The sequence below is a fragment of the Streptomyces sp. NPDC021080 genome (genome assembly GCF_044333225.1).
Taxonomy (GTDB): domain Bacteria; phylum Actinomycetota; class Actinomycetes; order Streptomycetales; family Streptomycetaceae; genus Streptomyces.
On sequence record NZ_JBIRQM010000019.1, the window covers coordinates 1 to 57671 of the forward strand.

The 57671-nt window shown below is 71.6% G+C and carries 48 protein-coding genes and 1 tRNA gene (1 of these 49 running past the window's edge); 28 read left to right on the top strand and 21 right to left on the bottom strand.

The annotated features are described in order from the left end of the window. On the bottom strand, positions 1–605 hold a 605-nt coding region (locus tag ACH4S8_RS36285), incomplete at its 3' end, for a homocysteine S-methyltransferase family protein (protein ID WP_398401916.1). A gap of 267 nt (positions 606–872) precedes the next feature. Between ACH4S8_RS36285 and ACH4S8_RS36290 the strand changes: the two genes are divergently transcribed. The 7 genes from ACH4S8_RS36290 to ACH4S8_RS36320 all read left to right on the top strand — a co-directional run bounded on the left by ACH4S8_RS36290 (position 873) and on the right by ACH4S8_RS36320 (position 10511). Further along, the gene (locus ACH4S8_RS36290) at positions 873–1637 is read left to right on the top strand and encodes an IclR family transcriptional regulator (RefSeq protein WP_398401918.1); all 765 of its coding nucleotides are present in this window, start codon (positions 873–875) and stop codon (positions 1635–1637) included. 608 nt (positions 1638–2245) lie between these two features. Next, positions 2246–3034: an MIP/aquaporin family protein gene (locus tag ACH4S8_RS36295; RefSeq protein WP_398401920.1), complete on the top strand. Its 789-nt coding sequence runs from the start codon at positions 2246–2248 to the stop codon at positions 3032–3034. 116 nt (positions 3035–3150) lie between these two features. Further along, a complete protein-coding gene (glpK, locus tag ACH4S8_RS36300) occupies positions 3151–4689 on the top strand; it encodes a glycerol kinase GlpK (protein WP_398401922.1) in 1539 nt (512 codons plus the stop codon). Between the two features lie 19 nt (positions 4690–4708). Continuing rightward, positions 4709–6325, top strand: coding sequence for an FAD-dependent oxidoreductase (locus ACH4S8_RS36305; protein WP_398401924.1), 1617 nt, complete (start codon positions 4709–4711; stop codon positions 6323–6325). 294 nt (positions 6326–6619) lie between these two features. Then, positions 6620–7756 carry a PAC2 family protein gene (locus ACH4S8_RS36310; RefSeq protein WP_398401926.1) on the top strand — a complete coding sequence of 379 codons (1137 nt, stop codon included), beginning with the start codon at positions 6620–6622 and terminating at the stop codon, positions 7754–7756. Between the two features lie 400 nt (positions 7757–8156). After that, positions 8157–9902 carry a S8 family peptidase gene (locus tag ACH4S8_RS36315; protein ID WP_398401929.1) on the top strand — a complete coding sequence of 582 codons (1746 nt, stop codon included), beginning with the start codon at positions 8157–8159 and terminating at the stop codon, positions 9900–9902. Between the two features lie 63 nt (positions 9903–9965). Further along, positions 9966–10511 (top strand): hypothetical protein, encoded by a 546-nt coding sequence (locus ACH4S8_RS36320; RefSeq protein WP_398401931.1) that lies wholly within the window; start codon positions 9966–9968, stop codon positions 10509–10511. A 110-nt stretch (positions 10512–10621) separates the two neighbouring features. On the opposite strand, the gene mshC is transcribed toward ACH4S8_RS36320, so the two are convergent. The 4 genes from mshC to ACH4S8_RS36340 all read right to left on the bottom strand — a co-directional run bounded on the left by mshC (position 10622) and on the right by ACH4S8_RS36340 (position 14142). Next, positions 10622–11851 (bottom strand): cysteine--1-D-myo-inosityl 2-amino-2-deoxy-alpha-D-glucopyranoside ligase, encoded by a 1230-nt coding sequence (gene mshC / locus ACH4S8_RS36325; RefSeq protein WP_398401933.1) that lies wholly within the window; start codon positions 11849–11851, stop codon positions 10622–10624. Positions 11852–11956: 105 nt separating this feature from the next. Continuing rightward, the gene (locus ACH4S8_RS36330; RefSeq protein ID WP_398401935.1) at positions 11957–12784 is read right to left on the bottom strand and encodes an SCO1664 family protein; all 828 of its coding nucleotides are present in this window, start codon (positions 12782–12784) and stop codon (positions 11957–11959) included. Further along, the gene (locus ACH4S8_RS36335; RefSeq protein WP_385403790.1) at positions 12748–13338 is read right to left on the bottom strand and encodes a DUF3090 domain-containing protein; all 591 of its coding nucleotides are present in this window, start codon (positions 13336–13338) and stop codon (positions 12748–12750) included. Before ACH4S8_RS36335 ends, ACH4S8_RS36330 begins: the two co-directional genes overlap by 37 nt. Before the next feature lie 117 nt (positions 13339–13455). Further along, positions 13456–14142 carry a histidine phosphatase family protein gene (locus tag ACH4S8_RS36340; RefSeq protein ID WP_398401938.1) on the bottom strand — a complete coding sequence of 229 codons (687 nt, stop codon included), beginning with the start codon at positions 14140–14142 and terminating at the stop codon, positions 13456–13458. Between the two features lie 98 nt (positions 14143–14240). Between ACH4S8_RS36340 and corA the strand changes: the two genes are divergently transcribed. Beyond that, entirely contained in the window at positions 14241–15239 is a 999-nt protein-coding gene (gene corA / locus ACH4S8_RS36345) for a magnesium/cobalt transporter CorA (protein ID WP_398402220.1), read from the top strand. 13 nt (positions 15240–15252) lie between these two features. Here corA and ACH4S8_RS36350 read toward each other — a convergent pair whose 3' ends face one another. Further along, positions 15253–16041 (bottom strand): ferritin-like domain-containing protein, encoded by a 789-nt coding sequence (locus ACH4S8_RS36350; RefSeq protein ID WP_398401940.1) that lies wholly within the window; start codon positions 16039–16041, stop codon positions 15253–15255. A gap of 226 nt (positions 16042–16267) precedes the next feature. Continuing rightward, entirely contained in the window at positions 16268–17323 is a 1056-nt protein-coding gene (locus ACH4S8_RS36355; protein WP_398401942.1) for an LLM class F420-dependent oxidoreductase, read from the bottom strand. A 155-nt stretch (positions 17324–17478) separates the two neighbouring features. Here ACH4S8_RS36355 and ACH4S8_RS36360 point away from each other — a divergent pair, with 155 nt between their 5' ends. Next, positions 17479–18462: an aldo/keto reductase gene (locus tag ACH4S8_RS36360; RefSeq protein ID WP_398401944.1), complete on the top strand. Its 984-nt coding sequence runs from the start codon at positions 17479–17481 to the stop codon at positions 18460–18462. After that, positions 18459–20762, top strand: coding sequence for a helix-hairpin-helix domain-containing protein (locus ACH4S8_RS36365; RefSeq protein ID WP_398401946.1), 2304 nt, complete (start codon positions 18459–18461; stop codon positions 20760–20762). Before ACH4S8_RS36360 ends, ACH4S8_RS36365 begins: the two co-directional genes overlap by 4 nt. Before the next feature lie 104 nt (positions 20763–20866). Here ACH4S8_RS36365 and ACH4S8_RS36370 read toward each other — a convergent pair whose 3' ends face one another. Beyond that, on the bottom strand, positions 20867–21562 hold the full coding sequence (locus tag ACH4S8_RS36370) for a hypothetical protein (RefSeq protein WP_398401948.1): 696 nt from the start codon (positions 21560–21562) through the stop codon (positions 20867–20869). Between the two features lie 47 nt (positions 21563–21609). Between ACH4S8_RS36370 and ACH4S8_RS36375 the strand changes: the two genes are divergently transcribed. Then, positions 21610–21798 carry a DUF5703 family protein gene (locus tag ACH4S8_RS36375; RefSeq protein ID WP_081223519.1) on the top strand — a complete coding sequence of 63 codons (189 nt, stop codon included), beginning with the start codon at positions 21610–21612 and terminating at the stop codon, positions 21796–21798. A 203-nt stretch (positions 21799–22001) separates the two neighbouring features. Here ACH4S8_RS36375 and ACH4S8_RS36380 read toward each other — a convergent pair whose 3' ends face one another. The 3 genes from ACH4S8_RS36380 to ACH4S8_RS36390 form a co-directional block, all read right to left on the bottom strand. Further along, a complete protein-coding gene (locus tag ACH4S8_RS36380) occupies positions 22002–22883 on the bottom strand; it encodes a chaplin (RefSeq protein WP_398401950.1) in 882 nt (293 codons plus the stop codon). A gap of 245 nt (positions 22884–23128) precedes the next feature. Next, complete coding sequence (gene chpH / locus ACH4S8_RS36385; RefSeq protein WP_392969266.1) at positions 23129–23362, bottom strand: chaplin ChpH; 234 nt, start codon at positions 23360–23362, stop codon at positions 23129–23131. A 237-nt stretch (positions 23363–23599) separates the two neighbouring features. Beyond that, positions 23600–24925: a M20/M25/M40 family metallo-hydrolase gene (locus ACH4S8_RS36390; RefSeq protein ID WP_398401953.1), complete on the bottom strand. Its 1326-nt coding sequence runs from the start codon at positions 24923–24925 to the stop codon at positions 23600–23602. A gap of 188 nt (positions 24926–25113) precedes the next feature. Between ACH4S8_RS36390 and ACH4S8_RS36395 the strand changes: the two genes are divergently transcribed. From ACH4S8_RS36395 to ACH4S8_RS36420, 6 genes are all read left to right on the top strand, one after another. Further along, positions 25114–25201, top strand: a tRNA-Leu gene (locus ACH4S8_RS36395). Between the two features lie 338 nt (positions 25202–25539). Then, positions 25540–26568 (top strand): glycoside hydrolase family 11 protein, encoded by a 1029-nt coding sequence (locus tag ACH4S8_RS36400; protein ID WP_398401955.1) that lies wholly within the window; start codon positions 25540–25542, stop codon positions 26566–26568. 34 nt (positions 26569–26602) lie between these two features. Continuing rightward, positions 26603–27610 (top strand): polysaccharide deacetylase family protein, encoded by a 1008-nt coding sequence (locus tag ACH4S8_RS36405; RefSeq protein ID WP_398401957.1) that lies wholly within the window; start codon positions 26603–26605, stop codon positions 27608–27610. Positions 27611–27948: 338 nt separating this feature from the next. Continuing rightward, a complete protein-coding gene (locus ACH4S8_RS36410; RefSeq protein WP_398401959.1) occupies positions 27949–31824 on the top strand; it encodes a Pls/PosA family non-ribosomal peptide synthetase in 3876 nt (1291 codons plus the stop codon). A 73-nt stretch (positions 31825–31897) separates the two neighbouring features. Beyond that, the gene (locus ACH4S8_RS36415) at positions 31898–33325 is read left to right on the top strand and encodes a M1 family metallopeptidase (protein WP_398401961.1); all 1428 of its coding nucleotides are present in this window, start codon (positions 31898–31900) and stop codon (positions 33323–33325) included. 4 nt (positions 33326–33329) lie between these two features. Continuing rightward, positions 33330–33704 carry a YchJ family protein gene (locus tag ACH4S8_RS36420; RefSeq protein WP_398401963.1) on the top strand — a complete coding sequence of 125 codons (375 nt, stop codon included), beginning with the start codon at positions 33330–33332 and terminating at the stop codon, positions 33702–33704. A 74-nt stretch (positions 33705–33778) separates the two neighbouring features. Here the strand turns inward: ACH4S8_RS36420 and ACH4S8_RS36425 are convergent, their stop codons facing one another. Continuing rightward, complete coding sequence (locus tag ACH4S8_RS36425) at positions 33779–34480, bottom strand: FadR/GntR family transcriptional regulator (RefSeq protein ID WP_398401965.1); 702 nt, start codon at positions 34478–34480, stop codon at positions 33779–33781. A gap of 130 nt (positions 34481–34610) precedes the next feature. Between ACH4S8_RS36425 and ACH4S8_RS36430 the strand changes: the two genes are divergently transcribed. Continuing rightward, positions 34611–35138 carry a gluconokinase gene (locus tag ACH4S8_RS36430; protein ID WP_398402222.1) on the top strand — a complete coding sequence of 176 codons (528 nt, stop codon included), beginning with the start codon at positions 34611–34613 and terminating at the stop codon, positions 35136–35138. Positions 35139–35312: 174 nt separating this feature from the next. Then, positions 35313–36710 (top strand): gluconate:H+ symporter, encoded by a 1398-nt coding sequence (locus ACH4S8_RS36435; RefSeq protein WP_398401967.1) that lies wholly within the window; start codon positions 35313–35315, stop codon positions 36708–36710. Positions 36711–36861: 151 nt separating this feature from the next. Here the strand turns inward: ACH4S8_RS36435 and ACH4S8_RS36440 are convergent, their stop codons facing one another. From ACH4S8_RS36440 to ACH4S8_RS36460, 5 genes are all read right to left on the bottom strand, one after another. Beyond that, positions 36862–37497, bottom strand: coding sequence for a cytochrome b/b6 domain-containing protein (locus tag ACH4S8_RS36440; RefSeq protein WP_398401969.1), 636 nt, complete (start codon positions 37495–37497; stop codon positions 36862–36864). After that, the gene (locus tag ACH4S8_RS36445) at positions 37481–38170 is read right to left on the bottom strand and encodes a molybdopterin-dependent oxidoreductase (RefSeq protein ID WP_398402224.1); all 690 of its coding nucleotides are present in this window, start codon (positions 38168–38170) and stop codon (positions 37481–37483) included. Before ACH4S8_RS36445 ends, ACH4S8_RS36440 begins: the two co-directional genes overlap by 17 nt. Positions 38171–38554: 384 nt before the next feature. Further along, positions 38555–40120, bottom strand: coding sequence for an APC family permease (locus tag ACH4S8_RS36450; protein WP_398401971.1), 1566 nt, complete (start codon positions 40118–40120; stop codon positions 38555–38557). A 43-nt stretch (positions 40121–40163) separates the two neighbouring features. Beyond that, a complete protein-coding gene (locus tag ACH4S8_RS36455; protein WP_398401973.1) occupies positions 40164–41111 on the bottom strand; it encodes a hypothetical protein in 948 nt (315 codons plus the stop codon). A gap of 354 nt (positions 41112–41465) precedes the next feature. Continuing rightward, complete coding sequence (locus ACH4S8_RS36460; protein ID WP_398401975.1) at positions 41466–43121, bottom strand: FAD-binding dehydrogenase; 1656 nt, start codon at positions 43119–43121, stop codon at positions 41466–41468. A gap of 300 nt (positions 43122–43421) precedes the next feature. Here ACH4S8_RS36460 and ACH4S8_RS36465 point away from each other — a divergent pair, with 300 nt between their 5' ends. The 6 genes from ACH4S8_RS36465 to ACH4S8_RS36490 all read left to right on the top strand — a co-directional run bounded on the left by ACH4S8_RS36465 (position 43422) and on the right by ACH4S8_RS36490 (position 48150). Next, the gene (locus tag ACH4S8_RS36465) at positions 43422–44315 is read left to right on the top strand and encodes a DMT family transporter (RefSeq protein WP_398401977.1); all 894 of its coding nucleotides are present in this window, start codon (positions 43422–43424) and stop codon (positions 44313–44315) included. 88 nt (positions 44316–44403) lie between these two features. Next, positions 44404–44919, top strand: coding sequence for an NUDIX hydrolase (locus tag ACH4S8_RS36470; RefSeq protein WP_398401979.1), 516 nt, complete (start codon positions 44404–44406; stop codon positions 44917–44919). A 105-nt stretch (positions 44920–45024) separates the two neighbouring features. Continuing rightward, positions 45025–45417: a YidH family protein gene (locus ACH4S8_RS36475; protein ID WP_398401981.1), complete on the top strand. Its 393-nt coding sequence runs from the start codon at positions 45025–45027 to the stop codon at positions 45415–45417. Next, positions 45414–45743 carry a DUF202 domain-containing protein gene (locus ACH4S8_RS36480; RefSeq protein WP_398401983.1) on the top strand — a complete coding sequence of 110 codons (330 nt, stop codon included), beginning with the start codon at positions 45414–45416 and terminating at the stop codon, positions 45741–45743. The genes ACH4S8_RS36475 and ACH4S8_RS36480 overlap by 4 nt, the downstream gene beginning before the upstream one ends. A gap of 163 nt (positions 45744–45906) precedes the next feature. Then, a complete protein-coding gene (locus ACH4S8_RS36485; RefSeq protein ID WP_398402227.1) occupies positions 45907–46929 on the top strand; it encodes a phosphotransferase family protein in 1023 nt (340 codons plus the stop codon). 6 nt (positions 46930–46935) lie between these two features. Continuing rightward, positions 46936–48150 carry an acyl-CoA dehydrogenase family protein gene (locus ACH4S8_RS36490; RefSeq protein WP_398401985.1) on the top strand — a complete coding sequence of 405 codons (1215 nt, stop codon included), beginning with the start codon at positions 46936–46938 and terminating at the stop codon, positions 48148–48150. 82 nt (positions 48151–48232) lie between these two features. On the opposite strand, the gene ACH4S8_RS36495 is transcribed toward ACH4S8_RS36490, so the two are convergent. From ACH4S8_RS36495 to ACH4S8_RS36505, 3 genes are all read right to left on the bottom strand, one after another. Next, a complete protein-coding gene (locus ACH4S8_RS36495; protein WP_328454182.1) occupies positions 48233–48826 on the bottom strand; it encodes a TetR/AcrR family transcriptional regulator in 594 nt (197 codons plus the stop codon). Positions 48827–48888: 62 nt separating this feature from the next. Continuing rightward, positions 48889–50550, bottom strand: a complete 1662-nt coding sequence (locus ACH4S8_RS36500) for a class I adenylate-forming enzyme family protein (RefSeq protein WP_398401988.1) — start codon at positions 50548–50550, stop codon at positions 48889–48891. Continuing rightward, positions 50547–51311, bottom strand: a complete 765-nt coding sequence (locus tag ACH4S8_RS36505; RefSeq protein WP_398401990.1) for an SDR family oxidoreductase — start codon at positions 51309–51311, stop codon at positions 50547–50549. Before ACH4S8_RS36505 ends, ACH4S8_RS36500 begins: the two co-directional genes overlap by 4 nt. Before the next feature lie 254 nt (positions 51312–51565). Between ACH4S8_RS36505 and ACH4S8_RS36510 the strand changes: the two genes are divergently transcribed. Beyond that, complete coding sequence (locus ACH4S8_RS36510; RefSeq protein WP_398401992.1) at positions 51566–52810, top strand: exo-beta-N-acetylmuramidase NamZ domain-containing protein; 1245 nt, start codon at positions 51566–51568, stop codon at positions 52808–52810. Positions 52811–52935: 125 nt separating this feature from the next. Further along, on the top strand, positions 52936–54249 hold the full coding sequence (locus ACH4S8_RS36515) for a serine-threonine protein kinase (RefSeq protein WP_398401994.1): 1314 nt from the start codon (positions 52936–52938) through the stop codon (positions 54247–54249). 60 nt (positions 54250–54309) lie between these two features. On the opposite strand, the gene ACH4S8_RS36520 is transcribed toward ACH4S8_RS36515, so the two are convergent. After that, positions 54310–57102: a penicillin acylase family protein gene (locus ACH4S8_RS36520; RefSeq protein WP_398401996.1), complete on the bottom strand. Its 2793-nt coding sequence runs from the start codon at positions 57100–57102 to the stop codon at positions 54310–54312. A 296-nt stretch (positions 57103–57398) separates the two neighbouring features. On the opposite strand from ACH4S8_RS36520, the gene ACH4S8_RS36525 reads away from it, so the two are divergent. Next, positions 57399–57671, top strand: the 5' portion of a protein-coding gene (locus tag ACH4S8_RS36525) for a hypothetical protein (protein WP_398401998.1). 330 nt of this gene lie beyond the right edge of the window; the window shows 273 of its 603 coding nt (coding positions 1–273); its start codon is at positions 57399–57401; its stop codon lies beyond the right edge, outside the window.

Genomic DNA, 57671 nt, shown 5'->3' on the forward strand with positions numbered 1-57671 from the left:
CGGACGCCGGTCGCCTCCATGGCACGCCGGGCGCCCAGGACGGAGGACTTGGTCTGCAGCAGGTCCTGGGTGGTCTCGACGATCAGGGCGTCGGCACCGCCGGCGAGCAGTCCCTCGGCGTTGGCCTGGAAGCCGTCGCGCAGGGTGCCGTAGGAGACGTGGCCGAGCGTGGGCAGCTTGGTGCCGGGGCCGATCGAGCCGAGGACCCAGCGCTGGCGGCCGTCGCGGGCGCCGAACGCGTCGGCGGCCTCGCGGGCGATCCTGGCCCCTGCCTCGGAGAGTTCGTGCACGCGGTCCGCGATGTCGTACTCGGCCATTGCGGAGTGGTTCGCACCGAAGGTGTTCGTCTCGACGCAGTCGACGCCGACCTCGAAGTAGGCCTCGTGCACCAAGCGCACGATGTCGGGCCGGGTGATGTTGAGGATCTCGTTGCAGCCCTCGAGGTCCTGGAAGTCCTCGAGCGTCGGGTCCTGCGCCTGGAGCATCGTGCCCATCGCGCCGTCGGCCACCACGACACGGGTGGCGAGCGCTTCTCGAAGTGCGTCGGTTCGCTTGCGGCCTTCGGAAAGACCGGACGAAAGGGACGGGTTCGGCAACGAGGCCATGAAGGTGCTCCCTGGAGTGCGACGGCTGTCGGCTTTGCGCTTCCCATGGAAGGCGCACGCCGTCAGGGTAGCCCGGAGCACCACGGATCGGTCATGGGCGTCCACGAGGCGGACGGGCGTGGCGTGGGGGACGGCGGTGTGACGGCGGACGGAATCCGGGACGGCCACCCATTGGCGAGAGTTCGGTGACGACCGGTAGTGTTCGACATTGCCGAACGGCAGCGGGTGGTCGCGCCGACGGTCGAAGGGGACGGAGGCAGCACGGCGATGGCACGGAACATCCAGTCGCTCGAACGGGCAGCGGCGATGCTGCGGCTGCTCGCGGGCGGCGAGCGGCAGCTCGGCCTGTCGGACATCGCCTCCTCGCTCGGCCTGGCCAAGGGTACGGCCCACGGCATCCTGCGCACCCTCCAGCAGGAGGGGTTCGTCGAACAGGACACGGTTTCCGGGCGCTATCAGCTGGGCGCCGAACTGCTGCGCCTGGGCACCACCTATCTGGACGTGCACGAACTGCGGGCGCGCGCGCTGGTGTGGACCGACGACCTGGCCCGCGCCAGCGGCGAGAGCGTCTACCTGGGTGTGCTGCACCAGCAGGGCGTGCTGATCGTGCACCACGTCTTCCGGCCCGACGACAGCCGGCAGGTCCTGGAGGTCGGGGCGATGCAGCCGCTGCACTCCACGGCGCTGGGCAAGGTGCTCTCCGCGTACGACCCGGTGGCGCACAGCGAGGTCCTGGAGGTCGAGCGCAAGGCGTTCACACCGCGGACGATCAGCGAGCTGGACGACTTCGAGGGCGTCCTCGACGTGACGCGGGCGCGCGGGTACGCCGAGGACGTCGAGGAGACGTGGACGGGTGTCGCCTCGGTGGCCGCCCCGATCCACAACCGGCGGCGCATGCCGGTCGGCGCGGTGGGCATCACCGGGGCCGTGGAGCGGGTGTGCAAGGACGGGGAGCTGCGCCCGGAGCTGATCGCCGCGGTACGCGACTGCGCCCGCGCGGTGTCGCGCGACCTGGGCGCCGGGCGGTTCTGACGCGAACGGCGTTCGCGGGGCCGTACCGGCGCGCACATGGTTCGCCGGACCGTTTCCGGCACCCACGCCGCTCACCGGGCAACTCCGACGCGCGCACCGTCCCCTGGACGGTTCCGGCGCCCGCACCGTTCGCCGGGCGACTCCGGCGCGCACCGTCCCCTGGGCGGTTTCCGGCACGTACACCGTTCGCCTGACGGTTCCGGTGCGTGCGCCCGCGACCCGCGGCCCTGACGCGTACACCGGTCGTCGGTGTTTTTCACACGCTCCGGCCCTCGTTCCGTACGGGACGGAGGCCGTCGTTCGCAGGGTTCGAGGCCGGGAAGCGGAATGCTTCCCGGCCTTCTTCGCATGCCCTCCGACGAGCGGTGATGCATCGATAGCACACAGCAATCAATAACGATCGCACTTTCGATAACTCAACCCTTGACGAGGCGGCGAAGCGGAAGCGAGACTCCCGTCCATCGGTCGACATTGTCGAACACCTACCGGCAATAGACGTTAGGGTGTGGCAATGCCGGGGCCGATATCGCTCTCGCTCCCTGAGAGCACGAACCACCGGTGGGACCCGGGGTTCGGCTTCCCCTGGACGAAGGACAAAGGAGTCGCGGGTGTCCAGCTCCGACATCTTCATCGGCGAGACCATCGGTACCGCCGTTCTCATCCTGCTGGGCGGTGGCGTGTGCGCCGCCGTCACGCTGAAGGCATCCAAGGCGCGTGGCGCCGGATGGCTGGCCATCGCCTTCGGGTGGGGCTTCGCGGTCATGACCGCGGTCTACATCTCGGCGCCGCTGTCCGGCGCTCACCTCAACCCGGCCGTGAGCCTCGCCCTCGCGATCAAGGACGACGACTACAGCAACCTCGCCACCTACTGGGGCGGGCAGCTGCTCGGCGCCATGATCGGTGCGGTGCTGGTCTGGGTCGTCTACTACGGCCAGTTCCTGGCGCACCTCACCGACAGCGAGATCGTCGGGGTTCCCGAGGAGCGGGTCGCGAAGGCCGTCGAGGCCGAGGAGGCCGGCGCCGGCCCGGTGCTCGGTGTCTTCTCCACCGGCCCCGAGATCCGCAACGTGGTGCAGAACCTCGCCACCGAGATCATCGGCACCGTGGTCCTGATCCTCGCGATCCTCACGCAGGGACTGAACAACAACGGCGACGGCCTGGGCGTCCTCGGCGCCCTGATCACCTCGTTCGTGGTGGTGGGCATCGGCCTCTCGCTCGGTGGCCCCACCGGCTACGCGATCAACCCGGCCCGTGACCTCGGTCCGCGCATCGTGCACGCCCTGCTCCCTCTGCCCAACAAGGGTGGTTCCGACTGGAGCTACGCCTGGATACCGGTCGTCGGCCCGCTCATCGGCGGCGCGATCGCAGCAGGCATCTACAACGTCGCCTTCGCCTAGGAGCCCCCGCTCCAGCACGCTTGGAAGCCGCGTCCCATGCACCATGAGCCGCACAGCACCGCTTTGAAGCACCGCGCCGTACACAGCCCCTCTTCCACGGACACCAGGAGCACACCGTGACCGACGCACACACCGCCGGCCCCTTCATCGCCGCCATCGACCAGGGCACCACCTCGTCGCGCTGCATCGTCTTCGACCGCGACGGACGCATCGTCTCCGTCGACCAGAAGGAGCACGAGCAGATCTTCCCGAAGCCGGGCTGGGTCGAGCACGACGCCGCCGAGATCTGGACCAACGTCCAGGAGGTCGTCGCCGGAGCCGTCTCGAAGGCCGGCATCACCCGGGACGACATCAAGGCCATCGGCATCACCAACCAGCGTGAGACCACGCTGCTGTGGGACAAGAACACCGGCGAGCCCGTCCACAACGCGCTCGTCTGGCAGGACACCCGCACCGACGCGCTCTGCAAGGAACTCGGCCGCAACGTCGGCCAGGACCGCTTCCGCCGCGAGACGGGCCTGCCGCTCGCGTCGTACTTCGCCGGCCCCAAGGCCCGCTGGCTGCTCGACAACGTCGAGGGCCTGCGCGAGCGCGCCGAGGCCGGGGACATCCTCTTCGGCACCATGGACACCTGGGTCATCTGGAACCTGACCGGCGGTGTCGACGGCGGCAAGCACGTCACCGACGTCACCAACGCCTCGCGCACCATGCTGATGAACCTGCACACCCTGGCGTGGGACGAGAAGATCGCCGAGTCCATCGGCGTCCCGCTGGCGATGCTGCCGGAGATCCGCTCCTCCGCCGAGGTGTACGGCGAGATCACCGGCGGTCCGCTCGGCGAGCTGCTCGGCGGCATCCCGGTCGCCTCCGCGCTCGGCGACCAGCAGGCGGCCCTGTTCGGCCAGACCTGTTTCTCCGAGGGCGAGGCCAAGTCCACCTACGGCACCGGCACCTTCATGCTGATGAACACCGGTGACAAGATCATCAACTCGTACTCGGGCCTGCTGACCACGGTCGGCTACCGGATCGGCGACCAGGACCCGGTCTACGCCCTGGAAGGCTCCATCGCCGTCACCGGGTCGCTGGTGCAGTGGATGCGCGACCAGATGGGCCTGATCCAGTCCGCCGCCGAGATCGAGACGCTCGCGTCCTCGGTCGAGGACAACGGCGGCGCCTACTTCGTGCCGGCCTTCTCCGGTCTGTTCGCCCCGTACTGGCGTCCCGACGCCCGCGGTGTGATCGCCGGCCTGACCCGGTACGTCACCAAGGCGCACATCGCGCGCGCCGTCCTGGAGGCCACCGCCTGGCAGACCCGTGAGATCAGCGACGCCATGACCAAGGACTCCGGCGTCGAGCTCACGGCGCTCAAGGTCGACGGCGGCATGACCTCCAACAACCTGCTGATGCAGACCCTGGCCGACGTCCTGGACGCCCCCGTGGTGCGCCCGATGGTCGCCGAGACCACCTGCCTCGGCGCCGCCTACGCCGCCGGTCTGGCCGTCGGCTTCTGGACCAACACCGAGGACCTGCGCGCCAACTGGCGCCGGGCCGCGGAATGGACCCCCAACATGGCCGCGGACGTGCGCGACCGTGAGTACAAGAGCTGGCTCAAGGCCGTCGAGCGGACCATGGGCTGGATCGAAGACGAGAACTGACGAGGAGTAAGAACCCGCAATGACCAGTCAGTCCACCCTGCAGTCCGTGCCTGCCCTGGGTACGCACCCGGCCTCCGGCTCCAACCCGAGCCGCGCCGAGGCCCGGGAGCAGCTCTCCAAGGCGACGTACGACCTCCTCGTCATCGGCGGCGGCATCCTGGGCATCTCCACCGCCTGGCACGCCGCGCAGTCCGGGCTCAGGGTGGCGCTGGTCGACGCCGGCGACTTCGCCGGCGCCACCTCCTCCGCCTCCTCCAAGCTCCTCCACGGCGGTCTGCGCTACCTGCAGACCGGCGCGGTGAAGCTGGTGGCGGAGAACCACTTCGAGCGCCGTGCGGTCTCCCGCCAGGTGGCCCCCCACCTGGCGAATCCGCTCACGTTCTACCTCCCTGTGTACAAGGGCGGGCCGCACGGCGCGGCGAAGCTCGGGGCGGGCGTCTTCGCCTACTCCGCCCTGTCGGCGTTCGGTGACGGCGTGGGACATCTGCTCAGCCCCGCCAAGGCCGCGCAGGACGTGCCCGAGCTGCGCACCGACAACCTCAAGGCCGTGGCCGTGTACGGCGACGACCAGATGAACGACTCCCGTATGGCGCTCATGACGGTCCGCGCGGCCGTCGAGTCGGGTGCCGCGGTCCTGAACCACGCCGAGGTCACGGGCCTGCGCTTCACCCGGGGCCGGGTGACGGGCGCGGAGCTGCGGGACCGGCTGTCCGGCGACGAGTTCGGGGTGAACGCCCGGCTCGTGCTGAACGCGACCGGCCCGTGGGTGGACCACCTGCGCAAGCTGGAGGACCCGGACGCGGCTCCGTCGATCCGGCTGTCCAAGGGCGCGCACCTGGTCCTCAAGCGCACCTCCCCGTGGAAGGCGGCGCTGGCCACTCCGATCGACAAGTACCGCATCACCTTCGCCCTCCCCTGGGAGGACATGCTGCTGCTCGGCACCACCGACGAGGAGTACGAGGGCGACCCGGCGGACGTCTCGGTCACGGAGAAGGACACCGCCCAGATACTCGACGAGGCCGCGTTCTCCATCCGCGACCAGCAGCTCTCGCGCGACCTGATCACGTACTCCTTCGCGGGCTTGCGGGTGCTGCCGGGCGGCCCCGGCGACACGTCGAAGGCCAAGCGCGAGACGGTGGTCACGGAGGGCCGCGGCGGGATGCTGTCCGTCGCGGGCGGCAAGTGGACCACCTTCCGGCACATCGGCCGTACGGTGATGAAGAAGCTGGAGTCGCTGCCGGGCCGCCCGCTCGGCGAGGACTTCGAGCCGATCTCCGAACTGCCGCGGAAGCTGCCGCTGCCCGGTGTCGCCAACCCGCGCGCGGTCGCCCACCGGCTGCTGGTGGACGGCCCGGCGCCCGGTCCGCGCATGGCCGCCGACACGGCCCGGCACCTGGCCACCCACTACGGCTCGCTGGCCTTCGACATCGCCCGGCTGGCGAACGAGAACCCGGCACTCGGCGAGCGCGTCCACCCGGACGCCCCGGAGATCTGGGCGCAGGTCGTCTACGCCCGGGACAACGAGTGGGCCGAGACGGCGGACGACGTGCTGCGCCGCCGTACGACGCTGACGATCCGGGGTCTGGCCACGGACGAGGTCCGCGGCCGGGTCCAGGATCTGCTCGACGACAAGTAGACGTCCGTCGACGGGAGGGGGGCGGCACCCACGGGGGGGGCCCCCCCCCCCCCGTCGACGGTTCACCGCGCGCTCTCACGGGCCCGTCCGGCACTGCAATGCACGCCGTCCCCGGGCGAGTTGGCCGAGGACGGCGCGGACGAGCGCGCGGGGCGAGGTGGCGGGCGCGCGTGTTTCCGGGCCTTCGACGGGGCAGTGATCCGTTCACTCCCCCGTGCAAGGGGGCTGCGGAGGTCCCCTCGGCACGCCGTAAGGTTGAGACGTACGCGAGGGCAGATCGGAAGGAGGCGCTGGGTGATCGAGCTGGAGGGGGTTCCCGAGCTGATCGACCCAGTCATGGTGGCCGCGTTCGAGGGCTGGAACGACGCCGGTGACGCCGCCTCCGCCGCGGTCGCGCATCTGGATCGGGAATGGAAGGGCGAGGTGTTCGCGGCGCTGGACGCCGAGGACTACTACGACTTCCAGGTGAACCGCCCGACGGTGTGGCTGGACGGTGGCGTACGCAAGATCACGTGGCCGACCACGCGGCTGTCGGTGGTCCGGATCGGCGGCGAGAAGCCGCGCGATCTCGTGCTGGTCCGGGGTATCGAGCCGTCGATGCGCTGGCGCTCGTTCTGCAACGAACTGCTCGGCTTCGCGCACGAACTGGGCGTGGAGCTGGTGGTGATCCTGGGCGCGCTGCTCGGCGACACCCCGCACACCCGTCCGGTGCCGGTCAGCGGAGTGACGTCCGACGCCGACCTGGCCCGCACGATGGATCTGGAGGAGACCAAGTACGAGGGGCCCACGGGCATCGTCGGCATCCTCCAGGAGGCGTGCACGCACGCGGGCGTGCCCGCCGTGTCCCTGTGGGCCGCCGTACCGCACTACGTGTCGCAGCCGCCGAACCCGAAGGCGACGCTGGCGCTGCTCAACCGCCTGGAGGACCTCATCGACCTGCGCATCCCGCTGGGCGAGCTGCCCGAGGACGCGCGGGCCTGGCAGCTGGGCGTCGACCAGCTGGCCGCCGAGGACAGCGAGGTCGCCGAGTACGTGCAGACGCTGGAGGAGGCCCGGGACACCGCCGAGCTGCCGGAGGCGTCGGGCGAGGCGATCGCCCGCGAGTTCGAGCGCTATCTGCGCCGCAGGGACGGCGGCGGCCCGGCGGCGGGAACGCAGGGCCACGCGACGGAGAGCGGCGAGCCCGCCCCGTACCTCCGGGACACGCCCGGGGGCCGCACCCGGCCGCCGCTGGCGCAGCGCCCCGAGTCCGGCGGCGGGCAGGAGAACGACCCCGACGCCCGGGACCGCGCGCCCGGCTCCGAGGACGGCCCGGGAACGCCGAGCACGCCGGAGTCCACGGACACTCCGGATGCCTCCGGCCCCTCCGATTCCGCCGGCTCCTCCGATTCTCCCGGCTCCTCCGACGCGGAGGACTCCTCCGAGGACTGACAGGTCCGCAAGGGGCGGTACGCGCCACGCGTACCGCCCCTTGCCGCTGTCCGGGTCCTGCGGCGATGCCGTACGGGCGCGCTCGGGGGTGGTCAACCACCCGTGCCGTCACACGACATGACATCCGTCTCGTCAGCCTTCGGCCTGAATTCGGCGTGACATCTGCTTCGGGGCGGATTGCACAGGTTGCCCAATTCAACTTGTTCTCAAACCAAGTTGGCGCATTCGGGGTGGACGGGATGCCGTCGGCGTGCCAGGTTGTGCCTCGAAGGCGCCGCCCCGCGACGGGAGTCGGCGCACCGCACCGGCCGGAGGACGGCGCACGGCACGGCGCGGGACACGTGCAGCGAACGGCACACGCAGGAACCGGCACCCCAGGGATCGAAGGGAGCGGTACGCGATGACCGACCAGGTACAGCCGGCGCAGGGCCCGGGAACGTCCGGGCCGGGGCCCGACGGAGCGGGATTCACCTACCGAGGAGCCGAGCAGGAACTGATCGTCGTCGCCCGTCCGGAAGCCAGGCTGCGCGCACGGGCCGAGGGCGTCCGCTCGGCCGCGGGCGCCGACGTCTCGGCCCTCGACATGTTCCTCAGCGACGAACAGCTCGTCCTGGAGCCGCTGTTCGGCAGCGAGGAACGGCTCCGGCAGTCCGCGGCGGGCACCGGGAACGGGCCCGACCTCGCGCTCTTCTACCGACTGCGCGGCGCGCGCAACCGTGCCCAGGAACTGCGCGCACGGATCGCGGCACTGCCCGGGATCGACACGGCGTACGTGAAGCCCGGTGCCGTGCCCGCCGCGCCGGGGCCGGCGCCGTGGACCGGCCGGAGCGCCGACGACGACCGGCGGCTGAAGGAAGGGGCGCCGGTCACCCCCGACTTCACCGGCAGGCAGGGCTATCTGCGCCCGGCCCCCGAGGGCGTCGACGCGCACTGGGCGTGGCAGCGGCCGGGCGGTTCGGGCCAGGGCGTGACCGTGATCGACGTGGAGGGCGCCTGGCAGCTCGGACACGAGGACCTGGCGTCGAAGCTCGCCGGTGTCGTCGTCGGCACGCCGCACACGGACCTCGCCTGGCGCAACCACGGCACCGCCGCGATCGGTGTGATCGGCGGCGACCGCGATGAGCGCGGGATCACCGGAATCGTGCCGGACGCCGTGACCGCGGCCGCGTCCCTCCAGGGCATCGGGACGGCCGCGGCGATCCACGCGGCGGCGGAGCGGCTGGGCCCCGGCGACATCCTCCTGGTCGGACTGCAGGCCCCGGGGCCCCGGTTCGACTTCGAGGAGCGCGACAGCCAGGCCGGCTACATCCCCCTCGAATGGTGGCCCGACGACTTCGCCGCCGTCCAGGACGCGACCGCCCGGGGCATCCTCGTGGTGGCGGCCGCCGGCAACGGCGCCGAGTCGCTCGACGACGCGCTCTACGAACGCCGTCCCGAGGAGTTCCCCGAGTGGTGGCGCAACCCCTTCAACCCCTCCAACCCGTCCTCCGGGGCGATCCTGGTCGGCGCGGGCGCACCGCCGCCCGGCACACACGGCCGCGACCACGGACCGGACCGCTCACGGCTCGCGTTCTCCAACTACGGCGCGCGCGTGGACGCGCAGGGCTGGGGACGCGAGGTCACGACCACCGGCGGCTTCTGGGACCGGCCCGGCGATCTGCAGGGCGGGGCCGAGGAGATCGCCTGGTACACGGACACGTTCTCCGGGACCTCATCCGCCTCCCCGGTGGTGGTCGGCGCCCTGGCCTCGCTGCAGGGCATGCTCAAGGCCGCGGGCCAGGCGCCGATGTCCCCGGAGCGTGCGCGCGTCCTGCTGCGGGCGACGGGTTCCCCGCAGCAGGACGCGCCGGGGAGGCCCGCCTCCCAGCGGATCGGCAGCCGGCCGGACATCAAGGCGGCGGTCACCCGTCTGCTGCCGGAAGCGGTCGGCTCGGGCCGGGCCGAACGGTACTGGGACGAGCTGCTGCCGTATCCGCGTGAACTCCCGCCGAGGCTCCGGCTGTTCGTGTCCGGCGCCTGGCGCAACCTCGACAGTCCGTCCTCCGAGATCCGCCAGGCGGTGCACACCGCCTTCGCGGGGGGACGGCCCGACGTACGGGTCTGGTTCGCGGACGACGAGATCGTCGGCCTGGTCGTCACGGGCTGAGGACGTCATCGCACCGGACCGAGACGGAACGCAACCAACCATGAATGGAAGGTGGCACCGCGCATGAGCACGATCCCGCAGATGAGCCAGCAGGGACAGCAGCAGTACCCGAGCACCTCGCCCTACCAGCAGCAGGGCATCGGCCAGCAGATGCCGATCGCGCAGCAGCCGTTCGGCCAGCAGATGCCGATCGGGCAGCAGATGCAGCAGCCCTTCGGCCGGCACGAGACCGGGCAGCAGGTTCCGCAGCACCTGCAGCAGCAGCTCCAGCAGCTCGGTCAGCAGCAGCCGTTCCAGCAACTGCTCCAGCAGCTCGGCGGCCAGCAGCACCAGCAGGTCCAGCAGGGCGAGCCGCTGATCCTGCAGAGTGCCGTCGAGACCCGGGCCCTGGCCATCGGCATGGCCCAGCACTTCCAGGACGTCGTGACCCCGCTCCCCGGCCAGCCGCAGGCCCTGTACCTGTTCATCGACAACGGCTGGCGCAGGCTCGTCCACCCCGACCCGGTGACCCATGAGGTGGTCCAGAAGGCCTTCGCCTACGGGCAGCAGGTCTACGGGATCTACGACACCGGCACCGGCACGATCCAGTCCGTCATCGTGACCAGGTAGGAGGGAGAGCTCCGGGAACGTGAAGAGTGCCGGGCGGAGGGTTTCCGCCCGGCACTCGGGTGTCCGGCCGCGCTCGTGGAGCACGGCCGGACGGGGTTGCGCAGGGGGTGTTACAGAGCGACGCCGAGAAGGGCGTCGACGGCGCGCGAGACGATGCCGGGCGCACCCTCGTCCGTGCCGCCGCTCTCGTGCTGGAGCGCGGCCCAGCGGTCGACCGCGGCGAGCGCGGCCGGTGCGTCGAGGTCCTCGGCGAGCGCGGCGCGGATCTCCTCGACGAGCGCGTCGGCGGACGGCCCGTCGGGTCGGGACACCGCGGCCCGCCAGTCGTCCAGGCGCGCCACGGCCTCCTCGAGGACGCCGTCCGTCCACTCCCAGTCGGAGCGGTAGTGGTGCGCGAGCAGCGCCAGCCGGATGGCGGCGGGGTCGACCCCGTCGCGCCGCAGCCGGGACACGAAGACGAGGTTGCCCTTGGACTTCGACATCTTCTCGCCGTGCAGCGCGACCATGCCGGCGTGGACGTAGGCCTTGGCCATCGGGAACTCGCCGGTCAGCACCTGGGCGTGCGAGGCGCCCATCTCGTGGTGCGGGAAGGCGAGGTCGGAGCCGCCGCCCTGGACGTCGAAGCCCATGCCGAGGTGGTCGAGGGCGATGGCGACGCACTCGATGTGCCAGCCGGGGCGGCCGCGGCCCAGTGAGCCGCCGTCCCAGCTCGGCTCGCCGTCGCGGGCGGCCATCCACAGCATCGGGTCGAGGGGGTTCTTCTTGCCGGGCCGGTCCGGGTCGCCGCCGCGTTCGGCGGAGAGCAGGCGCATCGTGGCGGCGTCCAGGCCGGACACCTTGCCGAAGTCGGGGTCGGCCTCGACGGAGAAGTACACGTCGCCTTCGAGTTCGTAGGCGGCTCCGGCGTCCCGCAGCCGCTCGACGAGCGGCACGATGCCGGGTATCGCCTCGACGGCGCCTATGTAGTGGCGCGGCGGCAGCATCCGCAGGGCGGTCATGTCCTCACGGAAGAGGGCGGTCTCCTTCTCGGCGAGTCCCACCCAGTCGACGCCGTCGCGCTCGGCCCGCTCCAGCAGCGGGTCGTCGACGTCCGTCACGTTCTGGACGTAGTGAACCTGCCGCTTGGTGTCGAGCCACACGCGCTGCACGAGGTCGAACGCGTTGTAGGTCGCCGCGTGTCCCATGTGGGTGGCGTCGTACGGCGTGATGCCGCAGACGTAGATACGGGCGACGGGACCGGGGGCGAGGGTGACGAGCCCACCGGTCGCGGTGTCGTGGATCCGGAGGTCGCGGCCCTCACCAGGCAGGGCGGGGACCTCAGAAGCGGGCCAGGCATACATGTCATGAGCCTAACCGGACGGGACTTCCGTATACGAACCGGGCAGCCCCTGTTGGCCGGATCTCCGTGTCTCCCCCGGCCCGCGCGGCGCCGGCGTGCCGCCGCGCTACACCGGGGGCCAGGGAATCGCGGGCCAGTCGCCGCTCGGTTCCGGGTGTTTCCCGGAGGCGAGCATCGCCTCGACCCGGGCGCGCGTGGCCTCGATCTCGGCGGCGGTGACGAGTTCGGCCAGGCGGGTGGCGAGCGACGCGCCCGGCGCCAGCGCGTCGCGCAGGGAGGCCAGGACCTGAAGGGCCTCGTCCGTGAGCGGCTCCCCCGCCCAGCCCCACAGCAGGGTGCGCAGCTTGTTCTCGGCGTTGAAGGTGACTCCGTGGTCGATGCCGTAGAGGCGGCCCTCCTGCGCGGGCAGCAGGTGGCCGCCCTTGCGGTCGGCGTTGTTGATCACGGCGTCCAGGACGGCGAGCCGGCGCAGCCGGGCGTCGTCGGCGTGCACGAGCAGGGCCGTCTCGCCCTCGCCGACCTCGGCGAGACCGATCGCCTTCCAGCCCTCGGCGGGCTCCTCGCCCTCCACGAGCGCGAGCAGCCCCTCCCCGTCCTCGGCCGCCGACGGTTCGATCCACACCTGGCACATGCCCTCGCCGTACGGCCCGTCGCGCAGCACGGTGGTGGGCACGAGCCCCCAGCCGGTCGCCTCGGAGACCTCGTACGCGGCGACCTCGCGCTGGGCGAGCGTGCCGTCGGGGAAGTCCCACAGGGGCCGCTCCCCGGCGACGGGCTTGTAGACGCAGAACGCCTCACGGCCTTCGTAGGACACGGAGCAGTACAGCACCGCGTTCGAGGCCTCGCGGATCCGTCCGCGTACCTTCAGCTCGCCCCGGGCGAGCAACTCGGCGGTCGTCACGCTCCGCGGCGGTATCCGTTCTGGCGCGGACATACGTGTCCTTCCGGGTCGAGCGGGAGGCTGCACAGCGGGCAGGGGGGCCGGCCGGCGTTGACGACGTCGAGCGCGCGCTTGGCGAAGGCCCTGGCCTGCGCGCCGGTGAGCCGGACGCGGAGCATCGGCGGGCCGTTCTCCTCGTCCTGGAGGAGCCGCTCCTCGGCCTCGGCGAGGTCCTCGTCGGTCTCCGCCTCGACCTCCACGAGGGCCTGCGCCTCGACGATCATGCGCTGTTCCTCACCGTCCCAGGCCAGCGCCATGGTGCCGACCCGGAACTCCTCCTCCACGGGTGTGTCCAGGGGCGCGGTGTCGGACACCTCGGTCGAGGCCATGGCCGGGACCGGGGCGCTGCCCCCGGTGCGCCGGACGACCTCGTCCAGGAGCTCGTCCATCCGCTCGGCGAGCGCGGCGACCTGGGTCTTCTCCAGAGCCACGCTCGTCACCCGGGGGCCGGAGGATGCCTGCAGGAAGAAGGTACGGCGTCCGGGCAACCCGACCGTGCCGGCCACGAAACGGTCCGGGGGGTCGTAGAGGAACACCTGACGGGACACGTCCTGTCTCCATTGAATCGGCATGGGGGCCGGCTGTCGGAGCCGGCCCGCATCGGCTGGGAACGGGTTGACAACTACTGTGCTGGTTCGACCGCTTCACCCTACTGCGGCCGACGATCACGGTGCGCCCGCACCGCCCCCGACCGGAGCGTCGCCGCCCGGGGCTTCCTCGCGCGGGGCCAGGGAGGCGAGGTCGCCGGTGTCCCCGAGGCGCACGAGAAAGGGCCTGAGCCGGGTGTAACGGATCGCTGTGATGGAACACGGTTCGACGGAGATCCGCTGAAAGAGGTCGAGATGAAGTCCGAGTGCGTCGGCGACGAGCGACTTGATGATGTCGCCGTGGGAACACATCAGGTAGACCGCGTCCGCGCCGTGGTCGCGCTCCACGCGCGCGTTCCACTCGCGTACCGCCTCGGCGGCGCGGTTCTGCATGGCCCGCATCGATTCACCGCCCGGGAAGGCGGCCGCGGACGGATGCGCCTGGACGACGTCCATCAGCGGCTCGTCCTTGAGTTCGGTGAGCTTGCGGCCGGACCAGTCGCCGTAATGGGCCTCCCCTATGCGTTCCTCGGTGTGGACGGGGACCTCGGGGCGGGCCTCGAGGAGCGGCTGGACGGTCTCTTGGCAGCGCTGCAGGGGGCTGGTGACGACCTCGGCGATCGGCAGTCCGGCCAGCCGGTCGGGGAGGGCCGCGGCCTGCTGCGTGCCGCGCTCGTCGAGCGCGACGCCGGGTGTCCAGCCGGCGAGCAGTCCCGCGGTGTTGGCGGTGGAGCGTCCGTGCCGGACGAGGATCAGCGTGGGCATGCCGCCCAGCGTAGACGGACGGCCCCGGAGGGCGGCGGGCCCTGTGGAAAGCGGATCCCGGTGTGCGCGGGGGCCATGACGGCGGGAGAATGCGCACCGTGATCGTCGACTGCGCCATCTACCGCGACGGCCGCCGGGCCGAGGGGGCCGACGACCTCTCCGAGGCCCTGGCGCGGTGCCGCGCCGGGGGCCACGCCTTCGTGTGGATCGGCCTGTACGAGCCTACGGAGGACGAGTTCGCGCTGGTCACGGAGGAGTTCGCGCTGCATCCGCTGGCGGTCGAGGACGCTCTCAAGGCCCATCAGCGTCCCAAGCTGGAGGTGTACGAGGACTCGCTGTTCGTGGTTCTCAAGCCGGTGTCGTACGAACCGAAGAGCGACACCGTCACCTCCGGCGAGGTCATGGTGTTCGTGGGCGACTCGTTCGTGGTGACCGTGCGGCACGGCGAGGAGTCGCCGCTCAAGGTGGTCCGGCAGCGGCTGGAGTCGGATCCCGAGACGCTGCGGCACGGGCCGACGGCGGTGCTGTACTCGATCGCCGACGCGACGGTGGACCACTACCTGGAGGTGGCGACCGAGCTCGGCACCGACCTGGAGGAGCTGGAGGCGGAGGTCTTCTCCCCGCAGCTCGGCGGCTCGCGGAACACCGCGTCGCGGATCTACGCGTTCAAGCGGCAGGTCCAGGAGTTCCGCCGGGCGACGGTGCCGCTGGCGATGCCGCTGGCACGGCTCGCGGGGTCGGGCCCGAAGGTGGCGGACGTGCCGTTCGTGCACGAAGAGGCGCAGCCCTTCTTCCGTGACGTCAACGACCACCTGCTGCGGGTGAACGAGTCCGTGGAGGCGTTGGACCGGCTGGTCTCCGACATCCTTTCGGCGCATCTGGCGCAGATGAGCGTGCGGCAGAACGACGACATGCGGAAGATCTCCGCGTGGGCGGCCATGGCCGCGGTTCCCACGATGATCGCGGGGATCTACGGCATGAACTTCGATCACATCCCGGAGCTGCACTGGCTGTGGGGGTATCCGGCGGTGATCGCTCTGATGGCCGGCCTGGAGGTCCTGCTGTTCCGGCTGTTCAAGCGCCGGGGCTGGCTGTAGGTCCGCGCGCGGGTCAGGCGAATTCCGGTGCGGTCGTGGCGGGGCCGTTCAGGGCTCCGCACCGTTCGGGCATCTTCAGGGTGACCATGCGGCGCCAGCCCGCGGCCCGCTCGTAGGCGTACACGGCGTGGATGCCAGCGGCGAGGACGGCCGCCTTGGGGCGGGACCAGCCGAGGACGTGGCCCATGCGGGCCATCACGGCGAGGCTGACGTCCCGGTAGATGCGGATCTCGGCGAGCGCGCACTCGCGCAGGGTGCGCTGGATGGCGCGGCCGTGGCCGGCGTAGGCGAAGCGGAGCAGTTCCTCGTGGCAGTAGGCGAGGTGGTTGTCCTCGTCGGCCGAGATCATCCTCACCGCGCGGCCGATGTCGGGGTGGTCGGCGAAGTGCCTGCGCAGCAGGTCCATCTGCTCGGAGGCGCGCTGTTCCGTGACCCGGCTGTGGGCCAGGTAGGTGACGATGTCCTGCGCGGTCAGGGGCTGGTCGCCCTTGAGCTTGTCGTGTGCCAGGCCGATGCCGTTCCGTTCCAGGAGCATCGTGTAGTCGGTGCCGGGCGGCACCTCGACGGGCTGGAGGCCGCGCTTCTTCAGGAGGGCGTTGAAGATCCGGCCGTGCTTGTCCTCGTCGGCGCCGTGCCGGGCGATCTTGGGGGCGAGGTCGCGTTCGCCCTCCGGGACCAGTGCGGCGATCCGGGCGTTCTCCCAGCCGCCCTGCGACTCCCCGCTGGCGGCGATGGAGCAGAAGAGACGGTAGGACTCGTCGTTGTCGAGGATTTCCTGGAAGAGGCTCTTGGCGGACAGCATCGTTGACACCCTCTCTGCAGAGTTGTGCAGAAAACGAGTCAAATGGGTTGTTCACGGACCGGCAACCGATGTGTCCGACTAATCGGCCGAACGACGGACGACGAAGCGGGGCAGGGTGCGTAACCAAGGGGCCGTCCGTGCGTTGTTCCCCATGACGGCCGTGGCGGGGAAGACCCCCGAGCCCCCACCACGGCCGCAGAACTTTCCCGGCGGCCTCGCGCCGCGGTTACGCGAGTCCGGCCCGCTCCAAGGCGTCGGTGCCGGCCCGCAGGGAGGCGATCCGGTCCTCCAGCGTGAAGCCCGCGGGGGCCAGCGTGAGCGTGGTGACCCCGGCGGCGGCGTAGGCCTTCATGCGGTCGGCGATGCGGTCCACGGAACCGAGCAGGGTCGTCTGGTCGATCAGCGTGTGCGGGACGGCGGCGGCGGCGCCCTCCTTGTCGCCGGACAGGTACTTCTCCTGGATCTCGGCGGCTTCCTTCTCGTAGCCCATGCGCCGGGCGAGCTGGTTGTAGAAGTTCTGCTTGAAGCTGCCCATGCCGCCGACGTACAGCGCGGTGTACGGGCGGAACATGTCGGCGAGCGCGGGAACGTCCTTGTCCTCGCCGACGGCGAGCGGAAGGGTCGGGCAGACGTCGAAGCCCTCCATCGTCTTGCCGGCCTTCTCCCGGCCCGCGCGCAGATACCTGATCGCGGTGTCCTCGAGGTGCTCGGCGGAGGGGAAGATGAGCAGCGCGCCGTCGGCGATCTCGCCGGTCTGCTCCAGGTTCTTCGGGCCGATCGCGGCGATGTACAGCGGGATGTGCTCGCGCTCGGGGTGCACGGTCAGCTTGAGCGGCTTGCCCGGGCCGCCGGGCAGCGGCAGGGTCCAGTGCTCGCCCTCGTACGACAGCCGCTCGCGCGTCATGGCCTTGCGGACGATCTCCACGTACTCGCGGGTGCGGGCCAGCGGCTTGTCGAACTTCACGCCGTACCAGCCCTCGGACACCTGCGGGCCGGAGACGCCGAGGCCGAGGCGGAAGCGTCCTCCCGACAGCGAGTCCAGCGTCGCGGCGGTCATCGCGGTCATCGCGGGCTGGCGGGCCGGGATCTGGAAGATGGCCGAGCCGACGTCGATGCGCTCGGTCTGGGCTGCGACCCAGCTGAGCACGGTGGCCGCGTCGGAGCCGTAGGCCTCGGCGGCCCAGCAGACGGCGTATCCGAGCCGGTCGGCCTCCTGGGCGACGGCGAGGTTGTCCGCGTCCATTCCGGCGCCCCAGTAGCCGAGATTGATGCCGAGCTGCATGGCCGATCCCCTTACCGATCAGTAACGTCCCTTGTGTCCGAGACACTAGCGTGCGGGCGCCCCGGGCGGGGAGCCCGTCCTGCGCGGCGGTCACCATGATTTCCGTTGTCCACAGGCCCTCACATCGCCGGTGCCGGACAGTAATCTCGGCGTCCATGGAGCAGAGGCATCTCGGCCGTACCGGCCTGCGTGTTTCCCGGATCGGGCTCGGCACCCTCACCTGGGGCCGGGACACCGACGAACATGACGCCGCGGACCTCTTGAAGACGTTCTGGGAAGCGGGCGGGAACCTCGTCGACACGGCGGACGTGTACGGCGACGGGGAGGCCGAGTATCTCCTCGGACAGCTGATGGAAGGGCTCGTTCCGCGCCGGGACCTGGTCATCTCGACGAAGGCGGGGAGCGTACGGGAGCCGGACCGCCGCTTCGACGGTTCGCGCAGCCATCTGCTGTCGGCGCTGGACGCCTCGCTCGCCCGCCTGGGCACCGACTACGTGGACGTGTGGCACGTGCACGCCTACGACCCCGACACGCCTCTCGACGAGACCCTCCAGGCCCTCGACCTGGCCGTCAGCAGCGGCCGCGCGCGCTACGCGGGCGTGTCCAACTTCTGCGGCTGGCAGCTCGCCAAGGCCGCCACCTGGCAGCTCTCGGCGCCCGGTATACGCACCCGGCTGGCCAGTACGCAGATGGAGTACTCCCTGCTGCAGCGCGGCATCGAACGGGAGGTGCTGCCCGCCGCCCTCGACCTGGGCATCGGCCTGCTGCCCTCCTCGCCGCTCGGACGCGGTGTGCTCACCGGCAAGTACCGGGGCGGGACGCCCGCCGACTCCCGGGGCGGTTCGGAACACCTCGCGCCCTTCGTCGCGCCCTATCTCGACGACACGGCGAGCGGCGTCGTGGAGGCGGTGACGACCGCGGCGGACGGCCTCGCCGTGAGCGCGCTCCAGGTGGCGCTCGCCTGGGTCCGCGACCGGCCCGGGGTCGCCGCCCCCATCGTCGGCGCGCGCAACGCGCAGCAGCTCACGGCCGCATTGTCAGTGGAGACGCTTAGTCTTCCTGACGAGATCTGCCGGGCGCTCGACGACGTGTCGGCCCCGGTGCACCACTATCCCGATCACGACTGGAGCACGCTGTGAGCACCGAGCCCGAGACCACTCAGGACGCGGAGCCGGGGACGCCGGGCGCGGACACGGCCGCCGGCGCCCCTGAGCCGGCGGGCGAGGACGTGAACCGGGCGGACACACGCTCCGGGAGCGGGGACGCCTCCGGGGACGGTGACACCTCCGGGGAACGGGACGAGGGGGCCGGCGCGGACGACGGCTCGGGCGCCGAGGGGACCGGGACCGCCGAAGCGGCCGAAGGCGCCGCGCAGTTGTCCGAGGCCGCCGCCGAACTCGCGGCCCAGCGTCTGGAGCGGGAGCGCATCGAGCGGCGGAAGGCGGAGAAGCGGGGGCCGATCGAGGCCGGCGCCAAGCTCAGCGGCACCGCCGCGGATCTGCTCGCGGCGGTGCGCGCCGTGGAGAGCGGCGAGAAACCCGTGGCCACCGCCTTCCGTGAGCCGGAGCCCGCGCCGCGCAGGGCCGCGCCGGAACCCGCGCGGCGACCACAGCCGATCACGGCGCCGGGCGCGGCCGCGCCCGGCGCCGCGCCGGAGGCCGTCGCGGCCGTCCGTGCCGTGCTGGCCGGGGCCGGTGCTCCCGAAGCGCTCGCGGCCCAGGCCGTCGCGGTTCTGGGCGAGGGCGCCGAGGACCGACTGCGCGCGGACCCCTGGCAGTTGCTGCGCGTGTCCGGTGTACGGCCCGAGCAGGCCGACGGGTTCGCCCGGACGCTGCTCGGCGCCGAGTGCGGTCCGGACGACGAACGCCGTGGCACGGCGCTGACCGTGTGGCTGCTGGAGCAGGCCGCCGTCGCCGGGCACACCGCGCTGGACGCCCCGGTCCTCGCCGCGGCGCTCGCCCAGCGCTCGGTGCCGGACCCGGACGCGGCCGTGCAGAGCGCGCTCGCGGAGGGCGAGGCCCTCGCCTTCCAGGACGCGCCGGACGGCACTCCCCCGGCGCCGGCCGCCGAGGAGGAGACGGAGGAGCCGCAGGAGCGTCCGGTGCGGATCCTGATCGGCCTCGAGCGGTACGCGCTGGCCGAGGAGAGCCTCGCCGACGGACTCGCCCGGCTGATGAACTCGGTGCCGAAGGCAGACGGTTCGGCCGCCGACTGGGAGCGGGCCGCGGCCGCGGCACCCCGGTCCGCCGGGGAACTGATCCGCGCGGTCGCCGCGCACGCTCTGGTGCTGCACACCGGCGGCGACGCCTCACAGGCCGAGGCGGCGGCGCTGCTGGAGGCGTGCCGTGCGCTCGGTCTGCGCGGCTGGGCCGCCGCGCACACCACCGGCGGGCGCGACGCCTTCACGGCCCGGGCGACCCGGCCGGAGCCGGCGGAAAGCACCGCGGACCACCCCGGGGACAGACCCGCGGACGGCGCGGCGACCGGTGTCGCCACCGTCGCCGGACTGCTCTCCGGCGCCGAGGGGCCGGGCCGGGACGCGGACGGCGCCCTGGACCTGGACGTCCTGGTCGTCCTCGACGCGCCGCAGCTCGACGTCGAGACGGCGGCGATGCTCGCGGAGTCGCTGCCGGACGGGGCGCGGCTCGTGCTGAGCGGTGATCCGGGTGTGCTGTGGTCGGCGGGCCCCGGCCGGGTCTTCGCGGACCTGCTCGCCGCCCGCGCCTGCCCGCAGGTGGCCTCGCGGACCCCCGACCCCGGACCCATCGGCGAGCTGGTCTCCGGGATCGGCATCGGCGAGCTCAACCAGGTCGAGGCGCCCGGCAAGGAGGTCGTGATCGTCCCGGTGCGGGACGCGGGCGAGGCGGTCCACCGGACCGTGCAGCTCGTCGCGGACTCGGTGCCGCGCGCGATCGGCGTCCCGACCGAGCAGACGCAGGTCATCACTCCCGGGCACGGGGGCGCGGTCGGCACCCGCGCGCTGAACACCGCGCTCAAGGAGCGGCTGAACCCCGGTCCGGGCCGCTTCGGCGGCTTCGACCCGGGCGACCGGATCGTCCACTCCCCCACGCCGGGCCGGGCGCTCATGGGCCGTGTGGTGCGGGCCGACGCCGAAGGGCTGCACCTGGAGTGCTCCGGCGCCCCCGTGGTCGTACCGAAGGAGCGGGTGGAGCAGACGGTGCGGCACGGCTGGGCGCTCACCGCGCACCAGGCGGTGGGGCTGCGCTGGCCCGCCGCGGTCGTGGTGCTCCCGGGCGACGCCGCGGGGGCCCTGACCCGGCCCTGGGTCTACACGGCCTTCGGGCGGGCCGAGCGTCACCTCTCCGTCGTGCACGGCGTGGAGCAGGCTCTCCCGCACGCGGTGGCGGAGGTCCCGCAGAAGCCGCGCACGACACGCCTGCAGGCCCTGCTGACGGCGCAGACGCCCACGGCGGGCTGATCAGCACCGCACTCCGGCGACTCTCGGGGCAAAAAAACGCGCGGGTGGTGGTCACCCGATCCGGTGACCACCACACCCGCGCGCCCCTGTGTGCCGGGGCGGTCTCAGCGGTCGGCGTCCAGCGGGTCCGGGGAGTCGTGCTCCCCGTCGGAGCCGAGGTCGTCGTCCAGGTCGTCGTCCGACTCCTCGTCGAACACCGCGCTGACGTCGAAGCGGCAGACGACACGCTGCGGGTCGATCGACTCGAAGGGCGTCTCCAGCCATTCACCCGGCTCGGCGGGTTCGTCCGCGGCGGTCACCCAGAGCGTGGAGTCGCCTTCCTCCAGACCGAATTCCTTGTGCCGGGTGGCGATCTCGTCCGGCTCGAACTCTCCGAAGAGGACCCCGAGCGCGCCGTGAACGGTGCCTGCCGCCGCGTCGAAGCCCTCGCTGGCGGTGGCGCCGTCCTCCTCCACCGCCTCCACCCGCTGGGCCTGCGCCAGCAGCCGCTGCGGCTCCACCACGGCGTAGTCCCGGCGGATCACCACGCTCAGCGCGTTCGGCTCCTCGGGACCGGTGTACGGAGGCAGCGTGTCGTCACCGCCGGGGATCTCGAAGGGCGTGACCTCGTCGTAGCGGTCGTAGAGGAGTTCGTCGTACTCCTCGGCCGCCGCGGCGAGCTCGTTGAAAGCCTCGTAGACGTCCGGGTCGTCATCGCCCGTCCTGCGCTCGACCGCGGCCAGGTGGCGGTCGAGTGCGGTCTTGACAGCCTCTGCGGCGGCGCGTACCTCGGCAGCGGTGGGCTGCACAGCATCAGACATAGTGCAGACGCTATCCGTACCGGGCCTCTGCCCGCACAATAGATGCGATGCCGGAATACGAATTTGTCGACGTGTACGTACCTCGCGGGGTCTCCCGCAAGGAGACGACACGTCTGCTGACGGACCATGCCGAGTACGGACACTGGGAGCTGGACCGCCTGAGCCTGCTCCGTGACGGCAGCCGCAGAGTGCGGTTGCGCCGACGGATCATCCGCCAGGTACGCGCCACGTGGTGACAGAAGGCCGCTGAACCGGTGCGGGCCCCACCGTCGCGGGGCCCGCACCGTCACTCACGTCACGGGGGAAGGCCGTGGCGCCTCGGTCGCAACCGTGCCGCACGGCGATCACGCCTGCGCGCGCCGGGTCACGTCTACGCCTCGCTGTCCGATGCGATCATCACACCGTTCCGTGCGTCACGCCGTGGTCACTGTCCCGCGTGTCACGCCGCCGCGCGCGCCCGGCGGTAGAGCACGGCGCCGGCCAGCAGCGCGGCGGCTCCGGCCGGGACGACCGCTCCGAGCGGCAGCTCGCTGCCCGTGTGGGCCAGCTGGGCCGTGCTGTCCGCGGCCGGTGTCCGTACGACGGCCCGCGATGCGGGCTGACCGATCTGCACGGCCCCGCGGCGGTGCTTGCCGCCGCCCGAGGTGGACGTGCCGGGGTGACTCGGCGTTCCGGGGTTGCCCGTGTGCCCGGGGGTTCCGGGCTGGCCCGGGTGACCGGGATGCCCCGGGTGACCGGGATGGCCGGGCTCGCCCGGGTGACCGGGGTGCCCCGGGTGTTCGCAGTGGCCGCCGTGGTGACCGGGCTGACCAGGGTGGCCGGGGTGGCCCGGATGACCGGGATGCCCCGGGTGGCCGGGGTGGCCGGGGTGGTGTGTCCGGTGGCCGCCGATGGACCCGCCGTTCGCGCAGCTGTCGCCCGCCGCCGCGTTGCCGATCCCCACGACGTTCACGCTGTTGCCGCAGACGTTCACGGGGGTGTCGACCGGCACCTGTACGTGGTTGCCGGAGCCCACCCCCGGCGAGTGGGCGGTACCGCCGCCGGCCCGGGCGCCGCCGCCCGATCGGGTTCCCCGGCCGCCGTGGTCGACGCAGGTGTTGCCCATCGCCGGGTTGAGCAGCCCGACCACGTTCACGGTGTTGCCGCAGACGTTGACCGGCGCGTGCACCGGCGCCTGCACCGTGTTGCCCGACAGCACGCCGGGAGAGTCCGACGCGGAGCCGACCGCTCCCGAGTCGGCGTGTGCGGAGACGGCGGTGACCGCGAGTACACCACCGGCCGCCGCCACGGTCATCAGGCCTTTGCGGGTGACCTGTCGCATAGCTGAATCCCTGCCTTCAGTCCTTGGGACGTGGACCAACGGTCCTTGGAACGTGGACCGTCGAGAACACGCGCACGCCGCGGGACGTGCGCGGGGAAGCCGGTCGGCCCCGGAGCGCATGGCGCGCACTCCGGGGCGGACGAGCTCGGGCCTTCACGAAGTGACCCTCACGAGAGGACCCGAAGCGACCCTCGTGGGAGAACCCACGGGTCGCATGGGTCCCTCTCATGGGATGAGGCGCAACGTCAGTGGTTGAAGCAGGTGTTGCCGAAGGCGGGGTTCAGCAGCCCGATCACGGAGACCGTGTTGCCGCAGACGTTCACGGGAACGTGGACGGGCACCTGAACGACGTTGCCGGAGGCGACGCCCGGGGACTGCACAGCGGCACCCTGGGCACCCGAGTCGGCGACGGCCAGACCCGCACCCGCGAGAACCAGACCACCCGTGGCGGCCGCGGCGGCGACAATCTTCTTGATCATTATTCCTCCTGATGGGCAAATGCGGTCCAAAGCAGCGGATCGCAACACCTGTAACGAGGAGGGAGTACTAGAGCTATGGGCTTATGGTCGCATTCACCCATTGCGGGCGATCCCCGCACGCGCGGGCGAATGCGGGCGTCAACACCGCACCGCCCGGCGTCGACACGCCGCATCCGCCCGGCGGTGCGGCCCCCGGCCGGCCGGGGGCCGCACCGGGGACGCACCTCCGGTCGCGGGTCACGAAGCGTCGATGAACCGGTCCAGCACCCGCACGCCGAACTGCAGTGCGTCCACCGGCACCCGCTCGTCGACCCCGTGGAACATGCCCGCGAAGTCCAGCTCCGGGGGCAGCTTCAGCGGGGCGAAACCGAAGCAGCGGATACCGAGATCGGCGAAGGACTTGGCGTCGGTGCCGGCCGAGAGCATGTAGGGCACGGCACGCGCGATCGGGTCCTCGGCCGAGAGCGCGGTCTGCATGGCGTCGACGAGGGCACCGTCGAAGCCGGTCTCCAGCGCCTTGTCCGCGTGCACGTCCTCGCGCTTGACCCGGGGGCCGAGGATCCGGTCGAGGTCGGCGAGGAACTCCTCCTCGTAGCCCGGCAGGAAGCGGCCGTCGACATGCGCGGTGGCCTGCCCGGGGATGACGTTGACCTTGTAACCGGCGCCCAGCTGGGTCGGGTTGGCGGTGTTCTGCAGGGAGGCGCCGATGAGCTTGGCGATGCCGCCGAGCTTGGCGAGCGTCTCGTCCATGTTCTCGGGGTCCAGCTCGGTGCCCAGGGCGTCGCCGAGTTCGTCGAGGAAGTGCCGCAGGGTCTTGGTCACGCGCACCGGGAACTTGTGCCGGCCGAGCCGCCCGACGGCCTCGGACAGCTCGGTGATCGCATTGTCCCTGTGGATCATCGAACCGTGCCCGGCGGTGCCGTCCACGGTCAGCTTCATCCAGTGCATGCCCTTCTGCGCGGTCTCGACGAGGTACAGCCGCAGCTTCTCGTTGACCGTGAAGGAGAACCCTCCGACCTCGCCGATCGCCTCGGTGACGCCCTCGAAGAGGTCCGGGTGCTTGTCGACCAGGTGCCGGGCGCCGAACGTGCCGCCCGCCTCCTCGTCCGCGAGGAAGGCGAGGACGATGTCGCGCGGGGGCTTGCGGCCGCTGCGCATCCGCTCCCGTACGACCGCCAGGGTCATGGCGTCCATGTCCTTCATGTCGACCGCGCCCCGGCCCCAGACCATCCCGTCGGCGATCTCGCCGGAGAAGGGGTGGTGGGTCCAGTCCGCCGCGTTGGCCGGTACTACATCGGTGTGGCCATGGATGAGCAGCGCGGGCCGCGAGGGGTCCTCCCCCTCGATGCGGGCCACGGTGGAGGCGCGGCCCTTGTGCGACTCGAAGACCTGCGGTTCGAGGCCGACCTCGGCGAGCTTCTCGGCGACGTACTCCGCGGCCTTGCGCTCGCCCGGGCCCGAGTGGTCCCCGTAGTTGCTGGTGTCGATCCGGATCAGCTCACGACAGAGGTCCACGACCTCGTCCTCGCCCGTGACGTTCCTGGTCGTGCCGCTCTCGCTCACGCCGCTTCCTCCCGCTGTCGCCGCTGGTGGTCCCCCTCATCCTCTCTCCGACCCGCCCTCCTGCCCAAGGGCGGCCCCGGCCCCGCCACACACACTTCACGCCGCGACGGGGGGTGATCGGGGAGCCCTCGAAAGCCTGGTAATGTTTCACCTGTCGCCGCGAGGGAAGCCCCGCGCGACAGACACCTGTCCGGGTGGCGGAATGGCAGACGCGCTAGCTTGAGGTGCTAGTGCCCTTTATCGGGCGTGGGGGTTCAAGTCCCCCCTCGGACACCAGCTGGGACCCCACTTCGGTGGGGTCTTTTGCATGTCCGGGCCGCGACGCACTCACTCACGCTCGAGCCCGACTCCCGTCGAACGATTCGAGAAGGCTTCGAAACTTTCGATGAATCAAAGACCCTTCTCGATCTTGTCGCGCACACAGTCGACGATCGCTCATTTCAAGCTGACCCTTTCGGCTCGCCTGAGCTGGCACAACACCCATCCATCCCATTGCCAGCTCCGGCGAATGTTTCGCCCATGGCGTCGAAAGTATTGACACTTGACAGGGCCGGTTCAACACTGTGGGCGATTCGCAGCGCGCCACCTCACGAGGACGAGGAGGAAACACGCACATGATCGACGCACCCGCACACCCGCCGAGCCGCCGTAGCGGTCGCTCCGGGACGTTCCGTCGCTTCAGGCTGCTCATCAGCGGTGTCTGCACCATGCTGCTGGTCGCCGTGGCCGCGATGACCCTGCCCGGCACGGCACAGGCCGGCACGGTCATCACCTCGAACCAGACCGGCACCGACAACGGGTACTACTACTCGTTCTGGACCGACAGCAGCGGCACGGTGTCCATGAACCTGGGCTCCGGCGGCAACTACAGCACCTCGTGGAGCAACACCGGGAACTTCGTCGCGGGCAAGGGCTGGAGCAACGGCGGACGCCGGAGCGTGACCTACTCGGGGTCCTTCAACCCGTCCGGCAACGCCTACCTGTCCCTCTACGGGTGGACCTCCAACCCGCTCGTCGAGTACTACATCGTCGACAACTGGGGCACCTATCGGCCCACCGGAACGTTCATGGGCACCGTCACCAGCGACGGCGGCACGTACGACATCTACAAGACGACGCGCACCAACGCCCCCTCCGTCGAGGGCACCCGCACCTTCGACCAGTACTGGAGCGTCCGCCAGTCGAAGCGGACCGGCGGGACCATCACGACCGGCAACCACTTCGACGCCTGGGCCCGCGCCGGCATGAACCTGGGCAGCTTCAACTACTACATGATCCTCGCCACCGAGGGTTACCAGAGCAGCGGGAACTCCAACATCACCGTCGGCGACGCCGGATCGGGCGGCGGGTCCGGCGGCGGCTCTGGCGGCGGCTCCGGCGGGTGCGCCGCGACCCTGTCGGCCGGCCAGCAGTGGAGCGACCGGTACAACCTCAACGTCGCCGTCACCGGCTCCAGCAACTGGACCGTGACGATGAACGTACCGTCCCCGGCGAAGATCCTCTCGACCTGGAACATCAGCGCGAGCTACCCCAGCGCCCAGGTCCTGACCGCGAAACCCAACGGCAGCGGCAACAACTTCGGCGTCACCGTCCAGGCCAACGGCAACTGGACCTGGCCCACGGTCTCCTGCACCGCGAGCTGACCCCCGCCCCCACCAGGCCGAAGGAACACTTCGCATGAGATTCCGCACCAGATTCGGACCACTCGGCTCGTTACGCACGCTCGTCACGGGACTGGCCGTCGTGGCGACGGCCGCCGCGGGCACCCTCGCCCTCGACACCGGACCGGCGCGGGCCGCCACCTGCAACGGGTACGTCGGACTCACCTTCGACGACGGGCCGTCCAGCACCACGTCGAGCCTGCTCAACGCCCTCAAGCAGAACGGGCTGCGGGCCACGATGTTCAACGAGGGCCAGTACGCGGCGTCCAGCCCCGCCCAGGTGCGGGCCCAGGTCGACGCGGGCATGTGGGTGGGCAACCACAGCTACACCCATCCGCATCTCACCCAGGAGAGCCAGGCCCAGATCGACTCGGAGATCTCCCGGACCCAGCAGGCCATCGCCGGCGCCGGCGGCGGCACCCCGAAACTGTTCCGCCCGCCGTACGGGGAGACCAACGCGACGCTGAAGTCGGTCGAGGCCAAGTACGGCCTGACCGAGATCATCTGGGACGTCGACTCGCAGGACTGGAACGGCGCGAGCACCGACGCGATCGTGCAGGCGGCCGGCCGGCTCACCAACGGCCAGATCATCCTCATGCACGACTGGCCGGCCAACACGATCGCCGCGATCCCGCGCATCGCGCAGGGGCTGGCCTCCCGCGGCCTGTGCGCCGGGATGATCTCCCCGGGGACCGGCCGCGCCGTGGCTCCCGACGGCGGCACGGGTGGCGGCGGTGGCGGTGGCGGTGGCGGTGGCGGCGGGTGTACCGCGACGTTGTCGGCCGGCCAGCAGTGGAGCGACCGGTACAACCTCAACGTCGCCGTCACCGGATCGAGCAACTGGACCGTGACCATGAACGTCCCCGCTCCCGAGAAGATCCTCTCGACCTGGAACACCAGCGCGAGCTACCCCAGCGCCCAGGTCCTGACGGCCAGGCCCAACGGCAACGGCAACACCTTCGGCGTCACCATTCAGACCAACGGCACGTGGACGTGGCCGACGGTCTCCTGCGCCGCGGGCTGACCCGGCGGGACCGCACCGAGGAACAGTGCCGCCCCGCGTCACCCCGTACGACCGGCGAGGGCCCCGATCACCGTTTCGGGGCCCTCGCTCACTGTGTTCACGGCGTCACGCAAAGATGTGGGGCAGATCTCGTCACGCTGACGTATTCCCACGTCACAGCGCTGGAGGAGAGGGCCGGAAGAGCCTCTCGGGAGCGCCTCGCATCGCTGATCCCCAGGTCCGAAGCTAGCGTCGTACTAAAATTGCAGGCTTGTTCGGAGCTGGACCGGAATATCCCCAGGCGTACCTGCGGGCCCACCGGCTCCCCGGAGCATCCGGGAACAACACGTGAGGACCCGATGGCAGCCCTCCAGCAAAGCCCCGCACTCGCGCTGTCCGACGACGAGGTGCGTGCGGAGTTCGGTGTCCAGGCGCGCTTCTCCGCCGCCTCGGCCGCCTCGCCGCGCACGCTCGTCGACATCCTCGACGCCTCCGTACGGGCCCACCCCGACGAGCCCGCCCTCGACGACGGCCGGCGCGCCCTCACCTACCGGGCCCTGGCCGCCGAGGTGGACGCCGTGCGGTCGCGGCTCGCGGAGGCCGGGGTCGGTCTCGGCGACCGGGTCGGTGTGCGGGTCCCGTCCGGCACGAACGAGCTGTACGTGGCGATCCTCGGCGTCCTCGCGGCCGGAGCCGCCTATGTCCCGGTGGACGCCGAGGACCCCGACGAGCGGGCCGAGCTGGTCTTCTCCGAGGCCGGGGTGCGCGCGGTCGTCGGCGCCGGGCACGAGCTGACCGTCCACGGCCGCTCCGAGGTCCCGGCCGGGCGGCCGGGCGTCGAGCACGACGCGTGGATCATCTTCACCTCGGGTTCCACCGGAAAGCCCAAGGGCGTCGCCGTGAGCCACCGCAGCGCCGCCGCCTTCGTGGACGCGGAGGCGGACCTGTTCCTGGCCGAGGAACCGATCGGCCCCGGCGACCGGGTCATGGCGGGCCTGTCCGTCGCCTTCGACGCCTCCTGCGAGGAGATGTGGCTGGCCTGGCGGTACGGGGCCTGCCTGGTGCCGGTGCCGCGCTCCCAGGTGCGCAGCGGCGCCGATCTCGGCCCCTGGCTGGTCGAGCAGGAGATCACCGTCGTCTCCACCGTGCCCACCCTCGCCGCACTGTGGGAGCCCGAGACCCTGAACGAGGTCCGGCTGCTGATCTTCGGCGGCGAGGCCTGCCCGCCCGAGCTGACCCAGCGCCTGGTGACCGAGGGCCGGGAGGTGTGGAACACCTACGGGCCGACCGAGGCGACCGTCGTGGCCTGCGCCTCGCTGCTGACCGGCGACGAGCCCATCCGTATCGGGCTGCCGCTGAACGGCTGGGAGCTCGCGGTCGTCGACGAGGCGGGCGAGCCGGTGCCGATGGGCGGCAGCGGCCAGCTGGTGATCGGCGGGGTCGGACTCGCCCGCTATCTCGACGCGGAGAAGGACGCCGAGAAGTACGCGCCGCTCACGTCGCTGGGCTGGGAGCGGGCGTACCGCAGCGGTGACCTGGTGAAGGCCGAACCCGAGGGGCTGATCTTCCTCGGGCGGGCCGACGAGCAGATCAAGCTCGGCGGGCGCCGGATCGAGCTCGGCGAGGTGGACGCGGCGCTGCAGGCACTGCCCGGGGTCGCGGGCGCCGCGGCCGCGGTACGGACCGCGCGCGGCGGCAATCAGCTGCTCGTCGGTTACGTCGTCACCCAGGACGGCTGGGACCGGGCGGCCGCGGTCGAGAAGCTGCGTGCCGAACTGCCCGCCGCACTGGTTCCGCTGATCGCGCCGGTCGATGACCTGCCGACCCGGACGTCCGGCAAGGTCGACCGCAACGCGCTGCCCTGGCCGCTGGAGGGCCTGGAGACCGGCGGTGCCAAGGAGGAGCTGTACGGCACCGAGGCCTGGCTCGCCGAGCAGTGGAGCGAGGTGCTGGGCACCCCCGTCGGGGGCGCCGGCGACGACTTCTTCGCGATCGGCGGTTCCAGTCTGGCGGCCGCCCAGCTCACCACGAGACTGCGCTCCCGCTATCCGAACGCGGCCGTGCTCGACATCTATCAGCAGCCCGCGCTGCGCAAGCTGGCCCGGTATCTGGAGCGGTCCGGCCAGGACGACGGCGCCGAGCGGGTCGTCGCACCGGTCCCGGTGCGCGCCAAGCTGATCCAGCTGCTCGTGCTGGTCCCGCTGTTCGCCCTGCTCGGACTGCGCTGGACGGTGTCGCTGGCCGCCCTCGGCAACGTACTGCACCGGTTCGGCCCGTATCCGTGGGCGCCGGGCGCCTCGTGGTGGCTGGTGGGCGCCGGCGCGCTCGTTCTGTACAGCCCGCCGGGGCGGCTCGCCGTCGCCGCGGGCGGTGCGCGACTGCTGCTGCGCGGTGTCGGGCCCGGCCGGTACCCGCGCGGCGGGAGTGTCCATCTGCGGCTGTGGACGGCCGAGCGGCTCGCCGCCTTCAGCGGGGCGACCTCGCTGACCGGGTCCTGGCTGGAGCGGTACGCGCGTGCCCTGGGCGCCCGGATCGGTCCGGACGTGGATCTGCACTCGCTGCCGCCGGTGACCGGCATGCTCAAGATGGGCCGGGGTGCCGCCGTCGAGTCGGAGGTGGACCTGTCGGGGTACTGGCTGGACGGTGACCGGCTGGAGATCGGTGCGGTCAAGGTGGGCGCCGGTGCCGTGGTCGGCACGCGCAGCGTCCTCTTCCCCGGCTCCCGGGTGGGCAAGCGCGCCGAGGTGGCGCCGGGGTCCGCCGTGGCGGGCCAGGTCCCGACGGGGCAGCGCTGGGCCGGGGCGCCCGCGGTCAAGCTCGGGAAGGCCAAGCGCGCGTGGCCGAAGGACCGGCCGCAGCGCGGCACCTACTGGCGGGTGATGTACGGCGTGACCGGGCTCGGGCTGAGCGCGCTGCCGGTGCTGGCCGCGGCGGCCGCGCTGCTGGTGGTCCGGGTGTTCGTGGGCGCGGACGCCGGGCTCGGCGCGGCGCTGCGCGGTGCCTCGCTCGCCCTCGTTCCGGCGACGCTCGCGTTCGGTCTCGCGTACGCGCTGCTGCTCCTGGTGGCCGTGCGGCTGCTGAGTCTCGGGCTGCACGAGGGCACGCATCCGACGCACAGCCGGGTCGGCTGGCAGGCCTGGACGGTCACCCAGCTGATGGACCGCTCCCGGGAGACGCTGTTCCCGCTGTACGCCGGGCTGATCACGCCGGTGTGGCTGCGGCTCCTCGGCATGCGGGTCGGCCGGGGCGCCGAGGTGTCGACCGTGCTCGCGCTGCCGAGTCTGACGACGGTCGGCGACGGCGCGTTCCTCGCGGACGACACGCTGACGGCGCCGTACGAACTCGGTGGCGGCTGGATGCGCATCGGGCGGGCGGAGATCGGCCGGCGGGCCTTCCTCGGCAATTCCGGGATGACCGCTCCGGGCCGCAGTGTGCCGGACGGCGGTCTGGTCGGGGTGCTGTCGGCGACGCCGAAGAAGGCGAAGAAGGGCAGCTCGTATCTGGGGCTGCCGCCGATGAAGCTGCCGCGTGCGGCGCAGGGCGGCGACCAGAGCCGTACGTACGAGCCGCCGGCCCGGCTGCTGTGGGCGCGCGGCCTGGTGGAGCTGTGCCGTCTGGTGCCGGTGTTCTGCTCGGCGGCGCTGGCCGTGCTGACGGTCGCCGCGCTGTGTGCGCTGGGGCCGTGGGCGTGGGCGTTCTCGGGTGCGGTCGTGCTCGCCGCGGGTGTGCTCGCGTGCCTGGTCTCCGTCGTGGCGAAGTGGCTGCTGGTGGGCCGGCACCGTGCCGGTGAGCATCCGCTGTGGAGCGGTTTCGTGTGGCGCAACGAGCTGGCCGACACCTTCGTGGAGGTCGTCGCCGTGCCGTGGCTGGCGGGGTCCGTGCCCGGTACACCGCTGATGACGGCGTGGCTGCGGGGGCTCGGCGCCCGGATCGGGCGGGGCGCGTGGGTCGAGAGTTACTGGCTGCCGGAGTCGGACCTGGTGACGCTGGGCGACGCGGTGACGGTCAACCGGGGCTGTGTCCTGCAGACCCACCTCTTCCACGACCGGATCTTGCGGACGGATACTGTGGTCCTCCGTGAGGGCGCCACTCTGGGTCCGGGCGGAATCGTCCTGCCCGGCAGCACCGTCGGCGCCCGTTCCACTCTGGGTCCCGCGTCGCTGGTGATGGCGGCGGAGTCCGTTCCCGACGACACCCGCTGGCTGGGCAACCCGATCGAGGCCTGGCGTTCGTAGCAGAATTGACCTGATCGGCCAGGAAGGGCGGTACAGCGGGACGTCGAGCACAGGGCAGGGAGCAGTCGCAGCAGTGAGCGTTCAGCAGACAGCGGGACCGGACCCCTATTTCCCGGCCAACGGAGATTCCCGTTACCGGGTGCACCGGTACGAGCTCGCGCTGGACTACCGCCCCGGCCCGAACCGGCTGTCCGGCACCGCGCGGATCAACGCCATAGCGGGCCGTGCCGCGCTGACCGAGTTCCAGCTGAACCTGGCCGACTTCCGGATCGGCCGGGTCCGGGTCGACGGGAAGGCCCCGCACTACACGCACCGGGGCGGCCGGCTGCGGATCCGTCCGCCGAAGCCGCTGCGGGCCGGTGCCGCGTTCACCGTCGAGGTGCACTGGTCGGGCAATCCCAAGCCGGTCGGCAGTCCCTGGGGCGGGCTCGGCTGGGAGGAGCTGGAGGACGGGGCGCTGGTGGCGAGCCAGCCGGTCGGTTCGCCGTCCTGGTATCCGTGCAACGACCGGCCGGCCGACAAGGCCGCGTACCAGATCTCGGTCACCACGCCCTCCGCCTACGCGGTGGTGGCCGGCGGGCGTCTGCTGACGCGGACGACGAAGGCGTCGACCACGACCTGGGTGTACGAGCAGCCCGCGCCCACCTCCAGCTATCTGGTGGGCCTGTCGATCGGCAAGTACCAGACGGTGCTGCTCGGCGACCCGGGCCTCGGGGGCGTACCGCAGTCGGGGTATCTGCCCGCGCAGCTGCTCCCGGAGTTCTCCCGGGACTTCGCGCGGCAGCCCGCGATGATGGAGCTGTTCCAGAACCTGTTCGGGCCGTATCCGTTCGGCGAGTACGCGGTCGTGGTGACCGAGGAGGAGCTGGACGTCCCGGTCGAGGCGCAGGGTCTGTCGCTGTTCGGCGCCAATCATGTGGACGGGACGCGGGGTTCGGAGCGGCTGATCGCGCACGAGCTGGCGCACCAGTGGTTCGGCAACAGTGTGACCATCGCGGACTGGCGGCACATCTGGCTGAACGAGGGGCTCGCGAAGTACGCCGAGTGGCTGTGGTCGGAGCGCTCCGGTGGCCGCCCGGCGCGTCAGCTCGCCGCCGCCGCGCACCGCAAGCTGGCCGCGCTGCCGCGGGATCTGCTGCTGTCGGACCCGGGCCGCAAGCTGATGTTCGACGACCGGCTCTATCAGCGCGGCGGCCTCGTGGTGCACGCGATCCGCTGCGCGATGGGCGACGAGGCGTTCTTCCGCATGCTGCGCGGCTGGGCGACGCTGCACCGGGGCGGCACAGTCACCACGTCCGTCTTCACCGCGCACGTCTCGCGCTACGCGCCCGAGCCGCTGGACGATCTGTTCACGGCGTGGCTGTACGAGACGGCGCTGCCGCCGCTGCCGGAGGCCGCCCCGCAACTGCCTGAGCCCGCGCCGCGGTTGCCGGCCCGGCCCGCCTATCCGCCCACCTATCCGCCGCCGGGCGCGGACCCGGCCCGGGTCCGGGGAGAATGACGCGATGACCAGCCGTTCCTGCCCCTGCGGGCTCGCCGAGCCGTACGCGCGCTGCTGCGGGCGCTTCCATCGCGGCGAGGCCGCGGCGCCGAGTGCCGAGGCGCTCATGCGGTCCCGCTACTGCGCCTTCGTGAAGGAGGACGAGGGGTACCTGCTGCGCACCTGGCATCCGCGGACCCGGCCGGCCCGGGTGGAGTTCGACCCGGGGATGCGGTGGACCGGCCTGGAGATCCTGGACACGGGGCAGGGCTCGGCGTTCCACACCACGGGGACCGTGACGTTCCGGGCCTCCTACCGGGGCGGTTCGCTGCACGAGCGGAGCCGGTTCGAGCGGGTGGACGGGGCCTGGGTGTACGTGGACGGGGAGTTCCTCGACTGACGTTCCCGGACGCGCGACGACCGCCTGAACGCGGTCGGCGCGGGGTCCGGCGCGGGGATCGGCCGTACCGGCTGTCAGGGGGCCAGGACGTCCAGTTCCTGGAGCGCGCCGACCGTGATCTCGCGGGTGAGCTGCTCGGCGCGCCGGGCGTCGCCCTCGCGGACCGCCTCGGCGAGCTGGACGTGCAGGGTGACGGCGGCGGGGTCGGGATCCTCGAACATGACGTCGTGATGGGTGCGGCCGGACAGGACCTCCGCGACGACGTCCCCCAGGCGGGCGAACATCTCGTTGCCCGACGCCCTGAGGATCACCCGGTGGAAGGCGACGTCGTGGACGAGATACCCCTCCAGCTGGTGCCCGCGTGAGGTGGCGACCATGCCGAGCGCGCACTCGGTGAGCTCCGCGCACTGCTCGGCGGTGGCGTGCCGGGCGGCCAGTCCCGCGGCGACGGGCTCGATCGCCGAGCGCAGGACGGTGAGGGAACGCAGCTGGTGGGGGCGGTCGGCGCCGGCCAGCCGCCAGCGGATGACCTGGGGATCGTAGACGTTCCACTCGGACTTGGGGCGGACCGTCACGCCCACGCGGCGGCGGGACTCGACCAGGTACATGGATTCGAGCACCCGGACCGCCTCGCGCATCACGGAGCGGGACACCTCGAAGCGCTGCGCGAGCTCGTCGGTGCGCAGGACGCTCCCCGGCGGGTAGTCGCCCGCCGTGATCGCCGGCCCGAGGGTTTCCAGTACGTGCCCGTGCAGCCCCCGGCCCCGTGTGGTCATGGAGCCAGCGTACGAGGCCGACGTCCCGAATAAAAAGTCAGACTTATACATCACACACTCTTGTATTCGTCGTACCTAATGCGTTTCAGTGGCGTCTACATCAGATGTCGACGAAGACAGCGAGAACGTGATGCAGCACAGTCCCACCCCCCACGTCGTCGTGGTCATGGGCGTCGCGGGAACCGGGAAGACCACCATCGGCCCGTTGCTCGCGGCCCGGCTCGGCGTGCCCTACGCCGAGGGCGACGACTTCCACCCGCAGGCCAACATCGCCAAGATGTCGGCCGGGACGCCGCTGGCCGACGAGGACCGGTGGCCGTGGCTGGACTCCATCGGGCAGTGGGCGCACGACCGGGCCGGACTCGGCGGCGTGGTCAGCAGCTCGGCGCTCAAGCGCGTCTACCGGGACCGGCTGCGGGCGGCGGCGCCCGGGATCGTCTTCGTCCATCTGACCGGCACCCGTGAACTCATCGAGGACCGGATGTCGCACCGCACGGGGCACTTCATGCCCACGGCGCTCCTGGACTCGCAGTTCGCCACGCTCCAGCCGCTGGCGGCGGACGAGGCGGGCGTCGAGGTGGACGTGTCGGGCGGTCCCGCAGAGATCACCGAGCGGGCCGTGACGGCGCTCGACGCCCTCGAACCGACCCGGCGGTAGACCCCCGGCCTCAGGCGGTAGCGCCCCGGCCCCGGTTCCCCGGCCTCAGCACCCCGGGGCCCGGCGTCCTGCCCCGCACTCCCCTCCCCCGTACCGCGCACCTGTGACAACGCTGTCCAACCGCGACAGCGCACCACCTTCCCCGCGTCCGTTTTCTCAAGCAAGGGACCAACCGTGACCAGACTCAGTGTCGAGATGCTGGCAGCGGACACCGTCGAACCGATCACCTCGGCGGGCCACGCTCGACTGGGCATAGCCGTGCTGCTGGGCATAGCCGTCATCGTCCTGCTCATCACCCGGTTCAAGCTGCACGCCTTCCTCGCCCTGACCATCGGCTCGCTGGCCCTCGGCGCGTTCGCCGGGGCCCCGCTCGACAAGGTCATCGTCAGCTTCACCACCGGACTCGGCTCGACCGTGGCCGGTGTGGGTGTCCTGATCGCCCTCGGCGCGATCCTCGGCAAGCTGCTCGCCGACTCGGGCGGCGCCGACCAGATCGTCGACACGATCCTCGCCAGGGCGGGCGGGCGCGCCATGCCGTGGGCGATGGTGCTGATCGCCTCGGTGATCGGTCTGCCGCTGTTCTTCGAGGTCGGCATCGTGCTGCTGATCCCGGTGGTCCTGATGGTCGCCAAGCGCGGCAACTACTCGCTGATGCGGATCGGCATCCCGGCGCTCGCGGGCCTGTCGGTGATGCACGGTCTGATCCCGCCGCACCCCGGTCCGCTGGTCGCGATCGACGCGGTGAAGGCGAACCTCGGCATCACCCTCGCCCTCGGTGTCCTGGTCGCGATCCCGACGGTGATCGTCGCCGGCCCGGTGTTCTCGCGGTACGCGGCCCGCTGGGTGGACGTGCAGGCCCCCGACCGGATGGTCCCGGCGCGCGCCTCGGAGGACCTGGAGAAGCGTCCGAGCTTCGGCGCGACCCTCGCCACCATGCTGCTGCCGGTGGCGCTGATGCTGGCCAAGGCTCTGGTGGACATCGTCGTCGACGACCCGGCGGACCCGACCCAGCGCGTCTTCGACGTCGTCGGAGCGCCGCTGATCGCGCTGCTCGCGGCCGTGATCGTGGGCATGTTCACCCTGGGCCGGGCGGCGGGCTTCACCAGGGACCGCATCTCGACGACCGTCGAGAAGTCCCTCGCGCCCATCGCCGGCATCCTGCTCATCGTCGGCGCGGGCGGCGGCTTCAAGCAGACGCTGATCGACTCCGGTGTGGGTCGGATGATCCTGGAGATCTCCGAGGACTGGTCGATCCCCGCGCTGCTGCTGGCCTGGCTGATCGCGGTGGCGATCCGGCTCGCGACCGGTTCGGCGACCGTCGCCACCATCTCGGCGGCCGGTCTGGTCGCGCCCCTCGCGGCCGACATGTCGACCACCCACACCTCCCTGCTCGTCCTCGCGATCGGCGCGGGCTCGCTCTTCTTCAGCCATGTCAACGACGCCGGCTTCTGGCTGGTGAAGGAGTACTTCGGCCTGGACGTCGGCCAGACGGTGAAGACCTGGTCCGTCATGGAGACGATCATCTCGGTGGTGGCCGGAGCACTGGTGCTGCTGCTGTCCCTCGTCATCTAGGCGCGTCATCCGGACAGTTGCTCCGCCAGGCCGTTCCTGTCACGGCCACGCCTGTTCACGGCCGTACCTGTCACGGCCGTGACGCGAGCGGGCCGCGGGGAGAACCGAACCCGGTTCTCCCCGCGGCCCGTTCGTCGTCGCCGGCGCGTGCTCACGGCCGCCACAGCGGATGCTCGCGATCGGCCCACCGGCGGCTCACCGATCCCGTGCGCAGGCCCCGCCGGGCCTCCGGATCGGCCATCGCCATACCGATGTGCCCCCCGAGGACGATGCCGACGGTGAGGGCGAGCCAGTCGTGGACGAAGGTCGCCGAGGTGCGCCACATCAGCGGGGTGAGGTGGGTGAACCACATCAGCAGACCGGTGCCCATCATCACCAGCGTGGCCCCGGCGATCCAGGCGGCGTAGATCTTCTGCCCGGCGTTGAACTTGCCCGCCGGACGGGACTGCGGGTCCTTGTCGCGGCGCAGTGCCGAGCGCAGCCACACCCGGTCGTGCGGGCCGAAGCGGTTCAGGAAGCCCAGGTCGCGGCGGAACGCGCGGGAGGCGAGGCCCGCGAGGACCGGCAGCGGAAGCATCACCCCGGCCACCTCGTGGACCCGGACGACGAGTTCGCGGCGGCCCACGAGTTCGGCGAACTGGGGGATGTAGAGGCAGGCCGCGGTGGCCACGCACACACCCATCAGCGCCGCGGTGACACGGTGGACCCAGTGCTCGGCGCGGGTGAAACGCCGTACGTGGGAGGAGTGCGCGGACACGGCCGGCCTCTCGTCAGCTCGTGGGTTCATCGTCGCGTCCGTTCGAACGGCCGACCCAGGCGTCGACGTCGTACCCCCGGTTCTCCCAGTACCCGGGACGGACGTCCTTGGTGACCGTGATGCCGGAGAGCCACTTGGCGGATTTGTAGAAGTACATCGGGGCCACGTAGAGCCGGACGGGGCCGCCGTGGTTGTGGCCGACGGGCTTGTCCTGCATGCGCAGGGCCACCAGGACGTCCGGGCGGTAGGCCTGGCGCAGGCTGAGGCTCTCCGTGTACGTCCCGTCGAAGCAGGTGAAGCGGATCGCCCCGGCCGAGGGTCGCACTCCGGCGGCGTCGAGCAGGTGCGCCAGGCGTACGCCCTCGAAGGGGGTGCTCGGAACCCGCCAGCCGGTGACGCACTGGACGTCGTGCACCAGACGGGTCTGGGGCAGGGCACGCAGGTCGGCGAGGGTGTATTCGGTGGGGTGGTCGACCAGGCCGTCGACGGTGAGACGGTAGTTCGTCTCGTTCTTGTGGGGGACGGAGGCGGCCACCGAGTAGTAGCGGAATCCGCCGCCGTTGGGCAGCAGTCCCGTCAGACCCGTGGGGTCGCGCTGGGAGGCGCCGGCGAGGAAGGCGTCCGTCGCGCGCTGGAGCGTGGGCGCGGCCAGCACGCCGAGGGCGCCGAGTCCGAGCGTGCCGAGCAGGACCCGGCGGCCGATGGGCCTGCCGCCCTCGCCGGACGCCTCGTGTTCCCCGGACGCCTGGTGTTCGCCGGGTTCCTCGGATCCCCCGGATTCCGCGCGGAGGTCACCGGCCTCGCGGCCGTCCCGGACGTCACGGCGTCCGTGCTCTCCGTGCTCTCCGCGGCCTTCACCGTCTCCGCGTTCTCCGCGGTCTTGCGGAGAACGCGGTTCGGGCCGTTCCGGTTCGCGGGGCTCCGGTCGCTCCGGGTCCGGTTCCCCGGGCCTTTCAGTGTTCACCCCTTGATTCGAGCACCCGCGGCCCCCAAAAAGCCAGCGGCGGCGGGTGCTCGTCAGCGTTCCGTCATTTCTTCTTACCAACGGTCCGGGATCATCGGCTCCGAAGAGGACGGCGGGGCCGCATCAGGAGGCGGACTCGGCCGCCTTGTCCAACTGGAACGCCTCGTTGCCGAGGCCGATCCGGGCGTGCGCCTCGGGCTTGCGGGAGCGCATCACCAGCCCCTGGACCAGTCCGGCGACCAGTGCCGCCCCGATGACGGCGGGCAGCAGCACGTTCAGGGCGGATTCGGGGCCCGAGCCGACGAGCACGTCGAAGTCCTTGACCGTGTAGACCGCGATGACGAGCAGGGCGAGGCCCGCGAGCGCCGAGGTGACCAGGCGCCAGGACTGGGCGCGGGCCGCGCCGCGGCGGACGAAGAACACGATGACCGAGAGCGAGGCGGCCGCCATCAGGAGGGTGACGCCGAGCGCTCCGACGTTGCCGCCCCAGGTGAACAGCCGGAGCACGGACGCGGTCGGGTCGCCGGTCGGCTTGTCGTCGGACAGGGCGAAGCCGCCGACCACGACCAGGGAGACGACGGTGTGCAGGAGCGAGCCGGTACCGGGGGCGCCGCTGGCCTCGGAGGTCCGGCCGAAGGCGCTGGGCAGCAGGCCCTCGCGGCCCATGGCGAAGGCGTACCGGGCGACGACGTTGTGGAAGCTGAGCAGCGCCGCGAACATGCCGGTCACGAACAGCACGTGCAGGACGTCGGTGAACGTGGAGCCGAGGCGTGACTCGGTGAGGAAGAACAGCAGCCCGGCGCTCTGCTTCTGGGACGTGCCCACGATCGCGGCGGGTCCGGTGGCGACGGTGAGCGCCCAGGAACTGATCGCGAAGAAGACGGCGACGAATCCGATCGCCAGGAACATCACGCGCGGCACGAGGATGTGCGGGCGGCTGGTCTCCTCGGCGTACACCGGGGCCTGTTCGAAGCCGGTGAAGGCCGCGATGCAGAAGCACAGCGCGGTGCCGACGCCCGCTCCGGTGAGGGTGTCCGGGTTGAAGGCGTGCAGCGACAGGCCGGCCTTGGCGGGGTCGCCGACGGCCGCGATGTCGAAGACGACGACGAGGGTCACCTCGATGACCAGCAGCACGCCGAGCACCCAGGCGTTGACGTCGATCTTGAGCCAGGCCAGCGCGCCCACGACGATGACGGCGGCCAGCGCCGGTATCCACCACACGACTTCGGTGTGGAGGTAGGTGGCGCACAGTCCGGAGACCTCGAAGCCGAAGAGGCCGTAGATGCCGACCTGGAGCGCGCTGTAGGCGACGAGGGCGACCGCGGCGGCCCCCGCTCCGAAGGTGCCGCCGAGCCCGCGCGAGATGTACGCGTAGAAGGCGCCCGCGTTGTGGACGTGCCGGCTCATCTCGGCGTACCCGATGCTGAAGAGCACGAGGACGATGCCGAGGATGACGAAGAGCAGCGGCTGCCCGACGATACCCATCACCGCGAATGTAGTGGGCATGACACCCGCGACCACCATGAGCGGGGCGGTCGCCGCGAGGACGGACAGCAGCAGACCCGCCGTGCCCAGCCGGCCGGCGCGCAGGGCCCGGTCCTGCCCCTTGAACGTGCTGATGCCGGCGCCGTCGGCGTCCGGTCTTCCCGTGCTCGACGTACTCGGTGTGCTCGAACTGCCCGTCGTCATCGCGGGGTCGTCCTTTCGGATGTCGGTCTTCGGGGGGGGGCGTTCACACCGTGCCGAGCACGCGGTCGCGCGCGGCACGGAAGGCTTGGTACCCGTCACGGTCCGGGTACGACCACGGAGCCGCGGTCGGGTGCTCCGCGATGCGCAGGAACAGGGCGGCGGCCTCGCCGTCCCGGCCCTCGCAGATCTTGGCGTGCGCGAGGTGGTTGAGGTCGACGAGCCGGCGCGGATGGTCGACGTGGTCCCACTCCAGCCACCAGTCGAAGGCGGCCTTCATCACCTGGCGGGCCCGGCGCCCGGCCCAGTGTCCGGAGGCGACCGGGTCGGCGAGCTCGCCCCCGGCCCGGGCGAGCACGCGGAAGCGCTCGGCGTGCGCGACGACCGGAAGGATCGCGAGCGGCGAGTCGGCGGGCGCCTGCTCGGCCGACCAGTTGGCGAAGTCGTACACCTCGTGCAGCGGGTCCCGGCCCGCCTCGGCGCGGCGCTCGGCGAGCCGAGCGGCCATCAGGTGGTGCGCGTGGTGATGGACGGCGTGCCGGTGGCGCACCTCGTCGAAGAGGCGGACCACGTCGTCCTCGGCCCCGAGCGAGCGCTCCAGGAGGAGGAGTCCGAGCCAGGGCGTCGGGTCGTCCGGGGCGAGGGCCGCCGCGCGGTGGCAGGCCTCACGGGCGCTGTCCGGGCGCTCCTTGCCGTGCAGGGCGCGCTCCACGGTGGCGCAGCCGAGCAGGACGGCGGCGTCGACGGACTCCGGTTCTACGAGCAGCCAGTCGCGGACCCAGGCGAGCGTCGCGGGCTCCTGCGCGAGAACGGTGACGCGATGACCGCGGCGGTCCCAGTCGTCGCCGGTCGCCGCGAGGAGGTCGCGGACGTCGGTCCACCGCCCCTGGTTCAACGAGGTACGTGCGACTGCGAGTTCGGCGTCGTCGAGGGCGGCGTCGAAGGCCTGGGACGTCCGCTTGCGGCCGCGGCCCAGGGGTGGGGGTGGTGACACCGCTGCTCAACCTCACAGGCGCGGTTCGTCAAAGGGTGATCACGCACAGCAAACCCGGAGTCACGGGTTCAAGTCAAGCTCCGGCCAAGTCGCTACACGTGTCAACTGCCCTTGCCAGTAACTCAGTTGCATGAGAACTGTCACGAATGCCCCGAACGGCCGCCCCGCACCTGTCACTTGAGCAGCCATCTTGCTCCCGCCCGCAGAACGGCGGCTCTGTCGCGAGGTGTCGGGCCGCCGCTTCGAACCGATGGCCTGAACAGCCGCCCGGCGTCACCCGCCGGACGGCCATCCGGCCCCGTCCGTCTTCAGCTCACCGTCACGGCCGTCGTCAGCTCACCGTCACGGCCGTCGTCAGCTCACCGCCGCGGCCGCCGCCCGGCCCGCCGTGCGGCCGGAGAAGAGGCAGCCGCCGAGGAAGGTGCCTTCCAGCGACCGGTACCCGTGGACTCCGCCGCCGCCGAAACCGGCGGCCTCACCGGCGGCGTACACACCCTCCAGCGGGTCGCCGCCCTCGGTCAGCACCCGCGAGGACAGGTCCGTCTCCAGACCGCCGAGGGTCTTGCGGGTCAGGATGTTGAGGCGCACCGCGATGAGCGGTCCGGCCGCGGGGTCGAGGATGCGGTGCGGGGCCGCCGTGCGGATCAGCTTGTCGCCGAGGTAGTTGCGGGCCCCGCGGATCGACATGACCTGGAGGTCCTTGGTGAAGGGGTTGGCGATCTCCCGGTCCCGCGCGACGATCTCGCGGCGCAGCGCGGCCTCGTCGATGAGCGGCTTCTCGGTGAGCGCGTTCATCCCGCGCACCAGTGCGCCGAGGTCCTTCTCGACGACGAAGTCGACGCCGTTGTCCATGAACGCCTTGACCGGTGCGGGCACGTCGGCGCGGGCCCGGCCGAGGACGCCCCGGATCGACTTGCCGGTCAGGTCGGGGTTCTGCTCCGAGCCGGAGAGCGCGAACTCCTTGCCGATGATCTTCTGGTCGAGCACGAACCAGGTGTAGTCGTACCCGGTCCTCATGATGTGTTCGAGGGTCCCGAGCGTGTCGAAGCCCGGGAAGAGCGGGACCGGCAGCCGGCTGCCGCGCGCGTCCAGCCACAGGGAGGAGGGGCCCGGCAGGATGCGGATGCCGTGCTTGTCCCAGATGGGGTTCCAGTTCTGGATGCCCTCGGTGTAGTGCCACATGCGGTCGCGGTTGATGAGGCGGGCGCCGGCCCCCTCCGCGATCCCGAGCATGGCGCCGTCGACGTGGGCTGGGACACCGGAGATCATCCGCTCCGGCGGGGTACCGAGGCGCTCGGGCCAGTTGGCGCGCACGAGGTCGTGGTTGCCGCCGATGCCGCCGGAGGTCACGATCACGGCCTGGGCCTTGAGCTCGAAGGCGCCGGTGACCGTACGGCTGCTGGCCTGGCCGCGCTCGATGCCGGACGGCTCCAGGATCTCGCCCGTGACGGTGTCGACGGAGCCCGCGCTGCGGGACAGCCCGGTGACCCGGTGCCGGAACCGCAGCTCGACCAGACCCCGGGCGACCCCTTCCCGTACCCGCCGCTCGAAGGGCGCGACGAGGCCCGGCCCGGTCCCCCAGGTGATGTGGAAGCGCGGCACCGAGTTGCCGTGCCCGTTGGCGTCGTAGCCGCCGCGTTCGGCCCAGCCCACCACCGGGAAGAAGCGCACGCCCTGCGCGTGCAGCCAGGGCCGCTTCTCGCCGGCCGCGAAGTCGACGTACGCCTCGGCCCACTTGCGCGGCCAGTGGTCCTCGGGCCGGTCGAAGCCGGCCGTGCCCATCCAGTCCTGGAGGGCCAGCTCGTGCGTGTCCTTGATCCGCATGCGGCGCTGCTCGGGCGAGTCGACGAAGAACAGCCCGCCGAAGGACCAGTGCGCCTGCCCGCCGATCGACTGCTCCGGCTCCTGGTCGAGGAGGATCACCTTGCGGCCGGCGTCGACGAGCTCCGCGGTCGCCGCGAGGCCCGCGAGGCCCGCTCCGATGACGATCACATCTGCGTCGTAGGCCATGGGCCCGTCCTCTCGGCATACCGACGGGTCTGACCGGGCCGGCGTCACGGGGACGACCTGATGACGTTTGTCACGAACCGATCGGTGGCGTCGCTGGTTGGTGAGACATTGGAGATGATCGGCCATGCGGCCGACCAGCACTTGTTACTGATCGGTCCGAATCCTTCGGCACGAAAGGTGACCGAGTCAACTGCCTGGTTCCGGTTGTTCCCGGGGGCGGGCGCGCGGACCATGGCACTACAGTCGGCGGGATACGCACCACTGGCCCGCCCCGACTCCTGACGCATCGAGGTACCCAGCGTGTCGGTACTGGTTCTGGTCCTCGCCGTGAGCGCCGCCTGCTGCCTCGGCTTCGGCTTCGTGCTCCAGCAGAACGCCGCCTCGCACGCCCCGCTCAGCGACTTCCTCTCCCCCCGCATCCTGCTCGACCTCATCCGGGTCCCGCGCTGGCTGGGCGGTATCGGGCTCATGGTGTGCGGCATGGTCCTCGGGGCGATCGCACTCGGCAACGGCGAGGTCTCGCTGGTGGAACCGCTCCTGGCGACCAACCTCCTCTTCGCGCTCGCGCTCTCCCGCCACCAGACCAAACAGCCGCTCGGACGGCAGGGCTGGGCCGGGCTCCTGCTGCTCGCGGGCGGTGTCTCGGCGTTCATCGTGGCCGGACAGCCGCAGGGCGGCGAGGCCATCGACGACCCCCTGCGGCACTGGCTGATCATCGGGATCGTGGTCGGTCTCGCCCTGCTGCTCACCACCTTCGCGAAACGGTCCCGGCTGAGCGCCGGACCCGTCCTGCTCGCCACGGCCGCGGGGCTGCTGTACGGGCTGCAGGACGCGCTCACCCGGATCAGCGGCCAGCGGTTCGGCTCCGGCGGGCTGGGCGAACTGCTCACGGGCTGGCAGCCGTACGCGGTGATCGTCCTCGGCGTGACCGGGCTGATCCTCGTCCAGAGCGCCTTCGAGACCGCGCCGCTGCGGATGTCGCTGCCCGCGCTCACCGCCGCCCAGCCGCTGGCGGGCATCGCCTGCGGGGTGGGCTTCCTCGGGGACCAGCTGCGCACCGACGCCGGCGCGCTGGCCTGGCAGGCCGCGGGGCTCGCGGGCATCGTGACGGGGATCATCCTGCTGGGCATGCACCCGGCGATGCCCTCGGGCACGGCGGAACCGGAACACTCGCGGGACCTCCAGCCGCACTGAGCGGGCCCCGGCCCGCCCGGCCCGGCGCACCACTCGGACGGCCGTGAGCGCCCCCTGCGCACGGGCGGGAACTGCTTGGATGGATCCCATGAGTGCCGCTGACGAGATCCTCGACATCGTGGACGAGAACGACGAGATCATCGGGCAGTCCCCGCGCGGGGAGGCGTACGCGCGCGGGCTGCGCCACCGGTGCGTGTTCATCGAGGCGCGCGACGCCCGGGGCCGGCTGTTCGTCCACCGGCGCACCCCCACCAAGCTGGTGTTCCCCTCGTTCTACGACATGTTCGTGGGCGGAGTCGTCGGCGCGGGCGAGTCCTACGACGACGCGGCGCTGCGCGAGGCCGAGGAAGAACTCGGCGTCTCCGGGCTCCCCCGCCCGACTCCCCTGTTCAAGTTCCTGTACGACGACGGGGCCGGCGCGACCTGGTGGTCCGCGGTGTACGAGGTCCGCTGCGAGCTGCCGGTGAACCCGCAGGCGGAGGAGGTCGCCTGGCACGACTTCCTCACCGAGGACGAGGTGGAGCGCCGGCTGGGCGAGTGGACCTGGGTGCCGGACGGGCTCGCGGCCTACGAGCGGCTCACCGACTACCGGGCGATGGACTGACCCTCCCGGCCGAACGCCGCCGGGCGGGCCCCGGGGCGCCCCGCACCGGGCTTCCGGGCGGCACCGGAGGGGCCCCGCGCCGGGCTCCCCGGTAGGGTCCTGGACGTGATCGAACTCGTGCGCAACGTCCGGTTGTGGTTCGCGCCGCAGGAGATCCGGTACGAGGGCAGTACCCCGGACTACCGGTTCTCCCTGGCGAACGAGCGGACCTTCCTGGCCTGGCTGCGCACCGCGCTCGCACTCATCGGCGGCGGCTTCGCCGTGGACCAGTTCCTGCCGGACCTGCGCTGGGCCTGGCGGGCGGGGCTCGCCCTGGCGCTGCTGGGGTCGGGCGTGCTCTGCGCGCTGCGGGCCGTCAACCACTGGATACGCTGCGAGCGGGCCATGCGGCGCGGCGAGGACCTGCCGGTGTCGCGTTTCCCGGCGGTGCTGAGCGTCGTCGTCGCGGTCGTCGCGGTCGCGATGGTCGTCGTCGTCCTCGTCGGCTGGGCGGGATGACCACCCCCCTGCGGGAGGAGCGCGATCCGGGCCTCCAGCCGGAGCGCACACGGCTGGCCTGGCGCCGTACGACCCTCTCGTGCACGGTCGTCGCCGTGCTCGCCGCCAAGGCGCTCCTGCACGACCGGGACTCGGCCGCCGGGATCGTGGCGTTCGCGTTCTGCTGCGTCCTGTGGCTGGCGTTCCTCGGCCTCGCCCACCGCCGCATCCGGGCTCTGGCGGCCGCGGGCCCGGCGGGGCCGGCCGCACTCGCGCCCCGCCGCGCGGCGGCGGCGGCGCTGTGCACGGTCGCGCTGGCCGTGTTCGCGGCGGCGCTGGTCTTCTAGGACGTGTCCCGGGAGTCTGCCGCGCCCCTCGGAGCGTCGACGGCGGCTTCCGGGAATCCGCTCTCCGGGCGAGACGCCGATCACGTTTCGCGCAGCCGCTGGACGACATACCGACTGGTCGGCATCATGGTCATGTCCCGTTCCCGTGTGCTGAGGAGCAATGATGAGCCCGGACCACCCGCCAGGTCTCGATCTCGACCGGCTGCGCGGCCTGCTCGACCGTGAGCGGCCCGGACTCGTGAACGGCCCGCTGACCGGCCGGCTGATCGAGGGAGGCCGGTCGAACCTCACCTACGCGGTCACCGACGGCACCGGCCGCTGGGTCGTACGGCGGCCCCCGCTCGGCCACGTGCTGGCCACGGCGCACGACATGAAGCGCGAGCACCGGGTGATCAGCGCGCTGCACCCGACGGCCGTGCCGGTCCCGGACCCCGTGCTCCTGTGCGAGGACGAGTCGGTGCTCGGCGCCCCGTTCTACGTCATGGAGTTCGTGGAGGGCACCCCGTACCGCACGGCGGACCAGCTCGCGCCGCTCGGCCCGCAGCGCACCCGCGACGCGGTGCTCGGCCTGGTGGACACCCTGGTCGAACTGCACGCGGTGGACCCCGCCGAGGTCGGCCTCGGCGACTTCGGCCGCCCCGAGGGCTTCCTCGACCGGCAGCTGCGCCGCTGGGGCAAGCAGTTGGACGCCTCCCGCAACCGCGAGCTGGCCGGCATCGACGAGTTGCACGCCGCCCTGGGCCGTGAACTGCCCGCCTCCCCCGCACCCACCGTCGTGCACGGCGACTACCGGCTCGACAACGTGCTGATCGGACCCGACGACCGGATCAGGGCGATCCTGGACTGGGAGATGTCCACGCTCGGCGACCCGCTCACCGACCTCGGGCTGCTCGTCATGTACAGCACGCGCCTGGAGCTGCCGAACTCCCCCATCAGCACGACCGCCTCGGCCGCGGGACATCCGCCGGCGAGCGAGATCGTCGAACGGTACGCCGCGCGCTCGGGGCGCGACGTCTCCGCGGTCTCCTGGTACACGGCCTTCGCCTGGTTCAAGCTCGCCGTGATCCTCGAGGGCATCCACTACCGCTACACCAAGGGCCAGACGGTCGGCGGCGGCTTCGACCGCATCGGCGAGCTGGTCCCCGTCTTCATCGAGCACGGCCTGACCACCCTCCAGGAAGGCTGATCCGCCATGGACTTCGCATTCGACGCGCGCACCGAGGAGCTGCGCCAGAGGCTGCTCGCCTTCATGGACGAGCACGTCTATCCGGCGGAGGCCGTCGCGGAGGAGCAGCGCGCCCTGCTGGCCTCGCCGTGGGACACGCCCGCCGTGGTCGGCGAGCTGAAGGCCGAGGCCCGCCGGCAGGGTCTGTGGAACCTGTTCCTGCCGGACTCCGAGTACGGCGCCGGGCTGACCAACCTCCAGTACGCGCCGCTCGCCGAGATCACCGGCCGCAGCCCGCACCTGGCGCCCACCGCGCTGAACTGCGCCGCCCCGGACACCGGGAACATGGAGGTGCTCGCCCAGTTCGGCGACGAGCACCAGCGCAAGCAGTGGCTGGAGCCGCTGCTCGCCGGGGAGATCCGCTCGGCGTTCGCGATGACGGAGCCCGAGGTCGCCTCCTCCGACGCCACCAACATCACCACGCTGATCGAGCGGGACGGCGACGAGTACGTCGTCACCGGCCGCAAGTGGTACATCTCCGGGGCGATGAACCCCGACTGCAAGATCTTCATCGTGATGGGCAAGACGGACCCGGACGGCGCCGACATCCGCCGCCAGCAGTCGATGATCCTGGTCCCGCGCGACACCCCGGGCCTGGAGGTCCGGCGCGCCATGCAGGTGTACGGCTACGAGGACCACTCGCACGGCGGGCACGCGGAGGTCGTCTTCGACCGCGTCCGGGTCCCGGCGAGCAACCTGGTCGGCGAGGAGGGCGGCGGTTTCGCCATCGCGCAGGCACGCCTCGGTCCGGGCCGGATCCACCACTGCATGCGGCTGATCGGCATGGCCGAGCGGGCCATCGAGCTGATGTGCCGGCGGGCGGTGTCCCGTACGGCGTTCGGCAAGCCGCTGGCCCAGCAGGGTGTCGTGCAGAACTGGATCGCCGACGCCCGGGTCGCCGTCGAGCAGCTGCGGCTGCTGGTCCTGAAGACGGCCTGGATGATGGACACGGTCGGCAACAAGGGCGCCCACACCGAGATCCAGGCCATCAAGATCGCCACGCCGCGCACGGTCGTGGACATCCTCGACAAGGCGGTCCAGCTGCACGGCGCGGGCGGCGTCAGCCAGGACTTCCCGCTGGCCGAGCTGTGGGCCGCCGCGCGGACGCTGAAGCTCGCCGACGGTCCCGACGAGGTCCACCAGCGCTCGCTGGCCCACCGGGAGATCAAGAAGTACGTGTGACCGTCTGACCGGGAACGTGCCGTCACGGCACTGCGGCCCCACCGGTGGTGGGGCCGCAGTGCCGTGTCCGTGCCTCGGTTCTCTACGGGCGCAGGGCGCGCAGCAGGAGGTCGGCCAGGTGGTCGGCGACCTCCTGGGGGGCGAGGGGGCCGTCGGGGCGGTACCACGTGGACAGGTGGTGGACCGAACCGAAGTGGTAGTCGACGACCAGGTCCGCGGGGGTGGCCGTGGAGAAGACGCCCTTCTTCTGGCCCTCCTCGACCAGGGCGCGGAAGCGTTCGTGGTAGCGGCGCCGCTCGGAGCGCACCTGCTTGAGCTTCTCGGGGCCGAGGTGGTGCATCGACCGGAAGAAGATCGAGGCGTCGTCGAGGTTGTCGATGGTGGTGACGACCACGTCGGCCGCCGCGCGCCGCAGCCGTTCCTCCACCGGGGCGTCCGCGTCGGCGAACGCGTCCAGCCGCTCCTGCTGGAGACGCAGCACGCGCGCGTAGACCTCGTGCAGGAGGTCGTCCTTCGAGCCGAAGTAGTGGTAGAGCGCCCCCTTGGTGACACCCGCCGCCTCGACGATCTCCTGCACAGAGGTGCGGTCGTAGCCCTGCTCGGCGAAGAGCCGGGTGGCGGCGGCCAGAAGCCGCTGCGGGACGGGCGTGCCGTCACCGTCCGTCGTCCTGGGCACTGCCGCCACCTGCCTTTCGTGCGTTCACTTCGATGTCCGTCGTCCGCGGGGGGTCCTGGAGACTACCCGGAGTCCTGGGACCGGGAACGAAGTTCCCGGCGGAGGATCTTCCCACTCGCCGTTTTCGGCAGGTCGGGCAGGATCTCCACCCGCCGCGGATATTTGTAGGCGGCCAGTCTCTCCTTGCAGTACGCGGCCAGCGCGTCGGGGTCCTCGGTGGCCCCCGGCCGCAGGCTGATGTAGGCCATGACGGTCTCGCCGCGGTAGCCGTCCGGCACCCCGACGACGGCCGCCTCGCGGACCGCGGGGTGGGTGTGCAGGACGTCCTCGACCTCGCGCGGCCAGACCTTGAAGCCGGACGCGTTGATCATGTCCTTCTTCCGGTCGACGACGTAGAGCCAGCCGTTCTCGTCCATGAAGCCGATGTCGCCGGTACGCAGTTCGCCGTCCGGGAAGGTCTCCGCGGTCGCCTCGGGGCGGCGCCAGTAGCCGGGGACGACCTGCGGACCGCTGACGAGGATCTCGCCCTGCTCCCCGAAGGGGACCTCCTGGCCCGCGTCGTCGACGATGCGTACGACCGACTCCGGTCCTGGCACGCCCACGGCGAGCGTCCCGGAGGCCGGGTCCACCGGTGCCTCCAGGCCCGGGGGAACGGAGGCGCAGGGCGCGGTGCACTCGGTGAGCCCGTAGCCGTTGCGGATGTAGGGCCCGAAGCCGGCCCGGAACCGCTCGACGAGGGCGGGCGGCAGCGGGGCGCCGCCGGAGGAGATGTTCACGAAGGAGGAGAAGTGGTCCGGCGTGACGTCCGGGTGGGCGGCCAGCGCCATGAAGGCGGTCGAGGGGCCGACCGTGTAGAGCGGCCGGTGTTCGGCGAAGGCGTCGAGGACGACTCCGGCCTCGAAGCGGTAGGCGAGGACCAGCGTGCCCGCGCTGTCGAGGCAGGCGGCGAGCTGACAGACCATCCCGGTGATGTGGAACAGGGGCGCCAGCGCGAAGTACACCGGCGCCTCGGGCAGCGCGAGGCCGGTCCGCTGCCGCTCGGCGTTGTACATGATGTTGCCGTGGGTGTTGGTGGCCCCCTTGGGGGTGCCGCTGGTGCCCGAGGTGTAGCTGATCAGCGCGATGTCGGACGGGCCGAGGACCCGGCCGGCGGGCGCCTTGTGTCCGTGCCGGGCGACGGCGAGGAGGTCGTCGGCGGCCTCGTCGAGGGGCAGGCGCTCGAAGGCCAGCACGCGCGGGTCGTTCCGGGTCTGGAGGTCGAGTTCGCAGGCGGTCAGGACGATCCGTACGGGCGAGTCGGCGGCACTCTCGCGCAGGTACGCGTCGAAGGCGCGGTCGGAGCAGACGAGGGCGGCGACCTCGGCGTCGTGCAGGACGTGGCGGACCTCGCCGGACTTGTACATCGGGTTGACCGGCACGACCGTCGCGCCGGCCTTCCACGCCCCGAGCAGGGCGAGCACGAAGTGCGGGGAGTTCTGGAGCATGATCGCCACGCGGTCGCCCCGCTCCAGGCCGCGGGCGGCGAGGTGCCCGGCCACGGAGTCGCTCAGCTCGTCGAGCTCGCGGTAGCTCAGCCGCCCGTCGAAGTAGGCGAGCGCGGTGCGGTCCGGAGTGCGGGCGACCACGTCGGCGAGGGCGTGCACCAGGGTGTCGGCGGGGTTCACCGGGCCGCGCTGCGCCTCGCTGAGCAGTGCCACCCAGGGCCGGTCGGCGTAGCGGGTCACTCGGCGGTCTCCCACTTCTGCTGGAGGTGGTTCATGTTCGTCATCCAGCGGTCGGGGTCGGCGGCCCGCGCCTGGTAGTACGCGGCGACCTCGGGGTGCGGCAGGATCAGGAAGCGGTCCTCCTCGATGCCCTTCATGAGCGCGTCGGCGACGTCGTCGGGCTCGATGGCGGTGGGCCGGAGCACCAGGTCGCCCGCGCTGCCGGTGGCCTGGAGCATGTCGGTGCGCACGCCCTGCGGGCAGATCGCGTGCACCTTCACCCCGCGGTGACGGTACGTCAGGGACAGCCATTCGGCGAACGCGTACGCGCCGTGCTTGGTGACGCTGTACGGTGCGGCGCCGATCATCGTGAGCAGTCCGGCGGCCGAGACGGTCGAGACGAACCGGCCGCCGCCGCGCTCCAGCCAGTCCGGGAGGAGGGCGTGGGCGGCGCGTACGTGGGCCATCACGTTGACGTCCCAGGCCAGGGCCCACACGCTCTCGTCGGCGGCTTCGGAGCCGCCCGAGCCGACGCCCGCGTTCGCGCAGTAGACGTCGACGGTGCCGCCGAGGGCGTCGCGGGCCTCGGCCACGATCAGGGAGGCGTCGCCGGCGATCGCGATGCCGCCGATCTCGTCGGCCACGGCCTTCGCCTTGCCGGCGTCGAGGTCGTTGACCACGACCCGCGCTCCCTCCGCGGCGAAACGGCGGGCCAGCGCGGCCCCGATCCCGCCCCCCGCTCCGGTGACGACGACTCCCGCACCCTGCATGGCTTCCACCACGGGTCTCCTTCGACGCGACGTGACACGGCTCTGCTGCGACGCCAGACTAACCGGTCGGTATGTAGCAAGGGAAGGGCTCCCCGCCGCCGTGCGGGCGCCCTGGGTGACGCCCGTACGGGCGGCCTCCGTGACGCGCCGTACGGGCGGCCTCCGTGACGCGCCGCGACAGGCCGGTGGGATCCGCGGCCTTCGAACTTCCCCCGGGAGCCCTTAGCGTGCCTGTTCCAGCCTTCCGCGATCACGGAGGTCCCACCATGCGCATGTCCCGACGGTCACTGCTCACGGCCGGCGCCGCCGCGGCCACCCTGACCCCGCTGCCCGCCGGGGCGGCGCCGGCCGCGCACTCCGGCACCCGGCTGCGCACCGGCTTCGAGCGCCTGGCCCAGGACGGGTACGCCCGGCTCGGCGGCGAGCGCGTCGGGATCGTCACCAACCCCACGGGCGTCACCCGCGACGTCCGGCACGTCGTCGACGTCATGCACGCCGACGCCCGCGTGGACCTGACCGCCGTCTTCGGCCCCGAGCACGGCTTCCGGGGCACCGCGCAGGCGGGCGGGTCCGAGGGCCGCTACGACGACCCGGCGACCGGACTGCCCGTCTACGACACGTACCTGAAGAGCGGTCGGGAACTGGCCGCGATCTTCACCGCGTCCGGCGTGGACACGGTCGTCTTCGACATCCAGGACGTGGGGGCGCGCTTCTACACGTACATCTGGACGCTGTACGACTGCATGGAGGCCGCGCAGCTCGCCGGCAAGCGGTTCGTGGTCCTCGACCGGCCGAACCCGGTCACCGGGCGATCGGCCCGAGGACCGGTCCTGCACCAGGAGTTCGCGACGTTCGTCGGACGCCGGCCGATCGCGCAGGCGCACGGGATGACGGTGGCGGAGCTGGCCCGCCTCTTCAACGGGGAGTTCCTCACGGCACCCGTGGAACTGGACACGGTACTCATGTCGGGCTGGAGGCGCGGGGACTTCTACGACGCCTCGGGACTGCCCTGGGTACCGCCGAGCCCGAACATGCCGACGGCGGACACCGCGCTGGTGTACTCCGGGACCTGCCTCTTCGAGGGGACGAACCTGTCCGAGGGGCGCGGCACGACGCGCCCCTTCGAACTGCTCGGCGCCGAGGGCCTCGACGGGCGCTGGGCCGCGACGGCGGGCGAACTGGGCCTGCCCGGCGTGCACTTCAGAGAGGCCTACTTCGCTCCCACCTTCTCCAAGTTCCAGGGAAAGACCGTCGGGGGCGTCCAGATCCATGTGCACGACCGGGCGGCGTACGACCCCGTACGCACCGGCATCGCCCTCCTGGTGACCGCGAAGCGGGTCTGGAGCGGCTTCGCCTGGCGCTCCGACGACTGGATCGACAAGCTGACGGGCTCGACGCTGGTGCGCACGATGACCGACGCGGGCGCGGGCACCGACGAGATCGTCGCGGCCTGGCAGGAGGAACTGGAGGCCTTCCGCAGGGTCCGCGCGCATTACCTCATCTACAAGTGAGCCGGGCCCTTTAGCACGAACGAGTGATGTATGCGTGACGGATAGGTCGTCATGTATGGCCAACTTTCCCCGCCGGGTGGACGATGCGCCCATATCGCACCGCCCGCGGGGTCAGGGGGCCTGACATGACGGAACCGGCAGTGAGTGTCTCTCCCTACTGGGAGCTCACCTTCGACGCGGACGGGGACGTGGACGGCCGCGAACGCGACCGGCTGCTCGATCAGGTGCCGCGGCACAAGGTCCGCGACCTGATCGTCTTCACGCACGGCTGGAACACCGACCGTTCGGCGGCCACCCGTCTGTTCAGCCAGTTCTTCGAACCCGTCCCCGGACTCGCGCCCACCGCCCGCCTCGGCTACGTGGGGGTGGTCTGGCCCTCGATGCGGTTCTCCGACGAGACGATCCCCGACTTCCCCCCGTCGGTGGCCGCCGGTGTCACCGGGGACAGCGCCTCGCCGCTCGACGGAAAAACCCGCCACGCCCTGCTGGAGGTCTTCCCCGGCCGGGCCACCGTGGTCGAGCAGATCGCCCGGCTGCTCGACCAGCAGCCGGACGAGGGAGCCTCGCTGGAGGAGTTCGGCCGTCTCGTACGGCTGCTCGTCGAGGTCCGGCCGCAGGGACCGGGGGTCTCGTTCGCGGCGGACACCCTCGCGGAGGGGGTGCCGGAGAGCGATCCCGAGATGCTCTTCGGGGACACCGCGACGGTGTGCGCCGAGTTCGCGCAGGCGCTCGCCGGAACGGCGGGCCCCGCGTTCGCGCTGCCCCGGCTCTGGGACGGGGCGCTCGAACTGCTGCGCCAGGCCACGTACTACGCCATGAAGAGACGCGCGGGCACCGTCGGTGAGCGCGGGCTCGGGCGGGTGGTGGGTCAGCTCGCGGCGGCGGCACCGGACGTGCGCGTCCATCTGGTCGGGCACAGCTTCGGCGCCCGGCTGGTCTCCTTCGCGCTGCGCGGGCTGCCCTCCGGGGTGCGCGCGGTGAAGTCGGTGACGCTCCTCCAAGGTGCCTTCTCCCACTACGCGTTCGCCCCGCGGCTGCCCCACGATCCGCGCGCGAGCGGTGTGCTGGACGGGCAGTACCACCGGATCGACGGCCCGCTGGTGTGCTGCTACTCCCACTTCGACTCGGCGCTCGGCACGGTCTACCCGCTGGCCTCGCGGATGGCGGGGGACGACCGGTCCGTCGTGGCGGACTTCGGCATCGGGAGCATGCTCGGCGCGCAGTGGGGCGCGATGGGTCACGACGGGGTGCAGGCCGTGCCGGGGACGGTGTCGTTCACGCTCGCCGAGGCCCTGCGCACCCGGCTGCCGGTCTCGGGGTGCGTGAACGTCGACGCCGCCTCGGTGGTGTGCCGGGGCGGCGCCCCGGCGGGCGCGCACAGCGACATCTGTCATCGCGAGCTGGCCCAGGTGGTGCTGGCGGCGGGCCGCGTCAGGTGACCCGCCGCCGCTGCGGCGCCGCACACCCCTAGAGGCGGCCTTGGCGGCGCCGCTCGGTGCTCATCGGTGCGAGGTGTACTCGACGACCTGCTGGAAGGTCGGCCGGTTCTGCCAGGTGATCTTGCCGTGCTTGATGCCGCCGAGCGTCCGCTGGACGATCGAGTCGGCGCACCACTGGTCGCCCGCCGAGCACTGGTCGTCGCCGGGGTAGACGGTCGACGCGCTCTTGCCGGCCGCCTCCTTCAGCGAGCCGATCAGGGCGTCCCGGCAGGCGCTGAGGCTGCCCGCGCCGCAGTACGTCCGCGACAGACCGCCCTGCACGGACTCCCCGAGCACCGACCGGATGTCCTTGTCGACATAGCTCCACCAGCCGAACTGGAAGGAGCTTCCGGCGTGCGAGCCGGTCGGTCCGTGCCCGGCGGACGGTGCTTCGTCCATGGGTAGGTTGTTGCCGAACGCGGTGTACAGGTCGCTGCCGAGCCCCGGCTGGAACTCCGCCTTCACCAGCAGCGGCCACCAGGCGTCCAGGATGCGGATCGCGTCGGCGTCGGCGTAGGTGTGCGAACCCGACGAGGTCTCCTTGCGCTTGGCGCCCGCCGTCACCCAGGCCGACAGCTTGCTCACCGCCGCGGCGGCCGTGGAGTCCGTGACCGGAGAGCTGTTGACGACCTTGAGCAGGTCCGGGAGCACGTCCTCGGCCCGCAGATCGGCCAGTGACGCGTCGGCCATGGCCTTGACCAGCGCGGATCTGGTGACTCCGCCCGCCGCGACCAGTTTGGAGACCCGGTCCTCCAGGAGGTCGCCGCGGTGCACAGAGCCGTCGCCCCAGGAGGCCGTGGTGTAGTCCTTGGCCTGTTTGTTGTTCCAGGAGATGTAGTAGTCCTGGTCCACCGAGTTGGGGTGCGCGGACGCCGGGGTGTAGGTGGCGGTGTTGGTGGCCGGGTCCCAGTTCTGCCACTCGTACGCGGCCTGCGCCCACACCGGGAACTCGGCGTCGACCCCGCTCGCCCGCACCGGGTTGTCACCGCTGTTGTAGTAGGCGGTGTGCGCCGAGTCGGCGTAGAACCAGTTGAACGTGTAGTTGATGTTCTGCACCGCGCTCTGGAAGGTCGCCGGGCTCTTCACGAAGTCCGGGTCGTTGAGCATCTGGAAGCCGATGATCGAGTCGGCCTCGTGCAGATAGGAGCTGCGCAGGGTGGTGTACGCGACCTTCTTGCCGCCCACCGTCGCGCGGTACTCCACGGGCCCGTACTTGGTGCGGTAGACCTGCATCCGGTACGAGCCGGCGGCGGTGCCGTCCGCCGTGGTCGGCTTCCAGGAGTTGGTCCGCTCGACCTTGTCCATCGCCGTGCAGGTGCCGTGGTACAGGTAGTGGTAGTCGTCCTGGCACAGCTCGACGGCGTAGGTGTCGATGATGTCCTGGCCGGAGGTCGTCGCGCTCCAGGAGTAGTCCTGGCCCCGGCCGAGTTCGACGTACATGCTCAGGCCCGCGAAGGAGGCGCCGCGCGCGCTGAGCCCCGGACCCTGGATCTCCTGGAGCATGAGCAGCTGTGGCGCGAAATAGCCGGTCTGCGGGCCGAAGACGGCGATCGGGTGACCGCTGGCGGTGTACTTGCCGCTGACCACGAGGGCGTTGGACATGCCGCGCTTGGCGGAGGTGAGCGAGGTCTTGGCCGCCGTGGCGGAGGCGCTGGTGGCGCTCGCGGTGGCCGCGCTGCCGGTGCGGTCGTAGACCAGCGGTTCCTGGGTCACCGAGCCGGCGTCGGGCAGGGCCTCGCCCTGTGGGCTGTCGGGCTTCGCGGCGTACGGGAAGCTCTGGCCGTCGTGCACGGTGAGCGCCGCTTCGGGGTCGTTGCGCTCGCGGAAGGACTCCCAGACCTTGGTGCCCTCGGTCACTCCGTACTGGTTCTGGGCGGCGAGCAGCGAGAGGGCGTTGTTGACCTCGCCGCCGCCTCCGGAGCCGAAGAGCGAGCCGATGACGGAGGCCAGCGCGACCAGGTCGGTGAGCTTGAAGTGGTCGATGGTGCCGGCGTTGGTGATGGAGTCCTTGTGGCCGGTCAGGACGTATTCGCCGGGGAAGTAGCGGCCGCTGTCGGAGGCGTCGATGTAGGCGTTGATGCCGTCGATGTAGGCGTTGGCGTCGGTGAGCGCCTGGGCTCCACGGGCTCCGGCCCTGCTGGTCGCCTCGTCGATCTGGGCCTGGAGGTCAGCCTCGGTGTAGGGCGCGTTGCGCCAGAACTCCTGCTCCAGGCCCTGGTTGGAGGCCGCGCCGCCGGCGAAGCTGGTCAGCTGGCCGCGTCCGACGTGCCGGAAGACGTCCATCAGCCACAGCCGGTCCTGGGCCGCGGCGTATCCGGCGCCGTACTCGGTGCCGTAACGGGTGGTTCCGGTGATGTGCGGGACGCCCGTCTTCTTGTCGCGGACGATCGTGACGTCGGTGCGGTTGCCGGGCTTGGTGGTCGACTCGACCTGGCCGGAGGCGACGCCGAAGGAGGAGTCGTTGAAGAAGTCGTTGATCTTGGCGTCGGTGAGGGTCGAGTAGCCGGAGGCCAGGTTGCCGTAGAGGCCGAGCTGGTCCTCGGCGTGGCTGGGCTGGGTGCCGAAGGCCTGGTTGAGCAGGATCTGGGCGAGGGTGGCGTTGCCGTTCTCACCGGGCGGCAGGATGTCGGAACACTGGCCGCCGCAGTAGTCGTTCGCGGCCGCCGCGGTCGAGGTGTCCGCGGCCGCCGCCCGGGAAAGCGGCGACAAAAGACCGGCAATGAGCACGCATAGGGATGCTGCCTTGAGGAACTTGGGGAATCTGCGGGGAGTTCTCAGTCTGTCCGAGGTGGTGCGTGGGGTGCTCGGTGGCATGTCGGCTCCTACCGATGGGGGTGGCCGGACGTTACCGCCGGTATCCCCGAGTTTGAAGATGAACATGCGTCAGTTTTTGGGATTCACAGCGAGTGAGGGGACGCCGGAGGACCGGCGGACGGCCGGCCGACGGTGACGGGAGGCGGGCCGAGGACACACGGCGAGTGGCTCACGGGGGTCGTCGAAAAATTGGATGGAGCCGAATCGCTTGTCGATACGTCTACTCGACGACGTCCGTACGGGACGGCGCCGAAGTGACCGGAGTACAGGTGCAGGTGTGACGGAGGTGCAGGACGATGGCCGGTTTCCGGAGTCTGGCGAGACAGGCGCGAGATCCGAGGTGTGATCTGGCGCTGCGGCGGTACTCACTGCGCAAGTGCCTGGAGAGGTTCGCCCCCTACGGGCATCGGGCGACCTGGGACCATCTGTGTTCCCGGGCCGGGTTCGGCCCCGAGGACCGTTCCCCCGATCCGGCGCGGCTCGTGGCCGCACTGGAGGAGCTGGAGGAGGCCCGCTCCGTCTGGCTCGCCTACGAGGCCGAGTTCGCCGAGCGCCGCAAGAAGGAGAAG

Excerpts from the sequence above, each read along its gene's own strand:
- ACH4S8_RS36290 (WP_398401918.1), top strand. The coding sequence starts at position 873 with ATGGCACGGAACATCCAGTCGCTCGAACGGGCAGCGGCGATGCTGCGG.
- ACH4S8_RS36305 (WP_398401924.1), top strand. The coding sequence starts at position 4,709 with ATGACCAGTCAGTCCACCCTGCAGTCCGTGCCTGCCCTGGGTACGCAC.
- ACH4S8_RS36315 (WP_398401929.1), top strand. The coding sequence starts at position 8,157 with ATGACCGACCAGGTACAGCCGGCGCAGGGCCCGGGAACGTCCGGGCCG.
- ACH4S8_RS36320 (WP_398401931.1), top strand. The coding sequence starts at position 9,966 with ATGAGCACGATCCCGCAGATGAGCCAGCAGGGACAGCAGCAGTACCCG.
- mshC (WP_398401933.1), bottom strand. The coding sequence starts at position 11,851 with ATGTATGCCTGGCCCGCTTCTGAGGTCCCCGCCCTGCCTGGTGAGGGC.
- ACH4S8_RS36330 (WP_398401935.1), bottom strand. The coding sequence starts at position 12,784 with ATGTCCGCGCCAGAACGGATACCGCCGCGGAGCGTGACGACCGCCGAG.
- ACH4S8_RS36340 (WP_398401938.1), bottom strand. The coding sequence starts at position 14,142 with ATGCCCACGCTGATCCTCGTCCGGCACGGACGCTCCACCGCCAACACC.
- ACH4S8_RS36350 (WP_398401940.1), bottom strand. The coding sequence starts at position 16,041 with ATGCTGTCCGCCAAGAGCCTCTTCCAGGAAATCCTCGACAACGACGAG.
- ACH4S8_RS36355 (WP_398401942.1), bottom strand. The coding sequence starts at position 17,323 with ATGCAGCTCGGCATCAATCTCGGCTACTGGGGCGCCGGAATGGACGCG.
- ACH4S8_RS36360 (WP_398401944.1), top strand. The coding sequence starts at position 17,479 with ATGGAGCAGAGGCATCTCGGCCGTACCGGCCTGCGTGTTTCCCGGATC.
- ACH4S8_RS36370 (WP_398401948.1), bottom strand. The coding sequence starts at position 21,562 with ATGTCTGATGCTGTGCAGCCCACCGCTGCCGAGGTACGCGCCGCCGCA.
- ACH4S8_RS36375 (WP_081223519.1), top strand. The coding sequence starts at position 21,610 with ATGCCGGAATACGAATTTGTCGACGTGTACGTACCTCGCGGGGTCTCC.
- ACH4S8_RS36380 (WP_398401950.1), bottom strand. The coding sequence starts at position 22,883 with ATGCGACAGGTCACCCGCAAAGGCCTGATGACCGTGGCGGCGGCCGGT.
- chpH (WP_392969266.1), bottom strand. The coding sequence starts at position 23,362 with ATGATCAAGAAGATTGTCGCCGCCGCGGCCGCCACGGGTGGTCTGGTT.
- ACH4S8_RS36400 (WP_398401955.1), top strand. The coding sequence starts at position 25,540 with ATGATCGACGCACCCGCACACCCGCCGAGCCGCCGTAGCGGTCGCTCC.
- ACH4S8_RS36405 (WP_398401957.1), top strand. The coding sequence starts at position 26,603 with ATGAGATTCCGCACCAGATTCGGACCACTCGGCTCGTTACGCACGCTC.
- ACH4S8_RS36410 (WP_398401959.1), top strand. The coding sequence starts at position 27,949 with ATGGCAGCCCTCCAGCAAAGCCCCGCACTCGCGCTGTCCGACGACGAG.
- ACH4S8_RS36420 (WP_398401963.1), top strand. The coding sequence starts at position 33,330 with ATGACCAGCCGTTCCTGCCCCTGCGGGCTCGCCGAGCCGTACGCGCGC.
- ACH4S8_RS36425 (WP_398401965.1), bottom strand. The coding sequence starts at position 34,480 with ATGACCACACGGGGCCGGGGGCTGCACGGGCACGTACTGGAAACCCTC.
- ACH4S8_RS36430 (WP_398402222.1), top strand. The coding sequence starts at position 34,611 with ATGCAGCACAGTCCCACCCCCCACGTCGTCGTGGTCATGGGCGTCGCG.
- ACH4S8_RS36440 (WP_398401969.1), bottom strand. The coding sequence starts at position 37,497 with ATGAACCCACGAGCTGACGAGAGGCCGGCCGTGTCCGCGCACTCCTCC.
- ACH4S8_RS36450 (WP_398401971.1), bottom strand. The coding sequence starts at position 40,120 with ATGACGACGGGCAGTTCGAGCACACCGAGTACGTCGAGCACGGGAAGA.
- ACH4S8_RS36460 (WP_398401975.1), bottom strand. The coding sequence starts at position 43,121 with ATGGCCTACGACGCAGATGTGATCGTCATCGGAGCGGGCCTCGCGGGC.
- ACH4S8_RS36470 (WP_398401979.1), top strand. The coding sequence starts at position 44,404 with ATGAGTGCCGCTGACGAGATCCTCGACATCGTGGACGAGAACGACGAG.
- ACH4S8_RS36480 (WP_398401983.1), top strand. The coding sequence starts at position 45,414 with ATGACCACCCCCCTGCGGGAGGAGCGCGATCCGGGCCTCCAGCCGGAG.
- ACH4S8_RS36485 (WP_398402227.1), top strand. The coding sequence starts at position 45,907 with ATGAGCCCGGACCACCCGCCAGGTCTCGATCTCGACCGGCTGCGCGGC.
- ACH4S8_RS36490 (WP_398401985.1), top strand. The coding sequence starts at position 46,936 with ATGGACTTCGCATTCGACGCGCGCACCGAGGAGCTGCGCCAGAGGCTG.
- ACH4S8_RS36510 (WP_398401992.1), top strand. The coding sequence starts at position 51,566 with ATGCGCATGTCCCGACGGTCACTGCTCACGGCCGGCGCCGCCGCGGCC.
- ACH4S8_RS36515 (WP_398401994.1), top strand. The coding sequence starts at position 52,936 with ATGACGGAACCGGCAGTGAGTGTCTCTCCCTACTGGGAGCTCACCTTC.
- ACH4S8_RS36520 (WP_398401996.1), bottom strand. The coding sequence starts at position 57,102 with ATGCCACCGAGCACCCCACGCACCACCTCGGACAGACTGAGAACTCCC.